This is a genomic window from Rhodovulum steppense (assembly GCF_004339675.1).
Taxonomy (GTDB): Bacteria; Pseudomonadota; Alphaproteobacteria; order Rhodobacterales; family Rhodobacteraceae; genus Rhodovulum; species Rhodovulum steppense.
Genome location: NZ_SLVM01000017.1, coordinates 1 through 55540, shown reverse-complemented (window position 1 = coordinate 55540; position 55540 = coordinate 1). Strand labels below are relative to the sequence as shown.

Sequence of the window (55540 nt, the reverse complement as noted above, 5' to 3'; positions counted from 1 at the left end):
GATCTCGCCGCCCGCCATGGACACCTGGCTGCCGCCGAGGCGTTCGAGGATCCTGCCCTGTTCGAGGCCCGAGAGCCGCAGCCGCTTGCCCTGAAGGTCTTCGAGCGTGCGGATCGGCGAATTGGTGCGGAAGCCCGATTCGTTGTTGGTGACGCCATAGGGCAGGTAGACCATGCCGTAATTGCCGTAGATCTCGTCATAAAGCGCCGCGCCGCCCCATTCGAGGATCCAGTTCACATAGTCCACCGCGTTGAACAGGCTGGCGGTGGTGGCCAGCGGCGAGAAGGCGGCATCGCGCCCGGCCCAGTAGCCCGGCCAGTCGCCGCCGGCCTGGATCGTGTTGCTTTCGACCGCGCCGAACACCTCGCCCGCGGGCACCAGCGACCCGCCCTCGTAGAAGTCGATGGTCAGCTCGCCCGCGGTCAGCTTGTTGGCAAGATCCGCGAAATGGCGGTCGATCTCGATCAGTTCCAGCGACGAGGGCCAGGTGGTGGTCATGGTCCAGGTCTCGGCGGCCATGGCAGGCACCGACAGGCTTGCCGCAAGGGCGGCGCCCGTGAACAGGGTGGTCTTGGTTTTCATGGTCTTTCTCCTCCGGTTTTGGTCGTCTCAGCGTCCGTAGAACTGCCCGGGCAGCCAGGTCACCAGTTGCGGGAACATCGCCACGGCCAGGCACATCAGCAGGATCAGCCCGATGAAGGGCAGCACCCCCACGATGATCTGCGCGGTCCTGACGCTGGGGGGCGCGATCGCCCTGAGATAGAACAGCGCGTAGCCGAAGGGCGGCGTCAGGAACGAGGTCTGGAGCACCACCGCCATCAGCACCACGAACCACAGAAGGTCGATGTTCAGCTCCTGCACGATGGGCAGGAAGATCGGGAAGGACAGAAGCACGATCCCGGTCCAGTCGAGGAAGGCGCCCAGCAGGAAGACGATGAACAGCAGCATCGTCATCAGCATCCAGGGTTCCATTTCCAGGGCGCGGATGATCTCCTGCGTGGCGCGCAGCCCGCCGGTGATGTTGAAGACCCCGGTAAAGGCGGTGGCGCCGATGACGATGAACAGGATCATCGCCGAGGTGCGGGCGGTCTCGATCAGCGCGCTGTAGAAGGTCTTGAGCGCGAATCTGCGCCGCGCCACGACGATCATCAGCGCCAGGAACACACCGATGGCCGAGGCTTCGGTCGCGGTGGCGATGCCCGCCAGCAGCGAGCCGAGGATGCCGAGGATCAGCAGCAGGGGCGGCACCGCTTCGAGCAGGAGCATGCGGAACAGCGCGCCGCGGGAGATCTTGTCGTCGGCGGGCACGGGCGGCGCCATGTCGGGGCGCAGGAAGGCCACCAGCATGACCCAGGCCGCATAGAGCAGGCCCAGCAGCACGCCGGGGATCATGGAGCCCGCGAACAGCTCGCCCACCGACAGCGGCGAATAGCTGGCCATCAGGATCAGCATGATCGAGGGCGGGATCAGGATTCCCAGGCAGCCCGAGGCCGCGATCAGGCCCGAGGCCATGGTCGGGCTGTAGCCGTATTGCAGCATCGGGCGCAGCGCCATGAAGCCCATCACCGTGATCGAGGCGCCGATGATGCCGGTGGTGGCCGCCAGCAGGATCGAGATGAACACCACCGCCAGCGCCATCCCGCCCGGCAGCCCCGCCAGCAACAGGCGCAATGTCTCGAACATCTTGTCGGTGACGCCTGAATCCGACAGGAACCGCGCCATCAGGATGAACAGCGGAATGGCGATCAGGGTGTAATTGTCCAGCACGTCGCCGAAGACGCGGTTGACCACGATCCCCAGCACCATCGGCTTGCCCGCCGCAAAGGCCCCGATCACCGCCGCGCCGCCCAGCACGAAGGCCAGCGGGTGGCCCATGAACAGGCCCAGCAGCAGCAGGCCGAACATCAGGAGGGCGATCAGCTCAGGTCCCATGGGGCGATTCCGTCCGGTTGAACAGCAGTTTCAGCACTTCGCAGATGCCTTGCAGCAGCAGCAGGCCCGCCGCCACGCACATCGCCGCCTTGAGCGGGTAGACCGGCAGTTGCACCGCGCCATAGGTGGTTTCGCCCTGCGCCCAGGACCGGGCGGCGAAATCCCAGCTGCGGCGGAAGAAGATCCAGGCGAAGGGGAAGAAGAAGATCAGGTAGCCCGCGATATCCACCCAGCGCCGTGTGCCGGGGCGCATGTGTTCGGTCAGCAGGTCCACGCGCACATGGCTCTGATGGCGCAGCGCATAGCCGCCCAGCAGGATGAAGTAGAAGCCGAACATCTGCTTGGAGACGTCGAAGGCCCAGCGCGTCGGGCTGTTCAGCGCGTAGCGCATGAAGACGTCGTAGATGATGACGGCGGCGAAGCCGAGCGCGAGCACCGCGACCGTGCGGCCCACGAGTTCGTTCAGCCCGTCGATGGCGCGGATCAGCATGTCCGCCCCCCTGCACGGCCCCGTTCGGCCGGGCCGGGCCTGTTGCTGTTCCTGCCGAGCATTCCCCCCTCCCCGGGTTCCGCCTTCTGGAAATGAACGTGTGTTCAGAAAGACCGTTTGGCGCGCCGCTGTCAACGGGGGTCCGGCCCCCGGGACGCGCCGTCTAGAGACCCAGAACGTCCAGCATGTCGTATTCGCCGGGCTTGCGGTCCTGCCCCCACAGCGCGGCGCGCAGCGCGCCGCGGGCGAAGATCGCGCGATCCGTCGCGACATGGCGCAGCACGATCCGTTCGCCCATCCCGGCGAAGATCACGTCATGCTCGCCCACGATGTCGCCCCCCCGGATCGCGGAAAAGCCGATGGCGCCGCGGCCGCGTTCGCCGGTGATGCCGTCGCGGCCGCGTTCGGAGACCTCGGACAGCGCGACGCCGCGCCCCTCGGCCGCGGCCTGTCCCAGCATGAGCGCGGTGCCCGAGGGGGCATCGACCTTGTGGCGGTGATGCGCCTCGACCACCTCGATGTCGAAATCGGCATCCAGCGCGGCGGCGACCTTGCGGGTCAGTTGCACCAGCAGGTTCACGCCAAGGCTCATGTTGCCGGCGCGCACGATCACGGCATGGCGGGCGGCGGCCTTGATCTTGTGCAGATGCTCGGGGCCGAATCCGGTGGTGCCGATCACATGCACGGCGCGGGCCTGGGCGGTCAGGGTCGCGGTGGCGACCGTCGCCTCGGGCGTGGTGAAGTCGATCACGGCCCGGGCCTGGGCGATCGTGCCGATGGCGTCGTCAGTGACGGCAAGGCCCAGATGCGGGCCGCCCATCGCCTCGCCGATGTCGCGGCCGATCCAGGGATGGCCGGAGCGCTCGACGCAGCCGACGAGTCGGGCCTTGTCGCTTTGCAGAACGGTGTGGATCAGCATCTGGCCCATCCGGCCCGATGCGCCCATGATCACGATGCCCGGCAGGTCCGCCATTTCGCCCTCCATGCGCCTTTGCGCCGGTTTAGCCGCTTCGCGCCCGCTTGGCAAAGCGCCCCGCATCGCCTAGATCGGGCGCATGGCACGTTCCTCCGCCCCTTCGCAACGGCAGCTTCGCGTCGGCGAACTGATCCGCCGCACGCTGTCCGAGGTTCTGGCGCGCGGCGACGTGCATGATCCAGAACTGAACGCCATGTCGATCACGGTGGGCGAGGTGCGCACCTCGCCCGATCTGAAGGTCGCCACCGCCTTCGTGCTGCCCCTGGGCGGGCGCGGGGCCGAGGCGGCGCTGGCGGCGCTGCGGCGCAACCGGGGCGAGTTGCGGCGCATGGTGTCGCGCAAGCTGGAACTGAAATTCGCCCCCGAGATCCGGTTCGCGCTGGACGAGACCTTTGATCGGATGGACGAGACGCGGCGGCTGCTGGCGCAGGAGGATGTGCGCCGCGATACCGCCACCCCCGATCCCGATGAGGCTTAGGGCGACCGCGATCCTTGTGGCGCTGATGCTGCCGGGCGTGGCGCAGGCCTTCTGCGAGCGCATCACCCATGAAGGCCGCGGCTATGTCGTCTGCGCCGTCGATCCGGCCGAGACCGAGTTGCGGCTGTTCCGGCTGGGGCCGGATGGCGCGGTGCTGGGCAGTTTCGTGCGGGTCGAGCGGATGCTGGCGGCCGAGGGCAGGACGCTGGGATTCGCGATGAACGGGGGGATGTATCACCCCGACCGGACGCCCGTGGGGCTTTACATCGAGGCGGGCGAGGAACTTGCGCCCGCGGTGGCCAGCGCGGGGCCGGGGAATTTCGGGCTGCTGCCGAACGGTGTCCTTTGCCTGGGCGATGGCGTTGCGCAGGTGATCGAGACGCGCGCCTATCTGGCCGATCCGCCCGATTGCCGCTTTGCCACGCAATCGGGGCCGATGCTGGTGATCGGGGGCAAGCTGCATCCGCGCTTCCTGGTCGACAGCGACTCGCGCTTCGTGCGCAACGGGGTCGGCGTCACGCGGGAGGGGGGTGCGGTCTTTGCGATTTCCGACCGGCCGGTGACGTTCCATGAATTCGGGCGGCTGTTTCGCGACGTGCTGGGCACGCCGGAGGCGCTGTATCTGGATGGCAAGATCTCGCGGCTTTACGCGCCGGATCTGGGGCGGGCGGATATCGGGCTGCCGATGGGGCCGATCATCGGCGCGGTGGTGGATGCGCCCCGCTGATGCCCCCCGCTGATGCACCGCGTTGACGCCGCGCGCGGGCTTCGCTAGCAGGCGGGTCTTGCAACATTTCGGGAGCGACGGGCGTGGGACGCAGCCGCAAGGGACGCGACATTTCGGGCTGGCTGGTGGTGGACAAGCCCGCCGGGATCACATCGAACGCGGTGGTGAACAAGGTGCGCTGGGCGTTCGGGGCCAGGAAGGCGGGCCATGCGGGCACGCTGGACCCTGCCGCGACCGGCGTTCTGGCGGTGGCGCTGGGCGAGGCGACCAAGACGGTGCCCTATATCACCGATGCGCTGAAGGCCTATCGCTTCACCGTGCGGTTCGGGATCGCGACCAATACCGACGATGCCGAGGGCGAGGTGATCGCGACCTCGGACGAGCGGCCCACGGATGACGAGATCCGCAAGGCGCTGACCGGATTCGTCGGCGATATCGCACAGGTGCCGCCGCAATTCTCGGCCGTGAAGATCGACGGCGAGCGGGCCTATGCGCTGGCCCGGGCTGGCGAGGAGGTCGAGATCGCGCCCCGGCCGCTTTATGTCGAAAGCCTGGACATGGTCGAGCGGCCCGATGCCGATCATGCCGTGCTGGAAATGATCTGCGGCAAGGGCGGCTATGTGCGCTCGGTCGCGCGCGATCTGGGGCAGATCCTGGGCTGCCAGGGCCATGTGACCGAGTTGCGGCGGGTCTGGTCGGGGCCGTTCGAGGCCGAGGACGGGATCAGCATGGAGCAGATCGAGGCGCTGGCGAAGACCCCCGCGCTGGACGAGCATCTGCGCCCGCTGGAGGATGGCCTGGCCGAGTTGCCCGAATTGCGCACCACCGCCGATGGGGCGGCGCGGCTGCGCAACGGCAATCCGGGGATCGTGCTGACATCCGAGGCGGAATATGGCGACGAGGCCTGGGCGTCCTATGACGGTCAGGCGGTCGCGGTCGGGATCTACAAGGCGGGCGAATTGCACCCGCACCGGGTCTTCTGCACCTGAGCGCAAGCGCGCGGTGAACAGGTCTGGCCCGGGTGTAAGCCCGGGCCGCGCCCGGGACCCGGAACAGTCCCCCTCGGGCAATGCCGGATTTCCCTTTCCCGAAGCCGCCTAGAGCGGGCGGCCGGTCATCAATCGCGGCAGGTCGCCGGTCAGCCCGGCGGCCTCGCGGATGAAGCGGCGGCGCAGGGCGGGCAGCGCGTTGACCGCGCCCATGCCAAGATCGCGGCCCAGCCGCAGGATCGGGTTGTCGTTGGAAAACAGCTTGTTCACCGCATCGGTTCCGACCGCCATCAGGGTCGTGTCGAAGCGCCGCCAGGTCTGATAGCGCTCCAGCACGTCGATGGCGCCGATCTCCTCGCCGCGCCGTTTCGCCTCGACCAGCACCTGCGCCAGCGCGCCCACATCGCGCAGGCCGAGGTTCAGCCCCTGCCCCGCGATCGGATGCACACCATGCGCGGCATCGCCCAAGAGCGCGATGCGCGGCGCGACGAAGGCATTGGCCAGCGTCAGGTTCAGCGGATAGGCGAAGCGGTCGCCCTCCAGCGCGATCTCGCCCAGGAAATCGCCGAAGCGCGGGCGCAGCGCCGCCAGATAGCCCGCATCGTCCAGCGCCTGGATCGCGGCGGCATTGGCATGGGTCTCGCTCCAGACGATGGAACAGCGATTGCCGGGCAAAGGCAGGATCGCCAGGGGGCCGGAGGGCATGAAGAACTGATGCGCGGCGCCGTTATGGGGGTGCTCATGCGCAATGGCGCAGACCAGCGCGGTCTGGCCGTAATCCCAGCCGGTGCGCCGGATCCCCGCCCGTTCCGCGGTGCCCGACCGCCGCCCGTCGCAGCCGACCAGGACAAGCCCGCGCAGCGTGCGGCCCGAGGCCAGCGTCACGGTGACGCCGGTCGCGTCGGGGGCCTGGGCGATCACGGTCTCGCCGGAGATCGTCGTGATCCGCGGATCGGCGGCCATCGCGTCGAGGAAGGCGCGGCGCAGGTAGCGGTCTTCGAGCATGTAGCCCATCGGGCCTTCCTCGATCTCGCCATGGTGGAAATCGAGGAAGAAGGGCGCCGGCCCCTCGCCCGCGCGCCCGTCGGAGGCGACGATTTCAAGGATCGGCTGGCTGCGGTTGTGCAGCTTGTCCCAGATCCCGATGGCGCGCAGCAGCCGGGTCGAGGCCAGCGCCAGCGCATAGGCACGCCCGTCGAAACGGTCCTCGGCGCGGGCGGCCTCGGGCAGGGCGTCGATCACGGTGACGGTCAGCCCGCCCTGGGCCAGTGCAAGGGCCAGCGCAGGGCCGTTCAGCCCGCCGCCCACGATCAGGATGTCGGAGTTGCGTTCCATGTCCCGCAATATGGCGGCGCGCGCGGGATTGTCCATAAGCACGGCGCCCGCTAGCCTTTCGCCATCGGGTCAGGGAGGCGGGCGATGACGGGCGACTGGCGGGGGATGAGCGCGGGGGATCTGGGGCGCGGGATCGGTGCGGGCCGGATCGACCCGGTGGACCTGACCGACGCCTGTCTGGAGGCCATCGCGGCGCATCCCGAGGCGGGGCGGATCTATGCTCGCCTGACCGAAGACCGCGCGCGGGCCGAGGCGCAGGCGGCGCGGGACCGGGCGCGGACCGGGCATCGGCTGGGGCCGCTGGACGGGGTGCCGATCTCGTGGAAGGACCTGTTCGATACGGCGGGCGTGGCGACCGAGGCGGGATCGGCCCTGCTGGCGGGCCGCGTGCCCGGCCGCGATGCCGGGGTGCTGGCCAATGCGAGCGCCGCGGGGCTGGTCTGTCTGGGCAAGACGCATATGACGGAACTGGCCTTTTCGGGGCTGGGGCTGAACCCGGTGACCGCGACGCCGCCCAATGTGCATGACGCCGAGGCCGCGCCGGGGGGGTCGTCCTCGGGGGCGGCGGCCTCGGTCGCGTTCGGGCTGGCGGCGGCGGGGATCGGGTCGGATACCGGCGGCTCGGTCCGGGTGCCGGCGGTCTGGAACGATCTGGTCGGGCTGAAGACCGGGGCGGGGCGGCTGTCGCTGGCGGGTGTCGTGCCGCTTTGCCCGCGATTCGACACGGTGGGGCCGCTGACGCGCAATGTCGAGGATGCAGCACTTTTGCTGGCGGCGCTGGAGGGGGGCAGGCCCGCGGATCTGCGCGGCGCGACGCTGGCGGGCGCGCGGCTGATGGTGCTGGAGACCGTGGCCTTCGACGATATCCGCGACGGCCCCCTTGCGGGGTTCGAGCAGGCGGTGGACCGGCTGGCGCAGGCAGGGGCCACGATCAGCCGGGGCGCGGTGCCCGGGATCGCCGAGGCGCTGGCGCTGTCCGGGGTGCTGTTCGCGACCGAAGCCTACGGCACCTGGGGGGCGAGCATCGAGGCGGCGCCCGAGCGGATGTATCCCGCGATCCTGAACCGGTTCCGCGGCGGGCGGGAGTATTCGGGCGCCGAATATGTCGCCGCCTGGCAAAAGCTGGACCGGCTGCGCGCGGCCTATGCCGCCGCGACCGCCGGATTCGACGCGGTGCTGGTGCCGACCTGCCCGATCCTGCCGCCGAAGGTGGCGGCGCTGATGGCCGATCCGGACTTCTTCGTGGCCGAAAACCTGATGACGCTGCGCAACACCCGGATCGGCAACCTGATGGGGCTGGCGGTTCTGACTCTGCCGACCGGCATCCCCTCGACCGGGATCTCGCTGATGGGGCCGCCGATGTCGGAGGAACGGCTGTTGCGGCTGGGGGCGGCGGCCGAGGCGGCGCTGGCCTAAATGCCACAACATCGCCCCGCAAGCCGCAGGGGCGGGGGGCTTTTCTGGACCGGGGGCAATCCAGCCGTTATCCTGATGCGAAACGGGGTGCGTCAGACGCCCCGATCCGAGGCAGCACAGGCAGACAGGGGTCCATGACCTTTCCCGAGCGGTTTTCGAACCTGCCAGAATACGCGTTTCCGAGGTTGCGGCGTCTGCTGGACGACCACGCCCCCGGCGGCGCGCCCCTGCACATGACCATCGGCGAGCCGCAGCATGCCTTTCCCGACTGGGTGACGGAGGTGATCGCCACCCATGCCGCGGAGTTCGGCAAATACCCCCCGAACGAGGGCACGCCGGAATTGCTGGGCGCGATCTCGGACTGGCTGGCGCGGCGCTATGGGGTGCGCGTCGATCCGGCGACGCAGATCAGCACGCTGAACGGCACGCGCGAGGGGCTGTTCAACGCGGCGCTGGCGCTCTGCCCCGAGCAGAAACGCGGCCAGCGGCCCGCGATCCTGACGCCGAACCCGTTCTACCAGGTCTATGCGGTGGCCGCGCTGGCCGTCGGGGCGGAGCCGGTCTATGTGCCCGCCACGGCCGAAACCGGGTTCCTGCCCGATTATGCCGCGCTGCCGGGCGAATTGCTGGACCGGGTGGCGATTGCCTATCTGTGCTCGCCCGCGAATCCGCAGGGCGCGGTGGCGGATCGGGACTATTGGGCGGATCTGATCCGGCTGGCCGAAAAGCACGATTTCCGCATCTTCGCCGATGAATGCTATTCCGAGATCTACCGCGACAGCCCGCCCCCCGGCGCGCTGGAGGTGGCGCGCGAGATCGGCGCCGATCCCGAACGGGTGCTGGTGTTTCATTCGCTGTCGAAACGCTCGAACCTGCCGGGGCTGCGGTCGGGATTCTGCGCGGGCGGGGCGGAGAGCCTGGGCCATGTCAAGCGGCTGCGGTCCTATGCCGGTGCACCCCTGCCCCTGCCCCTGCAACGGGTGGCGGAACGGGCCTGGGCGGACGAGGCGCATGTGGCCGAAAGCCTTGCGCAATACCGGCGCAAATATGCCATCGCCGACGAGATCCTCGGGACGGTGCCGGGCTATCGCCCGCCCCAAGGCGGGTTCTTCCTGTGGCTGCCGGTCGCCGATGGCGAGGCGGCGGCGCTGAAGCTGTGGCGCGGGACGGGGGTGCGGGTGCTGCCCGGCGCGTATCTGTCGCGCGCGGTGAACGGCGAAAATCCGGGTGCAGGCTATGTCCGGGTCGCGATGGTCGCCCCAGAACAAGAAATGCGGCACGGGCTGATGCGGCTGCGTGACTGCCTCTACGGGTAAGGACGGTTAGGGTATGGCTTCGTATCAGATGAAACGGCGCGAACCGCTTCTCGATTCCAACGTCCAGGCCGCCATCGAGCGGCGCGGCAAGGAATTGCTGGGCTTCACGCTGATCGGGGCGGCGCTGGTGATGGTGGCGATCCTGGGCTCTTACGTCCCTGACGATCCAAGCTGGCTGTCGGCGACCGATGCCCCGGCCGAAAACATGCTGGGCCGGTTCGGCGCCTCGATCGCGGCGCCGCTGCATATCATCGTCGGATGGGGTTCCTGGGGGCTGGTGGCGATCCCGGCGGTCTGGGGGCTGCGGCTGGCGGGCCATTGGGGCGAGGACCGCGCGCTGTCGCGGCTGATCTTTGCCCCGGTCGCGGTGGCGCTGGCGGCGGTCTATGCCTCGACCCATGTGCCGCCCGCAAGCTGGACCCACGCCTTCGGCATGGGCGGGCTGTTTGGCGATACGGTGCTGGGCGCGATCCTGGGCGTGGCGCCGGTGGATACTGTGGCGGGGCTGCGCGTGGTCGCAGCACTGGTCTGGATGGCGGCCATCGGCATGGGGCTTTTCGTGCTGGGCGTGGACCGGGACGAATTGCGCAATTTTGGCCGGTTCCTGCTGTTCGGCCTGATCCTGAGCTATGAAGGGCTGCGCCGGTTGGCCGGGAAATCGGCGCGCGGCGCGCTGAGTGCCGGGCTGCGGCTGGGCGAGAACGTGCAGACACGCCGCGCCGGGGCCGAACCCGTGCGCGCCCAGCGGGCCGAGCCGCTGGTGGCGAGCCGGGCGCCCGCGGGCGAACCGGCCCGGAGCGGTGTCATCGGCGGGCTGATGGCGCGGGTGCCGGTGCTGGGGCGGCGGATGGCGGAGCCCGAGATGGAACTGGTCGAGCGCGACCTGCCCGTCAGCGTGGACGGGATCGGACCGATTTCCGAGGACCGGATCAGGGAACGCATCGCCGACGTGATCCGCAACCGCGCCCGCCAGTCGGGCCGCCCGGCCTTTCGCGCGGAGCCGCCCGTGCGGCGCGATCGGGCGGGCACGCCGGACGCGCTGCCGGTCGAGCCGCCGCTGAGCGCGCGGGCCGCCGACTTGCCCCTGCCCGAGTTCGACGAGGAACCCCGCCGGGTCGTGCAGCATCCCGTCAGCAAGCCGGTGCCCCCCTCGCGCCGGGCGATGGAAGAGGCGCAACCGGCGCTGCCCTTCAGCGAGCCCGACAGCGGCTATGAACATCCGCCGCTGTCGCTGCTGGCCAGCCCCGATTCGATCCAGCGCCATGTCCTGTCGGACGAGGCGCTGGAGGAAAACGCGCGGATGCTGGAAAACGTGCTGGACGATTACGGCGTCAAGGGCGAGATCGTGTCGGTCCGGCCCGGCCCCGTGGTCACCATGTACGAGCTGGAGCCCGCGCCGGGGCTGAAGGCCAGCCGGGTGATCGGGCTGTCGGACGACATCGCGCGCAGCATGTCGGCGCTGTCGGCGCGGGTCTCGACCGTGCCGGGGCGCAGCGTGATCGGGATCGAACTGCCCAATGTCAATCGCGAGAAGGTGGTGCTGCGCGAGATCCTGTCCTCGCGCGCCTTCGGCGACAGCGCGATGCGGCTACCGCTGGCGCTGGGCAAGGATATCGGCGGCGAGGCGGTGGTGGCGAACCTGGCCAAGATGCCCCACCTGCTGATCGCGGGCACCACCGGGTCGGGCAAGTCGGTGGCGATCAACACGATGATCCTGTCGCTGCTCTACAAGCTGACGCCCGAGGAATGCCGGCTGATCATGATCGACCCCAAGATGCTGGAACTGTCGGTCTATGACGGCATCCCGCATCTGCTGTCCCCGGTCGTCACCGACCCCAAGAAGGCCGTCGTCGCGCTGAAATGGGTCGTGGGCGAGATGGAGGAACGCTATCGCAAGATGTCCAAGATGGGCGTGCGCAACATCGAGGGCTATAACGGGCGGGTGCGCGATGCGCTGGACCGGGGCGAGATGTTCAAGCGCACGGTCCAGACCGGGTTCGACGACGAGACCGGCGAGCCGGTGTTCGAGACCGACGAGTTCCAGCCCGAGACGCTGCCTTATATCGTGGTGATCGTCGACGAGATGGCCGACCTGATGATGGTGGCGGGCAAGGAGATCGAGGCCTGCATCCAGCGCCTGGCGCAGATGGCGCGGGCCTCGGGGATCCACCTCATCATGGCCACCCAGCGGCCCTCGGTCGATGTCATCACCGGCACGATCAAGGCGAACTTCCCGACCCGAATCTCGTTCCAGGTGACCGGCAAGATCGACAGCCGCACGATCCTGGGCGAACAGGGGGCGGAACAGCTTCTGGGCATGGGCGACATGCTTTACATGGCGGGCGGGGGTCGGATTTCCCGCGTGCACGGGCCGTTCGTATCGGATGAGGAAGTCGAGGAGATCGTCACCTATCTGAAGGGCTTCGGGCCGCCCGATTATGTCGGCAACGTGGTCGAGGGACCGGACGAGGACCGCGAGGGCGAGATCGACCTGGTGCTGGGCCTGGGCGGCAATGGCGATGGCGACGACGCGCTGTACGATCAGGCGGTGGCGATCGTGCTGAAGGATCGCAAATGCTCGACCTCCTACATCCAGCGCAAGCTGGCCATCGGCTACAACAAGGCCGCCCGCCTGGTCGAGCAGATGGAGGAAGAAGGCGTGGTCAGCCCGGCCAACCATGTCGGCAAGCGCGAGATCCTGGTGCCTGAACAGGGCTGACCGGCGGCGCGGGCGGGGGGCCTGCCCCTCGCCAATTCGTTACGCTTTGGCTGATGCAAAGGCGCGTGCGAGCGACTAGATTGCCGCCATGATAAGACGCCTTGCCCTTGGCCTTGCCCTCTGGGCGGCCACCGCCGCGCCCGGACTTGCCGACAAGCTGCCGCTGTCGGCGATCTCGGGCTATCTCAACAGTTTCTCGACCGCGCGGGCCGAGTTCACGCAGGTCAATGCCGACGGGTCGATCTCGACCGGGCGGATGCTGCTTCAGCGGCCCGGCCGGGCGCGGTTCGAATACGATCCGCCCAATGGCGGGCTGGTGATCGCGGGCGGCGGGCAGGTCGCGATCTTCGACACCAAGTCGAACCAGCCGCCCGAGCAATATCCGCTGCGCCGCACGCCGCTGAACATCATCCTGGAGCGCAACGTGGATCTGTCGCGGGCGCGGATGGTGGTGGGCCATGACGGCGATGCGACCATGACACGGGTGATCGCGCAGGATCCCGAGCATCCCGAATACGGCACCATCGCGCTGGTCTTTACCGGCAACCCGGTGGAACTGCGCCAATGGGTCATCACCGACGACACGGGCCAGGCGACCACGGTGATCCTGGGCGAGATGCGGACCGGCGTGCAATTGTCGGCACGGATGTTCAGCATCGTGCAGGAGACAAATGACCGGATGGGCAACCGGCGCTAGGGCTCAGCGTTGGCGGGCAAGCGCCAGCGCGGCGCGCAGCACGGCCGGATCGCCGACATGATTGGCGAGGATCAGCAGGAGCTGGGCGTTCAGCGCGTGGCTTTGCGCCTCGGTCAGGCCGCGATGGGCGGCCAGAAGCTCGGCCAGGAAATCGTCGGGATCGTCGATATTGGGGGTGTCGATCAGGCTCACGCGCGTCCCTCCCACAGCGCGGCGAGGGCCTTTGCGATCTGGCGCGCGTCGGCCTCGACCCAGCGGGCGGCGATGACCTGGTCGGGCCGCACCAGATAGAGCGCGCGCCCGGCCCGGCCCAGATAGCGCGCGACCACCGCCGGGTTCACCTCGACCGGCAGAACGGGCAGGTCCGCAACGGCGGGGGCGTCGCAATTGATCGCCAGCAGCATCGCGTCGCGGCCCAGCGCCGCCAGCAGCCAGCCCGCGCCCTGCGGCGCGTCGGGGGCGACCGCTCCGGGACGCGAGATCGCGGGCAGGCGCGGGTCGTCGGGGCCGGTGGTGGCATAGATGCAGGGCGTCGAGAGGCGGCCGGAATTGACCCAGTCGCGGGCAAAGGGCGCCTTGCGCGCGAGGGCCAGGATCTGGTCACGGAACAGCCGTTCGACGCCGTTGGCCGGACCCATGAAGCGGGTGGCGCGGCTGGATTGGCGAATGTTCTCGTCCGCGGCCTGCACCCGTTCGCGGTTGTAGCTGTCGATCAGGCTGGGGGGCGCGCGGCCGTCCAGCACGGCGGCCAGCTTCCAGCCCAGATTGTCGGCATCCTGCAACCCGCCATTGGCCCCGCGCGCGCCGAAGGGCGGGATCAGATGGGCGCTGTCGCCGGCGAAGATCACCCGGCCATGGACGAATTCGCCCAGGCGGCGGCACTGGAAGCTGTAGACGCTGACCCAGTCGAGCTCGAAATCGGGGCCGATCACCTGTTCGATGCGGGGGATCACCTTTTCGGGCCTGCTCTCTTCCTTCGGGTCGGCATGGGGGCCGAGTTGCAGGTCGATGCGGTAGATGTTGTCGGCCTGCCGGTGCAGCAGTGCGGACTGGCCGTCATGGAAGCCCGGCTCGAACCAGAACCAGCGTTCGGAGGGCAGGTCGCCCTCCATCTCGACATCGGCGATGAGGAAGCGTTCCTCGAACAGCTCGCCCTCGAAATCGAGATCGAGCATCGCCCGGACAGTCGAGCGCGCCCCGTCGCAGGCGATCGCATAATCCGCCGCGAGCATGTAGCCGCCATCCGGCGTGCGGATCGTGACCTGCACCCCGTCCGCGTCCGGGTCGATCCCGGTGACGCGGTTGCGGAATCGCAGGTCGATCAGCGGGTCGGCCAGCGCGCGGTCGCTCAGGAAATGCTCGACATGATATTGCTGGAGGTTGAGGAAGGGCGGCATCCGGTCGCCGGGGCCTTCGGCCAGATCGAAGCTGAAGATCTCGTCATCGCCGTGGCAGACGCGGCCGACGCTCCATGGCACGCCCTTTTCCAGCACCTTGTCGGCGATGCCCAGACGGTCGAAGATCTCGAGGCTGCGCCGGGACCAGCCCATGGCGCGCGAGCCGGTCGCGACCGCGTCGCCGGCCTCGAGCAGCACCGATGGCGTCCCGCGACGGGCCAGATCCAGCGCCAGCACCAGACCGACCGGCCCCGCGCCGATGATGACGACCTTGTGGCGCGGTTCGGGCGCGTTCAGCCCGGGCGGGACGACATAGGGAAAGGGCGCATAGGCATGGGCCATCACGCGGCCCCCGGCGGGACGGCGCGCGCGGCGGTGCCGCCCCGGCGCGCGGGCAGGTCACGGACGCCCGTGCCGCGGGCACCTGCGGGGACATGGGTCATGGCACTCTCCCTTGACGGTCTGCTTCGCTGGCCGCCACCCGGGCGTTAACCTCTGCCACCCGGCGGGCCACTGCAACCGGTTTTTTCGGCGGGGGATCGACGCGACGTCATGCTATGGACGGGGGCGGGCCGCGCTATCAAGGGGCGGGTCCGGCGGAGGAGGAGGAACACATGACCGGCATCGTCATCCTGAGCGGCGCGCGCACCGCCATCGGCACATTCGGCGGCAGTCTTGCGGGCCTGCCGCCCGCGACGCTGGGCGCCATCGCCGCGCGCGCGGCGCTGGAACGGGCGGGGGTCGAGGGCGCGCGCATCGGCCATGTCGCCTTTGGCCATATCCTGAACACCGAACCGCGCGACCTGTACCTGTCGCGCATCGCCGCGATGGAGGCGGGGATTCCCGAGACCGTGCCCGCGATGAACGTCAACCGGCTGTGCGGGTCGGGGGCGCAGGCCGTCGTCTCGGTCGCGCAGGCGCTGATGCTGGGGGATGCCGGGTTCGGGCTGGCGGGCGGGGCCGAAAGCATGAGCCGGGCGCCGCATGTCCTGCCCGCGGCGCGCTGGGGCCAGAAGATGGGCGATACCGGCGCGGCCGACATGATGCTGGGCGCGCTGACCTGTCCGTTCGGGACCGGCCATATGGGTGTGACCGCCGAGAACGTGGCCGCCGAGCATGGCATCAGCCGCGCCGATCAGGACGCCTTTGCGCTGGAGAGCCAGGGCCGCGCGGCGCGGGCGATTGCCGAGGGCCGCTTTGCCGCCGAGATCGTGCCGGTCGAGGTGGCGGTGCGGCGCGAGACGCGGGCCTTTGCGGTGGACGAGCATCCCAAGGCGACGACGCCGGAGGCGCTGGCGGCGCTGCGGCCCGCCTTCCAGAAGGATGGCACGGTGACGGCGGGCAATGCGAGCGGGATCAATGACGGCGCCGCGGCGCTGGTTCTGGCGCGCGAGGACGCGGCAGAGGCGGCGGGGCTGGAGCCGATGGCGCGGCTGATCGGCTATGCCCATGCGGGCGTGGCGCCGCGGGTGATGGGGATCGGGCCGGTGCCCGCGGTCGAGGAGTTGCTGGCCAGGACGGGGCTGGGTGTGGGCGATTTCGACGTGGTCGAAAGCAACGAGGCCTTTGCCGCGCAGGCGATTGCAGTCAACCGGGCGCTGGGGCTGGACCCCGAGCGGGTGAACCCCAATGGCGGCGCGATCGCGCTGGGTCATCCGGTGGGGGCGACGGGCGCGATCATCACGGTCAAGGCGATCCACGAACTTGCCCGCACCGGCGGGCGGCGGGCGCTGGTGACGATGTGCATCGGCGGCGGGCAGGGAATAGCGCTGGCGCTGGAGCGGGTCTGACGGGCGTCAGTCCACCACCCGCAGCGTGAGGTTGATCCGCCCGCCCCCGGCCAGCAGGCCGGAGGAGCCGGGGCGCAGCCGGTCGATGCCGTGATGGACCAGCCGCGCCGCGCCGCCCATCACCAGAACGTCGCCCGAATTGAGCCACAGGCTTTCGGTATCGCCGCCGCGGGTCAGGTGGCCGATGCGGAACCGCGCCGCGTCGCCCAGCGAGATCGACAGGACCGGCCAGCGGAAATCGGCCTCGTCGCGGTCCTGGTGCATGCCCATTTTCGTGCCCTCGCCGTAGAAGTTCACGAGGCAGCAATCGGGGCGGCGGTCGAGGCCGGTCACCGCGTCCCAGACCGCCAGCACCGAGGCCGGGATCGGCGGCCAGGGCAGCCCAGAGGGATGGCAGGGCGCATAGCGATAGCCGCGCCGGTCCGAGACCCAGCCGAAGCGCCCGGCCGAGGTCATGCGCACGCTCATCTTGCGGCCCCAGCGGGTTTCGGGCTGGAAGAGCGGCGCGGCGGCGACCACGGCGCGCAGCTCCGCGACCATCGCGCGCTGGGCCTCGGCGTCCAGCCAGCCGGGAAAGATCTGGACCCCGCGCACCACCAGACCGGGGGTCGGGCGGGCGCCCTCGGGCGTTTCGGACATCGTTCACCACACTCACATTTCTGTCATGGGCCGCGCTTGCAGGGGTCTGGACCCCTCCTTATATACGCCCGAGACAAGGATCGGGGACCACCCCCCCGACCGGAATTCTGGGATCGGAGGACAGGGGCCTTTTCAGGGCCTGATCTCCACAACATCGCCGAAGAAGAGGTAACAGACATGGCCAAAGTCATCGGGATCGACCTTGGGACCACCAATTCCTGCGTCGCCATCATGGACGGCTCGCAACCCCGGGTGATCGAGAATGCCGAGGGCGCGCGCACGACCCCCTCGATCGTCGCCTTCACCGAATCCGAACGTCTTGTGGGCCAGCCCGCCAAGCGGCAGGCCGTCACCAACCCCGAGAACACGATCTTTGCCGTCAAGCGCCTGATCGGGCGGCGGGCCGACGATGCGGAAGTCGAGAAGGACCGCAAGCACGTCCCCTATGCCATCGTCGATGGCGGCAATGGCGATGCCTGGGTGCAGGTGCGCGGCGAGAAATACAGCCCCAGCCAGGTCTCGGCCTTCATCCTGCAGAAGATGAAGGAAACCGCCGAAAGCTATCTGGGCGAGACCGTGACGCAGGCCGTCATCACCGTTCCGGCCTATTTCAACGACGCCCAGCGCCAGGCGACCAAGGATGCGGGCAAGATCGCCGGGCTTGAGGTTCTGCGCATCATCAACGAGCCCACCGCGGCCGCGCTGGCCTATGGGCTGGACAAGAAGGAAACCCGCACCATCGCGGTCTATGACCTGGGCGGCGGCACCTTCGACATCACGATCCTGGAAATCGACGACGGGCTGTTCGAGGTGAAATCGACCAACGGGGACACGTTCCTCGGCGGCGAAGACTTCGACATGCGGATCGTTGCCTACCTGGCCGAAGAGTTCAAGAAGGAACACGGCGTCGACCTGAGCAAGGACAAGATGGCGCTGCAACGGCTGAAGGAAGCCGCCGAGAAGGCCAAGATCGAGCTGTCCTCGGCCTCGCAGACCGAGATCAACCAGCCCTTCATCTCGATGGACAAGAACAGCGGCACGCCGCTGCACCTGGTGATGAAGCTGACCCGCGCCAAGCTGGAAAGCCTGGTGGCGGACCTCATCAAGAACTCTATCAAGCCCTGCCAGGCGGCGCTGAAGGATGCGGGCCTGTCGACCTCGGATATCGACGAGGTCGTGCTGGTCGGCGGCATGACGCGGATGCCGCGGGTGATCGAGGAAGTCACCAAGTTCTTCGGCAAGGAGCCGCACAAGGGCGTGAACCCCGACGAGGTGGTGGCGATGGGCGCCGCGATCCAGGCGGGCGTGCTGCAGGGCGATGTCAAGGACGTGGTGCTGCTGGACGTCACGCCGCTGTCGCTGGGCATCGAGACGCTGGGCGGCGTGTTCACCCGGCTGATCGACCGCAACACGACGATCCCGACCAAGAAATCGCAGATCTTCTCGACCGCCGAGGACAACCAGAACGCCGTGACGATCCGGGTGTTCCAGGGCGAGCGCGAGATGGCGGCCGACAACAAGATGCTGGGCCAGTTCAACCTGGAGGACATCCCGCCCGCACCGCGCGGCATGCCGCAGATCGAGGTGACCTTCGACATCGACGCCAACGGCATCGTGTCGGTCAGCGCCAAGGACAAGGGCACCGGCAAGGAGCAGAAGATCACGATCCAGGCCTCGGGCGGTCTGTCCGATGACGAGATCGAGCAGATGGTGCGCGATGCCGAATCCAATGCCGAGGCCGACAAGGCGCGGCGCGAACTGGTCGAGACCCGGAACCAGGCCGAAAGCCTGATCCACTCGACCGAGAAGTCGATCGAGGAGCATGGCGACAAGGTCGATCCATCGACCGTCGAGGCGATCGAACTGGCCGTCGCGGCGCTGCGCGACACGCTGGAAACCGACGATGTCGGCAAGATCCGGGGCGGCATCCAGAACGTGTCCGAGGCGGCGATGCGGCTGGGCGAAGCGATCTACAAGGCCCAGCAGCAGGAGACCGACGATGCGCCCCGCGGCGCGGATGAGGGCCCGGACGAAGGGATCGTCGATGCCGAGTTCGAGGATCTCGACGACGACAGGAAGCGCTCGTAGGAAACGACCGGAACCCAGGTGGCCGGTCCGGGAAACCGGGCCGGCCCCGCGCATTCCGGACAGGGGAATAGCCGATGGCAAAGCGCGATTTCTACGAGGTCCTGGGCATCGCCCGCGGCGCCTCGGCCGACGAGATCAAGAAGGCCTACCGCACGAAGGCCAAGGAACTGCATCCCGACCGCAACGCGGACAATCCCAAGGCCGAGGCCCAGTTCAAGGAAGTCAACGAGGCCTACGAGACGCTGAAGGATCCCGACAAGAAGGCCGCCTATGACCGTTTCGGCCATGCCGCCTTCGAGGGGGGCATGGGCGGGCCGCGCGGGGGCCCGGGATTCGGCGGGGGCGATTTCGCCTCGGCCTTCTCGAACGTGTTCGACGACCTGTTCGGCGATTTCATGGGCGGCGGCGGGCGCCAGCGCGCCACGCGCGGCTCGGATCTGCGCTACAACCTGCGGATCACGCTGGAAGACGCCTTTCGCGGCCTGCAGAAGAAGATCACCGTGCCCGGGTCTGTCGGCTGCGATGCCTGTAGCGGCACCGGGGCCGAAGGCGGCGCGGAGCCCGCGACCTGCCCGACCTGTGCGGGCATGGGCAAGGTGCGCGCCCAGCAGGGGTTCTTTACCGTCGAGCGCACCTGCCCGACCTGCGGCGGGATGGGCCAGATCATCAAGAACCCCTGCAAGTCCTGCGGCGGGGCGGGCCGGGTGGAACGCGAACGCGCGCTGTCGGTCAACATCCCCCCGGGCGTCGAGACCGGCACGCGGATCCGGCTGGCCGGAGAGGGCGAGGCGGGATTGCGCGGCGGGCCGCCGGGGGATCTGTATATCTTCATCGAGGTGGCCGATCACCCGCTGTTCGAGCGTGACGGCATGACGCTGTATTGCCGGGTGCCGGTCTCGATGGCGGGTGCGGCGCTGGGCGGCGAGATCGAGGTGCCCACGATCGACGGCGGACGCTCGCGCGTGAAGGTGCCCGAGGGCAGCCAGTCGGGCAAGCAGATGCGCCTGCGCGGCAAGGGCATGCCGGGGCTGCGCGGCGGCGGGCAGGGCGATCTGCTGATCGAGCTTGCGGTCGAGACGCCGGTCAACCTGACCACCCGGCAAAAGGAATTGCTGCGCGAGTTCGAGGAACTGAGCGAGGAGAACAATCCCGAGGGGTCGTCCTTCTTTCGCAAGGTCAAGAGTTTCTGGGACGGGATGAAAGGCTGAGGCCGCGGATTCTGCTGTGGCGTTAATCCTTCGTTCAGCATGATTTCCCTAGGCTCGGGGTATGACTCGCCCGCGTGACACCCAGAGCTTTTCCGAACCGCCGCTGCCGCTCTTTGCCGAGGCGCGGCCGGTGCCGCTGTCGCAGGCCGACCGGCCGCCCTCCTACCTGCGCGATCATCGGCAGCGGTTACGCACCCGCTTCATGGAGGGGGGTGCCGATGCGATGCCGGATTACGAATTGCTGGAGATGCTGCTGTTCCGCGCCATCCCGCGCCAGGACGTCAAGCCGCTGGCCCGCGCGTTGCTGGAACGGTTCGGCGATTTCAACGCGGTACTGTCGGCCCCCACCGCCCGGCTGCGCGAGGTGATCGGCGTGGGCGAGGCGGTGCTGGTCGAACTGAAGCTGGTCGAGGCGTCGGCGCATCGGCTGGCGCGCGCCCGAATCATGCATCGGCAGGTGATTTCAAGCTGGGACGCGCTGCTGGATTATTGCCGCACCTCGATGGCGCATCGCCAGACCGAACAGTTCCGGGTGCTGTTCCTTGACCGCAAGAACATCCTGATCGCCGACGAGGAACAGGCGCGCGGCACGGTCGATCATGTGCCGGTCTATCCCCGCGAGGTCGTCAAGCGGGCACTGGAGCTGAACGCCTCGGCACTGATCCTGGTGCATAACCACCCTTCGGGCGACCCGACGCCGTCGGAATCGGATATCGCGATGACCGGGCAGATCGCGGCGGGCTGCACGGCGCTGGGGATCGTGCTGCACGATCACATCATCGTCGGCAAGGCGCGCGAGATCAGCCTGCGCGCCGAGGGCTATATCTAGCCTCAGCGCAGCCAGACCTCGACCCGGCGGTTGATGAACCCGCCCCAGGCGCTGTTGTCGCAGGCGATGGGCAGGGCTTCGCCGAACGCCTCGACCCTGAGCGCCACGCGCGACAGGTCGGCGGCGGTCGCCACCGCCCGCACCGCGTCATGCACCGCCTCGGCCCGGAGCCGCGCGATTCCCAGATTGGCCTCGGCCGGTCCGTCGCCATCGGTGAATCCCGCAAAGATCAGGGTGCGCCCGTCGAAGACCCCGGCCTCAAGCGCGCGGGCCAGCGCGCCGATATTGCCGAAGGATTGCGCGTCGAGCTCCGCCGAGCCGCCCTCGCGGAAGCGGAATGTGGTGCTCAGCCGTTGCGCCCCCGCCAGCGCCGCGACAAGGCGCTGCAAGTCGGACAGCGTCACCTCGGGTCCGGCCTGGGCGATGGCGAGGCCCAGCCGGTCGCCCTGGCGGCCGAAGGGAATGGTGTCGCGCAACTGGTCGACGAAACCCGCGCGCCGGATCACCAGTTGCGCGGGGGCCGTATCCAGCCAGTCGAGGAACTCGCGCGCGAAAAGCTGCTGCCTGCGGGCGGTGGTATAGAGGAACAGCGGCGCGACGAAGGGGTAATCCTCGGTCTTGACCGATTGGCGGTTTGCAACCAGGCGCAGGCCACAGCCGCCGGTCAGCGGCACCTGCTGCGCGTCGCCCAGTGCCGAGACGCGGGTCAGCCCGACGCCCAGCGGATCGGCGGCGACCGCGGCCGACAGCGCGGCGGCGCCGGAATGGCGGCGGGCGGCGGGGGTGGGTGATGCGCCGTCGAGCAGCCGCAGGGCGATGGCCTGCTGCAACCCGTCCTGCCGGTCGAGCAGATGCACCGTCAGCGGCGCGTCGGGGCCGCCGAGTTCCGACCAGTCGGTGATCTGGCCGGTGAGGATGCCGATCATCGCGTCGATGGCGATTTCCTGCACCGGATGGCCGGGCGCGACGACCGGCACGATGGCATCCAGCGCCACGACGCGGCGGCGGGCGGGATCGGAAAGGTCGCCGAAGCCCGCCTCGCGCAGTCGCCGGATCTCGTCGGGGCGCGGTTCGCGGGCGGCCATGACGATATCGGCGGTCTCTGCCAGCAGGTCGGCGAAGCCCTCTTCGGTGCTGACGAGGCTCAGGTCGATCTCGGCCACGGGATGACCGGCGGCGCGGTCGCTGAGAACGAAGCGCAGGCCCGGCCCGTCACGGTCGCGGGTGACGGACAGGCCATGCTGGTCGGCATAGGTCTCGATCAGGGCGGGCATCAGCACCTCGCCCAGGACGGGCGTGCCGGACAGGCGGAAGCGCGCGACATGGGCCTCGATCCCGGGGCAGCCGGGGCCGGTGCAGATGACGCCCTGCCCGTCGAGCGTGAGCGGGCCATAGATCGTGTCGACGCGGTAGAATTCGCCGTCGAAGCCGATCAGCGTGCCGCTGATCTCGACCGATCCGTCACGCGAACTGAGCGTGACGTCCTGCGCCCGGGCGGGGGCGACGGGAAGGGAGAGCAGCGCGGCGGCCAGCGCCGCGCATCGGAACAAGCGCATGGCAAGAAGGCCCTGACCGCCTCAGTTGGCGGCGAGTTTCCGGTGTGGAGGACGATTTTTCAACACCGGATCCTCGCCTGTCGGGAACCGCTCAGACAAGCTGGCCATGGCAATGCTTGAACTTGCGCCCCGAGCCGCAGGGGCAGGCATCGTTGCGCCCCGGGCGGCCCCAGGTTTCGGGCCGGGTCTCGTCGAAGCCCTCGACCGCGCCTTCGGGCACTTGCGGGGCCGCCCCGGGGGCGGCGGCATGTTCGGCGCTTGCCCCCTCGGCGGCCTGGGCCAGTTGCTGCTGCTGCTCGGCAAGCTGGCGCAGCATGGCGCCGCGCTCTTCCTCGGTCAGCGGCCGGATCTGGCCCAGCTTGCGGCTGACATCCTCGCGCAGCGCGTTGAGCATCGACTCGAACAGGGTGAAGGACTCGGTCTTGTATTCGTTCAGCGGATCACGCTGGGCATAGCCGCGGAAGCCCACGACCGAACGCAGATGTTCCAGCGTCAGCAGGTGTTCGCGCCATTTGGTGTCGATGGTCTGGAGCAGGATCTGCTTTTCGATGTTGCGCATGACCTCGGGGCCGAACTGCGCCGCCTTGACCGCCATCGCCTCGTCGGCGGCGTCGCACAGCCGCTCGCGGATCTCGGCATCGTCCACGCCCTCTTCGTCGGCCCAGGCGGCCACCGGCGCGTCAAGGCTCAACTGCTCGGCCAGCGCCTCGTGCAGACCGTCGATATCCCACTGATCGGCATAGGATTTCGGCGGCATGTAGGTTTCCACCAGATCGTCGATCACCTGGTGGCGCATGTCCTGCACGATCTCGGACAGGTCGGCGGCCTCCATGATTTCCAGTCGCTGGCCGAAGATGACCTTGCGCTGCTCGTTCATCACGTCGTCGAACTTGAGCAATTGCTTGCGGATGTCGAAGTTGCGGCCCTCGACCTTGGCCTGGGCCTTTTCCAGCGACTTGTTCACCCAGGGGTGAACGATGGCCTCGCCTTCCTTCATGCCCAGCGAGGACAGCACCTTGTCCAGACGGTCCGAGCCGAAGATACGCATCAGGTCGTCTTCGAGCGAGAGGAAGAAGGCCGACCGCCCCGGATCGCCCTGACGGCCCGAACGACCGCGCAACTGGTTGTCGATGCGGCGCGATTCGTGGCGTTCGGTGCCGAGCACGAACAGCCCACCCGCCTCCAGCACCTTTTTCTTCTCGTCCGCATGTTCGGCCTCGATCCGGGCGCGGATCTCGTCGGGATGCGCCTCGGGGTCGGCGTTCAGCGCCTCCATCACCTTCATCTCGACATTGCCGCCCAGCTGGATGTCGGTGCCGCGCCCGGCCATGTTGGTGGCGATGGTCACCGCGCCGAAGCGGCCCGCATCGGCAACGATCTGGGCCTCCTGTTCGTGGTGGCGGGCGTTCAGGACGTTGTGGGGGACCTTGTCCTTTTTCAGGAGTTCCGACAGTTTCTCGGATTTCTCGATCGAGGTGGTGCCGACCAGAACCGGCTGGCCCTTTTCATGCGCCTCCTTGATCGAGGCGACGATGGCCTCGAACTTCTCTCGCGCGGTGCGGTAGACGGCGTCATGTTCGTCCTGGCGGGCGATGGGACGGTTGGTGGGGATCTCGACCACGCCAAGGCCGTAGATCTGCATGAACTCCTCGGCCTCGGTGGCCGCGGTGCCGGTCATGCCTGCCAGCTTGTCGTAGAGGCGGAAATAGTTCTGGAAGGTGACAGAGGCCAGCGTCACGTTCTCGGGCTGGATCTTGACGCCCTCCTTGGCCTCGATGGCCTGGTGCAGCCCCTCGGACAGGCGGCGGCCGCGCATCATGCGGCCGGTGAACTCGTCGATCAGCATCACCTCGCCGTCGCGGACAATGTAGTCCTTGTCCTTGAGGAACAGCTTGTGCGCCTTGAGCGCCTGGGTCGCGTGGTGGACGATGGTCGTGCTTTCGGGATCGTAGAGCGACTGGCCCTCGGGCAGGAGGCCGACCTGGTGCAGGCGCTCCTCCATGAACTCGTTGCCTTCTTCGGTGAAGGTGACGATCCGGGTCTTCTCGTCGATCTTGTAATGCTCTTCGGTCAGGTCGGGCACGACCTTGTCCATCGCGACGTAAAGTTCCGAGCGGTCCTGGCTGGGCCCCGAGATGATGAGCGGCGTGCGCGCCTCGTCGATCAGGATCGAGTCGACCTCGTCGACGATCGCGAAATGGTGGCCGCGCTGGGACATGTCCTTGAGCTCGGCCTTCATGTTGTCGCGCAGGTAGTCGAAGCCAAGCTCGTTGTTCGTGCCATAGGTGATGTCGGCGCGGTAGGCGGCGCGCTTCTCGTCATCGGGCTGCCAAGGATAGACCACGCCGGTCGTCATGCCGAGATGGGCGAAGACCTTGCTCATCCATTCGGCGTCGCGCTTGGCGAGGTAATCGTTGACCGTGACGATATGCACACCCTTGCCGGTCAGCGCGTTCAGATAGGCGGGGAAGGTCGCGACCAGCGTCTTGCCCTCGCCGGTCTTCATCTCGGCGATGTTGCCGCGATGCAGGAAGATGCCGCCGACTAGCTGCACGTCGAAGGCGCGCAGGCCCAGCGCGCGGCGCGCGGCCTCGCGGCAATTGGCGAAGGCCTCGGGCAGCAGGTCGTCCAGATCCTCGCCCTCGGCGCAGCGGCGCATGAATTCCTGCGTCTTGGCCTTGATCCCCTCGTCGGTCAGCGCCTGGAACTCGGGCTCCAGCTCGTTGATGCGGGCCACCAGCGGGCGCACCTTCTTGACCGTGCGGTCGTTCCTGGTGCCAAAGACCTTACGGGTGACTGTTCCGATGCCCAGCATGTTCTCTCCGCGGCGGCTGTCTCAAGGGATGTTGTTCGACGGACGCCTTGCCCGCCTGTCGATGCGGCAATAGAAGTGGCCTCAGACTGAGGAGCGGCCCCAAGGACCACCCGCGATGTAAGGGGCCGCCAGATTGGAGTCAACGTCGCCAAGCGCGCGGCACGAAAGGAGTTGCCCATGTCCAGACCTGCTAAACCGCTGCTTGCGCTTGCCCTCGTTGCCGGGCTGGCCCTGCCGGCGGCGGCCGAGGAGATCGGCCCCGGAACCGTCGTGGCCCGCGTGGGCGCGACCGAGATCACGCTTGGGCACATGATCGTCATGCGCGCGCAATTGCCGCCGGAATACCAGGCGCTGCCCGACGACACGCTGTACCAGGCGATCCTGGACCAGTTGATCCGGCAAACCGCGGTGGCCGAGCAGACCGGCGGCGAGCTGTCGCTGGGTGCGCGGCTGGCGCTGGACAATGAACGCCGCTCCTTCCTTGCGGGCGAGGCGCTGGGCCGCGCGGCCGAGGAGGCAGCGACCGAGGAGGCCATCCAGGCGGCCTATGAGGCCGCCTTTGCGGGCGCCGAGCCCACGCCGGAATACCGCGCCGCGCATATCCTGGTCGAGACCGAGGAAGAGGCGCAGGCGGCCATGGCCGAGGTGCAGGACGGCGCCGATTTCGCCGAGCTGGCCAAGTCGACCTCGATCGACAGTTCGGGGCCGATGGGCGGCGAACTGGGCTGGTTCACCAAGGGCATGATGGTGCAATCCTTCGAGGATGTGGTGGTCGCGATGGAGCCCGGCACGGTCGCCGGTCCGTTCGAGACGCAATTCGGCTGGCATCTGGTCAAGCTGCATGAAAGTCGGCTGAAGGATGCCCCGGCGCTGGACGAGGTGCGCGAAAGCATCGTGCAGCAGATCCAGCGCGACGCGATGGAGGCGGCCCTGGAACGCTATGCCGCCGAGGCCGAGATAAGCCGCGCCGAGATCGAGATCGACCCCGCGGTGTTGAAGAACCGCGAACTTCTGGACAACTGATCCGGCACGCAGCAGAGGGACGGCGATGGCCAAGTCGAAGAAGAAGATCGAGAAGAAGATCACCAAGGCGAAGGTCAAGCCGCTGAAGCGCGAATTGGAGCGTCTGCGGCAGGAACTGGCAGCGGGCGTGGCCGCGCCGGTTGCGCGCGCAGCCTCCGTTTCGCCGCTGGCCCCTGCGGGCGGCTTTCCCGTCCTGCCGGTGATCGCGGGCGCCGAGTTCGCCGCCGCCGAGGCGGGGGTGCGCTACAAGGGGCGGCTGGATGTGATGCTGGCCCGGCTTGCGCCGGGGACGACGGTGGCCGGGGTCTTCACCCGCTCGGCCACGCGGTCCGCGCCGGTTCTGGATTGCGAGGCCAAGATCGGCGCCACGCCCGGGCCGCGGCAGGGGGCGGCGATCCTGGTGAATTCGGGCAACTCGAACGCCTTTACCGGCGCGCGGGGGGTGGAGGCGGTGCAGGCGATCACGGCGGGTGTGGCGCAGGCCGCTGGCGTGCCCGAGGGGCGGGTCTTCACCAGTTCGACGGGCGTGATCGGCGAGCCGCTGCCGCATGAACGGATCACTGCCGTGCTGGAGGATCTGGCCGCGCGGTTGTCGCCCGATGCGCTGGGCCAGGCGGCGCGGGCGATCATGACGACCGACACCTTCCCCAAGGGGGCCACCGCGACGGTCGAGATCGAGGGGCACGAGGTCAGGATCGCGGGCATCGCCAAGGGATCGGGGATGATCGCGCCCGACATGGCGACGATGCTGGTCTATCTGTTCACCGATGCGAAGATCGCACAGGCACCCCTGCAGCGGATGCTGGCGCGGCTGACCGACGAGACCTTCAACTGCATCACGGTCGATGGCGATACCTCGACCTCCGACACGCTGCTGCTGGCGGCCACGGGCAAGTCCAGGGCGCCCGAGATCACCGATCTGCGCAGCGCGTCCGCCCGCGCCTTTCAGGAGGCGCTGCGCGGCGTGATGCTGGATCTGGCGCAACAGGTGGTGCGCGATGGCGAGGGGGCGACCAAGTTCGTCGAGATCGCGGTGACCGGCGCGGCGAACGCGGCGGATGCCAGGAAGGTGGCGATGGCGATTGCCAATTCGCCGCTGGTCAAGACGGCGATCGCGGGCGAGGATCCGAACTGGGGCCGGATCGTGATGGCGGTGGGCAAGTCGGGGGCGAAGGCCGACCGCGACCTGCTGGCGATCCGGTTCGGCGATATCCTGGTGGCCGAGAAGGGCCTGGTCGCCGAGGGCTATGCCGAGGAGGCGGGCGCGGCCTATATGCGGCGCGCGGAACTGGCGATCGGGGTGGATCTGGGCCTGGGCACCGGGGCGGCGACGGTCTGGACCTGTGACCTGACGCATCGCTATATCGACATCAACGCCGATTACCGGTCGTGAAGGTCGTTCTTGTCGCGGCCGTCGCGCTGGTCGATTCGGACGGCCGCGTGCTGCTGGCGCAACGGCCCGAGGGCAAGTCGATGGCGGGCCTGTGGGAGTTTCCCGGCGGCAAGGTCGAGCCGGGCGAAACGCCCGAGGCGGCGCTGATGCGCGAGCTGAAGGAGGAGCTGGGCATCGACACATGGGCCAGCTGCCTTGCGCCGCTGAGTTTCGCCAGCCACAGCTACGAGGATTTCCACCTGCTGATGCCGCTGTTCGCCTGCCGCAAATGGGAAGGCCAGCCCCATGGGCAGGAGGGGCAGGCGCTGGCCTGGGTGCGCGCGAAGGATCTGCGCAGCTATCCGATGCCGCCCGCCGATCTGCCGCTGATCCCCGTGCTTCGGGATTGGCTGTAGCGGGCCGCCGCGGGGGCCGGATCCCGGTATAGGCGAGATTTCGCGCATCAGGACAACCTGTGGCGAAAGAAAGTTTCGTTCTTGGCCATATCGGGGTTAGAAACGAATCGTTTTCATTCGAGGCAAGTTCGATGATCCAGACTATCGTACTCGGATCCTGCGTGTCGGTTCAGGGATCGTTCGTGGCGCGCCGCCCGGACGGTCGGATCGTGGTGCGGGTGGGCGACCGGCTTTACACGGGCAAGCCGGTCAACAAGGCCGCCTGAGGCAGCGGCATCCCGACCGAGGGTCGATGACGAAAAGGGGCGCCCGATGATGGACGCCCCCTTGGTGGTTCGCTCTGGCCGCGGGATCAGGCGAGCTTGCGCTCGACCTCCTGGCGTTCGAAGATCTCGATGATGTCGCCCTGGCGGATGTCGTCGTAATTCTCGAAGGCCATGCCGCATTCCTGGCCCGACTGGACCTCTGCCACCTCGTCCTTGAAGCGCTTGAGCGTCTTCAGCGTGCCTTCGTGGATCACCACGTTGTCGCGCAGCAGGCGCACCCCGGCGGAGCGCCGCGCCACGCCTTCGGTGACCAGACAGCCCGCAACCTTGCCGACATTCGAGACCTTGAAGACCTCGCGGATCTGGGCGTAGCCGATGAAGGTCTCGCGGATCTCGGCCGACAGCAGGCCCGAGGCCGCCGCCTTCACATCGTCCACGAGATCGTAGATCACGCTGTAATAGCGGATCTCGACGCCCTTCTGGTTGGCGGCGCTGCGGGCGGGGGCGTTGGCACGCACGTTGAAGCCCATGATCGGGGCGCCGGACGCCTCGGCAAGGCCCACATCGCTTTCGGTGATGGCGCCGACACCGGCATGCAGCACGCGCACGCGCACCTCGTCATTGCCGATCTTTTCCATCGCCTGGACGATCGCCTCGGCCGAGCCCTGCACGTCGGCCTTGACCAGGATCGGCAGCTCGGCGACGTTCTGGTCCTCCTTGGCCTTGGCCATGAGCTGTTCCAGCGTCGTGGCGGCCCCGGCGGCGGCGCGCTTCTCCTTGGACTTGGACTCGCGGTATTCGGCGATCTCGCGGGCCTGGGCCTCGGTCTCGACCACGTTCAGGACGTCGCCCGCCTCGGGCGTGCCGTTCAGGCCCAGCACCTCGACCGGAACCGAGGGACCGGCCTCCTCGACGCGCTCGCCCTTGTCGTTGATGAGCGCGCGGACCTTGCCCCATTGCTCGCCCACGACGAAGATGTCGCCCTTCCGCAGGGTGCCCTTCTGGACCAGCACGGTCGCGACCGGGCCGCGGCCCACGTCGAGCTGCGCCTCGATCACGGCGCCTTCGGCGGCGCGGCTCGGGTTTGCCTTGAGTTCGAGGATCTCGGCCTGAAGCGCGATGGCTTCCAGCAATTCGTCCAGCCCCTGGCCGGTGATCGCCGAGACCTCGACATCCTGGACCTCGCCCGACATCTGCTCGACCACCACCTCGTGCTGCAACAGGTCGGTGCGCACCTTGGTCGGGTTGGCCGAGGGCTTGTCGATCTTGTTGATCGCCACGATCATCGGCACCTTGGCGGCCTTGGCGTGGTTGATCGCCTCGACGGTCTGCGGCATCACCGCGTCGTCGGCGGCGACCACAAGCACGACGATATCCGTCACCTGCGCGCCGCGGGCGCGCATGGACGTGAACGCCGCGTGGCCGGGCGTGTCGAGGAAGGTCAGCGTGGCGCCGCCATCGGTCTGAACCTGATAGGCGCCGATATGCTGGGTGATGCCGCCGGCCTCGCCCGCAACGACCTTGGCGTCGCGGATCGCGTCCAGCAGCGAGGTCTTGCCGTGGTCGACATGGCCCATGATCGTGATGACCGGCGGGCGCGGCTCGAGATCCTCGGCCTTGTCGTCGACGGTGTCGATCACGTCCTCGACGTCGGAATCGGACACGCGCACGATCCGGTGGCCGAATTCCTCGACGATCAGCTCGGCGGTATCCACGTCGATCGTCTGGTTCTGGGTCACCATCATGCCCATCTTCATCAGGGCCTTGACCACGTCGGCGGCGCGTTCGGCCATCCGGTTGGCCAGTTCCTGGACCACGATGGTCTCGGGCACCTGCACGTCGCGCACGACCTTCTCGCGGGCATCGGCCCCGCCCATCGCCTTCTGGCGCAGCCGTTCCTGCTTGCGCTTCATCGCGGCGAGCGACCGCTGACGGCCGCCCTCGCCGCCCGCCAGCGCCTGGTTCACGGTCAGCTTGCCCGACCTGCGGGCGTCGTCCTTGGCCTTGGCGCGGGCCGGGCGCTCCTCGACCCGATCACGCTCGCGCTCGGGTTTGCGCAGCCCGGCCTTGGCACCGGCCTTGGCCGGATCGACCGCAGCCTCTGCGGCAGCAGGCGCCTCGACGGGCTTGGCGGCGGGTTTGGCAGCGGCAGCGGCGGCATCGCTTTCCTTGCGACGGCGCTCTTCTTCCTCTTCGGACTTGCGGCGCGCGGCCTCTTCGATCTCGCGCTGCTCGCGCTCCTTCGCCTCGGCCTCTTCGCGGCGACGCTGGCGCTCTTCCTCGCGACGCTTTTCGTCTTCCTCGCGCTGGATGGCCTCATCGGCCTCGCGCGCCTTGGCGGCCTGCAAAGCCCTCAGACGGCGCTCCATCTCGGAATCGGAGATGCCGGCAGGACGCTTGGCCGGGTCGCCGCCCGACGCGCCCCCTCCGGCGGCCCCGCCAGTCTTGGCTGCACCGGGCTTGGGCACGACCACGCGCTTGCGCTTGGTCTCGACGACCACGTTCTTGGTACGGCCATGGCTGAAGCTCTGCTTCACCTGGCCGGACCGCGAGCCGCCACGCAAACCCAGTGTCTTCTTGCCGTCAGTATCGCTCATTCGGTCTTCAACCCTTTCCGGGGGTCTCTCCCCCGATCCACTTGCGGACGCCCGAAAGCTTGGCGGCATCCTCTACTACACGTTCCGTGAGTCCGCCAGCCGCAAGCGCGCCATGTATCACATGTTCCCGGCCGAAAGCCAAACCGATTTCCCGGGCGGTCAGGCAGTCGATATAGGCGCCCTCGCGCTGCGGGGGCCTGAGCTTGGTCTTGCCCCGTTCCGACCCGTCGCTGGCCTGGACCAGAACGGCGGCCTGGCCGCTGTCGAGCCAGCCCTTGACCTTTTCATACCCGACCACCGCCTGCCCGGCCTTGCGCGCCAGCGACAGCCCCTCGACCACCCGGCGCAACAGCCCGGCCTCGACCAGATCGACAAGCCCCTCGGGCAGGCTGACCTGCCGTTTCGCCGCCCGCGCGAACAGCCGCTTGCGGACCGCCAGCTCCAGCGCGTCGCGATCCGCCGCGACCCAGATGCCCCGGCCGGGCAGCTTGGCCGCAAGGTCAGGCACGATCTGGTCGTCGGGGCCGACGACGAAGCGGATCAGCCCCGCCTTCGGCTGCACCTCGCCGGTGGCGATGCAGCGCCGCTCCGGCTCGCCGTCAGGTTTTCGCGCGCCTGCTCGGCCCATGTCGGCCCCCCGGAGCCCTGGATCAGGCTCCGGCCTCCTCTTCGCCCTCTTCCTCTTCGGCGTCGGCCTCGTCCTCGGCGTCGTCCTCGATCTCGGTGGGATCGACCCAGCCCAGCAGAACCCGCGCGGTCATCACCAGGGTCTGTGCCTCTTCCAGCGACATGTCGAACTTTTCGAGGATACCGTCATCCTTGACCCGCTGGCCATCGACCGTGGTCCAGCCGCCGGCCAGTTCCCAGTCGGCGCAGGTGGCGAAGTCCTCAAGCGTCTTGATGCCGTCCTCGGCCAGTGCTTCGAGCATCTGGGGCGTCAGGCCCTCGAATTCAACCAGGCTGTCCTCGACGCCCAGTTCACGGGCATGTTCCAACGCCTTGCGATTCTGCTCTTCGAGATGGTCGCGGGCGCGGGCCTGAAGCTCTCCGGCGGTGTCCTCGTCCACGCCCTCGATCACCAGAAGCTCGTCGAGATCGACATAGGCCACCTCTTCGAGATTGGTGAAGCCTTCCGAGACCAGGAGCTGGGCGAAGAACTCGTCAAGGTCCAGCGTGTCCATGAAGAGCCGCGTGCGTTCCTCGAACTCGGCCTGGCGGCGCTGGCTTTCCTCGGCCTCGGTCATGATGTCGATGTCGAGCCCGGTCAGCTGGCTGGCCAGTCGCACGTTCTGGCCGCGCCGACCGATGGCCAGCGATAGCTGCTCGTCGGGGACCACGACCTCGATCTTGCCGGCCTCCTCGTCGATGACGACCTTGCTGACCTCGGCGGGTTGCAGCGCGTTCACCAGGAAGGTGGCCTGATCCTCGTTCCAGGGGATGATGTCGATCTTCTCGCCCTGAAGCTCGTTCACGACGGCCTGCACGCGGCTGCCGCGCATCCCGACGCAGGCGCCCACGGGGTCGATCGAGTTGTCATAGGAAATCACGGCGATCTTGGCGCGGCTGCCCGGGTCGCGGGCCACGGCCTTGATCTCGATGATGCCGTCGTAGATTTCCGGCACTTCCATCTTGAAGAGTTCGGCCATGAACTCGGGCGCGGTGCGGCTCAGGAACACCTGCGGGCCGCGGGTTTCGCGGCGGACATCCTTGATGAAGCAGCGGATGCGATCGTTCGGGCGATAGCTTTCGCGGCCGATCTTTTCGTTGCGGCGCAGGATGCCCTCGCCCCGGCCGATATCGACGATGACGTTGCCGTATTCCTCGCGCTTGACCTGGCCGTTGATGATCGTGCCGACGCGGTCCTTGAATTCCTCGAACTGGCGGTCGCGCTCGGCCTCGCGGACCTTCTGCAGGATCACCTGCTTGGCGCTTTGCGCGGCGATCCGGCCCATTTCGACGGGCGGCACCTCGTCCACGATGGTATCGCCAACCTTGGGATCGTCGAGAAACTGTTTGGCCTGCGCGACGGTCAGTTCGGCCTGGTAATTCTCCAGCGCGTCATCCTCGACCACGGTGCGCACCCGGGTGAAGGTCGCCCGGCCGGTCTTGCGGTCGATGGACACGCGGATGTCCATTTCCGAGCCGTAGCGCGACTTGGCGGCCCGGGCGAGGGATTCTTCCATCGCCTGCACCACCAGATCGGGGTCGATCATCTTTTCCCGCGCCACCGCCTCGGCGGTCTGGAGCAGTTCAAGCTGGTTGGCAGAGGTAATCGCCATGTCTCAGTCCTCCTGCGCGACGGAACCCTCGTCCGTCTCGATCTCGTCAAAATCGTCCTCGTCGATGATGCCGGCGGCCTTGCGGGCGCGCAGCATCTCGCGGATCAGTTCGTCGGTCAGCACAAGCTTGGCGTCCGACAGCCAGTCATACTCCAGCCCGATGGTCACCGGCTGCCCGTCCGGCCCGTCGATCTCGATCAGCACCTCGTCATTCTCGACACCGGCCAGCACGCCCTTGAAGCGGCGGCGGCCGTCGATCATCTCGGTCGTCTCGATCTTTGCCTCATGGCCCTCCCAGACCGCGAAATCCTTGAGCCGGGTCAAGGGGCGGTCGATGCCGGGGCTGGACACCTCCAGCGTATAGGCGTCCTCGAGCGGGTCCTCGACATCCAGAACGGCCGAGACCGCGGTCGAGATCCGGGCGCATTCGTCCACCTCGATGCCGCCTTCGGGGCGTTCGGCCATGATCTGCAGCGTCTTGGTATTGCCGCCCATCAACCGGATGCGCACCAGCTCGAACCCCAGCCCCTCGATCACGGGGGTCAGGATTCCGGCAAGGCGCCGGTCCATGGCAGTCTTGGCGATGAGGTCGGACATGGCTGTTCCAGACACAAAAAAACGGGCCAACGGCCCGTGCGAAACTCACCGGTGGAGGATCGGGTGTGGAGGCCGAACCGCCGTTGTTGAGGGCGATATAGGCGGAACGGGGCGTTTGTGCAAGGAGATTGTTCGGCGGGATCAATGACGCAAGCCGCTAGCGATCACGATATGGATCGCCAATTGGCTCTTCGTTCCGCATCTGCTCCATTCTCTCCTGATCAATGATGTCCGCTGCCCACTCAAACATCCGGTCACAAGCCTCGTATCGGTCGCTAGGATACCAAGGCCTTTTTTCTGATTCTTCCTCCACCCAGCGCTGGAACGACTCTGCACTTTCGCGCTCGGCTGCTGCCACTTCTGGCGCGGCCTCAATGCCTTGATTGACACCAACAAAAAAGGAGACCGTAGCAACAACCAACGAAATTAGGCCAACCCACACAGGGCCAAGACTCCAGCCTTCGCCTTTCATGGCTCTCCCTCTCTACGATGGACCTCTCGGTAGCTCGTTTTTCTTCCGCGCGATCAGGAACAGCGCCGACCGGCCGCCAGGCGGCAGCCATTCCTCGGCGATCTCGAACCCGGCGGCCTCGATCTCGGCCTTCAGCCCGTCCTCGGTCAGGAAGTTGAACAGCGGCAGCAGGCGCAGCGCGTGGCCGGTCCGGACGATGGCGCGGAATGCCCAGGGCGCGCGCGCGGCGCAGGCGGTGGAGGAGACGAACGCGCCGCCGGGTTTCAGCATGCGGTGGATGCGCAGCAGCGCGCCGGGGCGGTCGGGCAAGAGGTGCAGCACGTTATGCGCCATCACCATGTCCCAGGCGCCGGGCGTGTCGGGCATGTCCTCAAGGCTGGCGACTTCGAAGGTGACATTGGCGATGCCTTCGGCCGCGGCCTTGTCGCGCGCGATCCCGATCATGTTGGCGGAACAGTCGATGGCGGTGACATGGCCCGCATGGGGGGCGTGTTTGAGCGCGGTCGTGCCGGTGCCGCAGCCGATCTCGAACACGCGCGCGCCGGGGGCAAGATGGGCGCGGGTCATCGCCAGCTTGCGCTCATAGGTTTCGGGATCGCGCAGCGGCATGCGCGCGTAGCGGCGTGCAAGCCTGTCCCAGAAGCGGATGTTGATGCTCACAGCCCCAAGGCCGCCGCTTGCCGCTGGACGCCGTGCATGGTGCGTACCAACTCGGCGCTGATCCCGGGTTCGGACAGGGCATGCCCGGCCAGCGGCACCATCCGCAGATCCGCCCGGCCCCAGCGTTCAGCCAGCCGCCAGGCGGCGGCGGGCGGGCAGACCATGTCGTAACGGCCCTGCACGATGGTTGCGGGGATATGCGCGATCAGGGGGATGTCCTGCAGAAGCTGCCCGTCCCGGTCCAGAAAGCCGCGATTGCGGAAATAGTGATTCTCGAGCCGGGCAAAGGCGCGGGCGTAATCGGCCGGCGCCTCGCCCAGCGGGCCTTCGTGGTCGATCGAGGCCAGCGCGTTTTCCCAGGATGCCCAGGCGCGGGCAAAGCGCGTCTCCATCATCAGGTCGCCCGAGAACAGTCGCCGATGATAGGCCCCGATCATGTCGCCGCGTTCGTCCTGGGGGATCATCTCGGCGAAACGCGCCCAGAGATCGGGCCAGAACTGCCCCGCGCCGCCGCCATAGAACCAGTCAAGCTCTGCCTGGGTCATCAGGAACACCCCGCGCAGCGCCAGATAGGCCACGCGGTCGGGATGGGTCTGGGCATAGATCAGCGCGAGCGTGGCGCCCCAGCTTCCGCCGAACAGCACCCAGCGCTCGATGCCCAGCGCGGTGCGGATCGCCTCGATGTCCCGAACCAGGTGCCAGGTGGTGTTGGCCGACACGCTGGCATGCGGCCGCGAGCGGCCGCAGCCGCGCTGATCGAACAGGACGATGCGGAATTCCTCGGGATCGAAATAGCGCCGCATCGCCGGGCTGCACCCGCCGCCGGGTCCGCCATGCAGGACGACGACGGGGATGCCGTCGGGATGGCCACATTGCTCGACATAAAGACGGTGGCCGTCGCCTACGTCCAGCATGCGCTGGTCGAACGGATCGACCGGCGGGTAAAGAAGTTGCGATGCGCGCTTTTGGCCTGCCGATTTGTCCATGCGCCGCCTATATAACGCGAAAGCCACACGCCCCAAGGGCATTGATACAGAAGACAGGAACGGAGCCCGCGATGCAAGGAGCCGAAACGACCGTCGACCCCACGGAAGTCGCGAAATTCGAGGCGATGGCCGCCGAATGGTGGGATCCGAATGGCAAGTTCAAGCCGCTGCACATGCTCAACCCCTGTCGGCTGGACTATATCAGCCGCCAGATCGCGGCGGAATTCGACCGTGACCTTTCGGCCGAGATGCCGTTCAGGGGGCTGCGCCTGCTGGATATCGGCTGCGGCGGCGGGCTGTTGTCCGAGCCGATGGCGCGCCTGGGGGCAACCGTGGTGGGTGCGGATGCGGCGGCGCGCAACATTCCCGTCGCGCGCATCCATGCCGAACAATCGGGGCTGATGATCGACTATCGCCACACCACCGCCGAGGCGCTGGCCGAGGCGGGCGAACAGTTCGACGTGGTGCTGAACATGGAAGTGGTCGAGCATGTGTCCGACCCGCTGGCCTATCTGACCGCCTGCCGGAAGCTGTTGAAACCGGGCGGGCTGCATCTGTGTTCGACGATCAACCGCAACCCGAAAAGCTTTGCGATGGCGATTGTCGGGGCGGAATATGTCATGCGCTGGCTGCCCAAGGGCACGCATGAATGGTCCAAGTTCATCACGCCGGACGAGTTGTGCCGCTTGCTGGAACAGGCCGGGCTGAAACCTGTGGACCGCACCGGCTTCGTGTTCAACCCGATCACCTGGGGCTGGTCGCTGTCGAGCCGGGATCTGTCGGTGAACTACGTCACGGCGTCGGTGAAGCCCGCCTAGCGCGGGCCTTCCAGCTTCTGGCGCAGCATGCGCAGGACGGGCAGCGCGGCGCGCAGCCGGTCCTCGCCGATATCGGCCACGGCCTCGGCCAGGACCGGGGTCATGGCCTGGATCGCGACATCGCGCGCGGCCCGGCCCGAGGGGCTGATCGAGACCATCTTGCGCCGCGCGTCGTCCCAGTCGGGGCGGATATGGACATGGCCCGCCCAGTCCAGCCGGTTCAGCGTGTTGGTCATCGCGCCCCGCGTGACATGGAAGGTCGCGGCAAGCTGGGCGGGGCTGCGTTCCTCGTTGATCCGGGCCAGGTGGTTCAGGACCGAGAAATGGCTGAGTTCCATCCCCTTGGGCAGCGCCCGCGCGATCCGGTTGCGCGCCAGCTGGTCGGCCATGAAGATCTCGCTGAAGATCGTCACGGCCAGGCTGTCGCCGATCTCGGTCACGAGGGCGGCGCGAAGGGCCGGTCATGGGTGATCGAGGGCACGCGGGCCCGGGCGCGCGCCACCTCCTGCCGGTCGATCTGGACATAGGTGATGCCGGGCGCCGTGCCGCCATCGGCCAGCACCTCGCCCCAGGGGGCCACGGCCAGCGAATGGCCATGGGTCCGGCGCGGGCGGCCCTCGGTCGCGGGGTGCAGCCCGCATTGCGCGGGCGCAAGCACATAACATCCGGTCTCGATCGCGCGGGCGCGCAGCAGCGTTTCCCAATGCGCCGCACCCGTCACCGGCGAGAAGGCGGCAGGAATGGTCAGGATCTCGGCCCCGCCCTGGGCCAGCGCGCGGTAGAGATGGGGAAAGCGCAGATCGTAGCAGATCGACAGACCGATCCTGCCGAAGGGAGTCGGCGCCACCACCGCGCGGTCGCCGGGCCGGTAGCCTTCCGATTCGCGGTAGCTTTCGGTTTCGGTGATCTGCACGTCGAACATGTGGATCTTGTCGTATTTCGCGGCGATGGACCCGTCCGGGGCGATCAGGAAGGAGCGGTTGGCGAAGCGTCCGTCGGGGTCATGCGTCTTCAGACCCAGCGAGCCGATCAGCAGCCAGATGCGGGCATTGACCGCCTCTTGCCGCAGGGCCGACAGCATCGGGTCGTCCTCTTCATGGCTCAGGACGCTTTCCTGCTGTGCCCGGCTGGACGACAGGCAGTTGGTCACCTCGGGCGTCATCACGAATTGCGCACCGCCCGCCGCCGCCTGGCGCACCATCTCGCAGGCCGGGGCGATGTTGGCCTCGGGCACATCGCCCGATGTCATCTGGATCAGGGCCACCCGCATCGCCGTCACCCCGCCAGCAAGGGATCGAGCTTGCCCGCCCGGTCCAGCGCGTAAAGCTCGTCGCAGCCGCCCACATGGGTCTCGCCGATGAAGATCTGCGGAACCGTGTGGCGACCATGGGCGCGGGCCATCATCTGCTGACGCAGCGCGGGCTGCGCGCCCACGTCGATTTCCGAATAGCTGATGCCCTTTTGTTGCAACAACCGCTTGGCGGCGTGGCAATAGCCGCAAAGCGGCGCTGTATAGATTTCAACCGATCTCATGGTCCGTTTTCCATTGCCTGGCGGGTACTATAGGCGTTCAGGACGCTTTCGCAACGCGGGCCAGAACCAGGATCCGCACCTCTCGGGCCCCGGCGGCAAGACAGGCCTCGGCCGCCACCGACAGCGTGGCGCCCGAGGTCATGACGTCATCGACCAGCAGCACGGTGCGATCGCGCAGCCGCTCGCGATGGCGGGGATGCACGGCGATGGCGCCCGCGAGGTTGGCGAAGCGTTGCTCGGCCCCCATGCCGTCCTGCACCCGGGTCTTGCGACGGCGGATCAGCAGGTCGGGAATATGCGCGAGACCCGCGCCCTCGGCCAATGCTTGCGACAACAGCGCGGCCTGGTTGTAGCGCCGCCGCAAAAGCCGCCAGCGATGCAGCGGCACCGGGGCGACGACCATCCCGGGCGTCAGGATCGCCCGGCCCGCACGCAGCATCCATTCGGCGGCGGGACGCGCCAGTTCGGTCCGGTCGGCATGCTTGAAGGACAGAACCATCTTGCGCGCCTTGTCGCGATACAGCAGCGCCGCGCGCCCGTGCGACCAGGGCCGCGGTCGGGCCAGGCAGTCGTCGCAATATTCGGGCGTGCCGCCATCTTCGCCCGGCAGCGGCGTGCCGCAGCAATCGCAGACCAGCCCGGCGATGAAATCCATCTGGCCCCAGCAGGTCATGCAGAGGGCGAAATCGCGTTCCACCATCTCGCCGCAGGACACGCAGCGCGGGGGATAGATCAGTCGCAATGCGCTTTGAAACATCCGGCCCCGCCCCTACATAGGCCCTTCGATTGGCGGAGACCCGATGCAGAGCCCACCCGACCTGACCGACCGTGCGGCGCTGAGGCGCCACCGTGCCCGCGCCCGCCGCGCGCCCGAGCTGTTCCTGCACGCACTTGCAGCCGACGAGATTCAGGAAAGGCTCATCGAGGTTAACAGAACCTTTACGTCGCCTGCCATCGTCACCGGTTTTCCCGAGCCGTGGCAACGCGGCTTTCCCGGCGCGGCGCTTGTCGAGGATGACGAGACGCTGACGCTGGAGCACGGCGCACACGATCTTGTGATCCATGCGCTCTGCCTGCACTGGGCGAACGATCCCGTCGGGCAACTGGTGCAATGCCGCCGCGCGCTGCGGCCCGACGGGCTGTTTCTTGGCGTTCTGTTCGGCGGGCGCAGCCTGCACGAGTTGCGCGCGGCGCTGGCCGAGGCAGAGGTGGCGCTGACCGGCGGGCTGTCGCCCCGGGTGCTGCCGATGGGCGAGATTCGCGATCTGGGCGGGTTGCTGCAACGCGCGGGATTCGCGCTGCCCGTGGCCGATTCTGCTCTGCATATGGTGAGTTACCAGACCCCTTTCCACCTGATGCGCGAGTTGCGCGCGATGGGCGAGACCAACGCGCTGGCCGCGCGGCACCGCCGGACAGCCCCCCGCGCGCTGTTCGCCGAGGCCGCCCGGCGCTATGCCGGGGCGCATGCCGGGCCGGATGGCCGCATCCCCGCAACCGCGGAATTGATCTACCTTGCGGGGTGGGCGCCTGCGGACACGCAACCCAGGCCGTTGCGCCCAGGTTCGGCTCGCGCCCGGCTGGCCGAGGCGCTGGGCACGACCGAGCGGATGCTTGGCGACGGAAACGGCCAGGGGGCGGATTGACCCCGGTCAGAATGCGTTTATGTGCTTGAGGTATTCCAGTTTGAAGCCCGACAGAGATCCCGGAAAAGACGTGATGTTCGACTCCAAGCAAGGTGGGAGCAAGGATGGTCTGTCCTCTGCGACAACCCAGCGTCCAGCCCACGCCCCCGCCGACCACCCGAGGATTCCGCCCGAGAAGGTGGGGATTCTGCTGGCCAATCTCGGCACGCCGGACAATTACGACTACTGGTCGATGCGGCGCTATCTGAACGAGTTCCTGTCGGACAAGCGGGTGATCGACTATTCGCCCTGGATCTGGCAGCCGATCCTGCAACTCGTGGTGCTGACCAAGCGGCCGTTCTCGTCGGGCGAAGCCTACAAGTCGATCTGGAATCACGAGGCGGGCGAAAGCCCCCTGATGACCATCACCAAATCGCAGACCACCAAGGTGCGCGAGGCGCTGGAGGCCAGTTTCGGCAGCGAGGTCGTGGTGGATTTCTGCATGCGTTATGGCAGCCCCTCGACCAGATCCAAGGTGCGCGAGATGGTCGACAAGGGCTGCCGCAAGATCCTGTTCTTCCCGCTTTACCCGCAATATTCGGGCGCCACGTCGGCCACCGCGAACGATCATTTCTTCCGCGCGCTGATGGACGAGAAATGGCAGCCGCAGGTGCGCACCGTGCCCGCCTATTTCGACAGCCCGGCCTATATCGACGCGCTGGCCGCCTCGGTCGAGCGGGGCTACGCGGCTCTGGAACACAAGCCGGACGTGCTGGTCTGTTCCTATCACGGGGTGCCGACGCGCTATCTGACCGAGGGCGACCCGTATCATTGCCAGTGCCTCAAGACCACGCGCCTGCTGAAGGAACGGCTGGGCTGGGCGGATGACCGGATCACGACCACCTTCCAGTCGCGATTCGGCCCCGAGGAATGGCTGCAACCCTATACCGTGGAAGAGGTCGCCCGGCTGGCCGAGCGCGGCAAGAAAAGGATCGCCGTTATTGCACCGGCCTTCTCGGCCGACTGCATCGAGACGCTGGAAGAGATCAACGAGGAGATCCGGGAAAGCTTCGAAGAGGCGGGCGGCGAGGAGTTTACCTATATCCCCTGCCTCAACGACGACGATCAGCATATCGAGGCGCTGTGCGAGGTGATCCGCGCTCATCTGTGCGGCTGGCTGGGCTGACACTGCGCCCATGGAACGTCAGGCACGAAAGAAAGAAGGCGGTGGTTTCCCACCGCCTTCTTTTTCGTTTCGGTGTCGCGCCGATCAGTCGGCGATGACGGCCGCAAACAGGATCAGCGCCAGGATCGGAACGATGACGCCACCGGCCGAGGACGAGGTGTCCTGGACGATGATTTCGGGTTCCATGACCGGCTCCGAGTAGCCGCCGGCGAAACCGGCAGTCGCGGCAACCGAAAGGGCCGTGGCAAGGGCGATCTTCTTCATCTTTCTACTCCCAAATAACAGCGCGAGACGGATGGATCCGCCTGTCGCATGCATCGAAGGCATGTGACTCCTGTCTAATCCGCGGCGGGCACCGTTTTCAACAATGCAGAGCGCCCTGCCCGGCGGCCCCGGGAATTGTCGTCAAATAAGCAACACCTGCGTGCCCACCTTGGCCAGGTCGAACAGTTCGGCGATATGCTCGTTATAAAGGCCGACGCACCCGTTCGACGACCGCCGCCCGATCTTGCGGGTGTCGTGGGTGCCATGTATCCGGTAATAGGTCCAGCTCAGGTGCAGCGCGTGGGTGCCCAACGGATTGTCCGGCCCCGGCGGAACGTAGTCCGGCCATTCGGGATTGCGTTGCTTCATCGCGGGCGTGGGGCGCCAGTCCGGGCCTTCGACCTTGCGGATGATCGAGGTGCGTCCGCGCCGGGTCAGATCTTCGGACATCGGCACCGAGGTCGGGTAGACCTTGTAGACCGCGCGGTCCTCGGACCAGTAATGCAGCGCGCGCGACGAGATATCGACCAGAACCGCCCCGTTGCGCAGGTCGGAGAAATAGGGCTGCCAGTCCAGCGCCCGGAACATCGCGGTGTTGCGCCGCGCCCCCTGGGCGATCGACTGCTCCATCTCGACGGTCTGCCCAAGGACGGCGGGCGCGGCCAGTCCGCCAAGGAGCGCAGCCGAACCGCCGACGAATCGCCTGCGCGTCACGCGACACGGGAAAGACGGGACCTTGCTGTTCAACTTTCACTCCAAGCTTGGAAGGGTTCCACTTTGCGCTGATATATACGCTTGACCGTGCATCCCCGCAATTCAAAGACCTGTCAGCGCTCAGGGGATTTGAACCGGCGGCGCAGAGCCGCTAGACATCGCCCGAAGCGTGTTAGGATGTCCCGATGAAAGTTCTGGTCCCGGCTCTTGCGATCATTCTTGCCGTTACGGCGTGCACCCCCACCGACCCCGTCCGGCTTGGCCCGGACGGCAAGCCCCTGCCGCAGGTCTACCGCATCTCGCAGGCGGATCGGGCGCGCATCCAGTACCGGATGCTGGACGCGGTGAACGCCCTGCGCGAGGCCCGCGGCGTGCGTTCGCTGGAACTCGATTCGCGGCTGAACGCTGCCGCCGCCACCCATGCCCGCGACATGGCGGTGCAGAACCGGCCCTGGACCTTCGGCTCTGACGGTTCCTCGACGCTGGACCGGGTGAACCGTGCGGGCTACCAGGGCGGGGTCGGCGCCGAACTGATCGCCGAGACCTACGAGACCGAGCTGGAAATCCTGGCCGCCTGGCTGGAGGATCCCGAGAAGCGCGAAACGCTGCTGATGCCGCGGCTGACCGATATGGGCTTTGCCTATTACCAGGAGCCGAACGGCAAGATCTGGTGGTCGCTTATCACCGGATCGCGGGCGGATCAGGTCGCTTCGGCCTTCTAGGCGCGGCCCGATTCGCGCCGCCTCAGGGCAGGATGTCAATCACGGTGCCATCGCGCACCATGGCATAGATCTGTTCGATCTCGCGATCCGAGACCGCGATGCACCCTTCGGTCCAGTCGCGGCGCTTGCCCTTGTGCTTGCCCGCCCGGCCATGGATGAAGATATCCCCGCCCGGGCTGAGGCCCAGCGCGCGCGCCACCTCGACATCGCGCTCGTTCGGGTAGGATATGCCCACCGACAGATGGAAATTGCTGTTCGGATTGCGCCGGTCTATCAGGTAGCGCCCTTCGGGCGTGCGCCCGTCGCCCTCGTGCAGCTTGTGCCCGTTGGGCTGGAACCCCAGCCCGACATCGAACCCCTTGAGCACCTTGTCATGGTGCAGCAGATACATCCGCCGCTTGTCCTTGAACACCACGACCCGCGTGACCTCGGGCCCGTTATAGGTTCTGAATTTCGATCCGCAGGCGGACAGCGCAAGACACGCTCCCGCCGCCATGAAAGCACGTCGTCCGATCATTCCCGCCTTGTCCGCTCGTTCCGGTTTCTTGCCTAGGGGCGATCATACGCGATTTTTCGTGCGGATTCATCCTGCAAACGCGCCTCTGGCGCGGCGTCGGACCCCGAAAGCCGGGCCTCGATCGCGGCCAGCCGCGACAGCACCTCGTCGCGATAGGCATCGGTGCGCTGCACGTCCTCTTCGTGGTGGGCGTCCTGCATCGAGTTGACGATCAGGCCCACCAGCAGGTTCACCACCGCGAAGGTCGTGACCATGATGAACGGCACGAAGAACGCCCAGGCATAGGGGAAAACCTCCATCACTGGGCGAACGATGCCCATCGACCAGCTTTCCAGCGTCATCACCTGGAATAGCGAATAGGCCGACAGACCCAGCGTGCCGAACCAGTCGGGGAAGGCATCCCCGAACAGCTTGGTCGCCATGACCGCGCCGATATAGAAGATCATCCCCATCAGCAGGAAGACCGAGCCCATGCCCGGCAGCGCGGTGATGAACCCCTCGACCACCCGGCGCAGGCGCGGCGCGACCGAGATCACGCGCAGCAGACGCAGGATGCGCAGCGCGCGCAGCACGCTGAGCGTCTGCGCGCCGGGCACCAGAGAGATGCCGACAATGGCGAAATCGAAGATGTTCCAGCCCGAGCGGAAGAAGGACAGCCGATAGGCCACAAGCTTGGCCGCGATCTCGGCCACGAAGATCGCAAGGCACAGCTTGTCCAGCATCAGGATCAGGGGGCCTGCCTCGGCCATGATGCTGCCGGACGTCTCCATCCCCAGCAGCACGGCGTTGAACAGGATCACGCCCATGATGGCGTTGCGCGTGACGGGGCGCTCAAGCGCCTTGGCCAGTCTGTCCCTCATTGCTCCACTCGAATCGGAAAGCCGCGTTGACTGGCGATATGGCCCCGCGTGAATGTGGCGACAAGTTCCACATGGGAGGACCAGCGGAACTGATCGACCACCTGCACGCCGCCAAGGCGGAATCCCGCAGAGTCCAGCCTTTTCGCGTCGCGGGCAAAGGTCACGGGATTGCACGAGACATAGGCAAGCCGCGCAAGACCTGAGGCGGCGATCTGGTCCACCTGCGCCTCGGAGCCCGCGCGCGGCGGGTCGATCACGGCCCCGTCGAAGCGGGCCAGTTCGTCCGGGCGCAGCGGACGGCGGAACAGGTCGCGCGCCTCATGCGTGACCCGTTTCAGCCCCGGCGCCCCGCGCCAGCCCCGGTCGAGCGCGGCCAGCATCGCGGCGTCGCCCTCGACCGCGTGAACCTCGGCCGCCTCGGCCAGCGGCAGGGCAAAGGTGCCGCAACCCGCGAACAGGTCGGCGACCCGCTGCGCGCCCGCAAGGGCCGCGCGCACGGCCTGGGTCAGCGCCGCCTGTCCGTCCTCGGTCGCCTGAAGAAAGGCCCCGGGCGGCGGCACGACATGGGCGCGGCCCATCCGCTGCCGCGGCGGGCGGCGGGTGGCGATCACCTCGCCATTCCAGGTCAGCCGGGCCAGGTCGTGGCGTTCGGCAAGCGCGGCCAGCCCGGCGGCGGCAGCCGGTTTGCTGCCCGTGACGGCCAGATCCACCCCATCCTCGGAGCGGGTCAGCGTCAGCGTGACCTCGCCGCTGCGCGAGGCACCCAGCGCCACCAGCGCCTCGCATCCGGGCAGGGCGGCCATCAGGTCGGGATGCAGGAGCCGACAATCGGGGATCGCGACGATCTGATCGCTGGCCCGCCCGTGAAAGCCGACCAGAACGCCCTTTTTCGTGCGCCGCCCGGCCAGAACGGCGCGGCGGCGGCTGGCGGGGGGCGAAGTGTGGATCGGGTCCAGCGGCGCGGCCAGCCCCTGCCCTGCCAGCGCGGTTTCGACCACGCCGGTCTTCCACGCGGCCACGAAACCGTCGCTGGCATGTTGCAGCGCGCAGCCGCCGCAACTGGCGAAATGCGGACAGGGCGGGCGCACGCGGTCTGCCACGGGCGTCAGGATGCGCGGCCGGGCGATGCGGCCCTCGGCGATCTCGCCCTCGACAAGCTCGCCGGGCAACGCCAGCGCGACGGTCACACCTTCGGCCGTGACCCCTTCGCCGCGCAGGGACAGCCGGTCGATCGTCAGGCTCATTCCGCCGCCTCGGTGCCGATGAAACCGCCCGACTGGCGCGCCCAGAACCGCGCGTAAAGGCCGTTCTGCGCCAGCAATTCGGCATGGCTGCCCTGTTCGACGATGCGGCCCGCATCCAGCACCACGATCCGGTCCATATGCGCGATGGTCGAGAGCCTGTGCGCGATGGCGATCACGGTCTTGCCCTCCATCACGTTGTAAAGCGTGTCCTGGATCGCCGCCTCGACCTCGGAATCAAGGGCCGATGTCGCCTCGTCCAGCACGAGGATCGGCGCGTCCTTGAGGATCACGCGGGCGAGCGCCACGCGCTGGCGTTGCCCGCCAGACAGTTTCACGCCCCGCTCGCCCACCTGCGCGTCATAGCCCGCGCGCCCCTCGGGATCGCGCAGATCAAGGATGAACTCATGCGCTTCGGCCCGGCCTGCCGCCTCGATCATCTCCGCCTCGCTGGCCTCGGGGCGGCCGTAAAGGATGTTGTCGCGGACCGAGCGGTGCATCAGGCTGGCGTCCTGACTGACCATGCCGATCTGGCGGCGCAGGGATTCCTGAGTGACCTGCGCGATGTCCTGCCCGTCGATCAGGATGCGCCCGCCCTCGGCCTCGTAGAACCGCAGCAGAAGCTTCACCAGCGTCGACTTGCCCGCCCCCGACCGGCCGATCAGGCCGACCTTTTCGCCCGGGCGGATCGTCAGGTCAACCCGGTCCAGCCCCCCGAAGCCTCGCCCGTAATGGTGGGTCAGGGACTGGAACTCGATCCGCCCCTCGCGCAGGGCCAGCGGCGTCGCGTCCTTCGCATCGGTCAGGGTGATCGGCTGAGCGATGGTCTCCATCCCCTCGGCCACGACGCCGAGCGAGCGGAAGAAGCTCGACACCGCCCACATGATCCAGCCGGTCATCGCGTTCAGCCGCAAGGTCAGCGCGGTGGCCGCCGCGACCACGCCCACGCTGGCCGTGCCCTGCATCCACAGAAGGATCGCCCAGCCCACCACGCCCACGATGAGAAAGCCGTTCAGCGCGGTCAGCGCGATGTCCATCCTGGTGAAGATGCGCATCTCGGCGGCAAAGGTCTCGCGCGAGCGGTCGATCGCCTCTTTGGCATAGGCAAGCTCGCGGTCGTGATGGGCGAACAGCTTGACCGCATGGATGTTTGTATAGGCATCGACCACGCGGCCCGTCACCGCGCTGCGCGCGTCCGACGCGGCCTTGGACGCGGGGCCGACCCGCTTCATCGTCCAGCGCACCAGGGCGGCATAGAACACAAGCCAGATCACCAGCGGCACCGCCAGCCGCGGATCGGCCTGGCCCAGCAGGATCAGCGCGCCGATGGTATAGGCCGCGGCAAAGGCGATGGCGTCGAAGATCTGGAACACCGCCTCGCCCGCCGCGGGGGGTGTCTGCATGATGCGGTTGGCGATGCGGCCGGCGAAATCGTTCTCGAACCAGCCGACCGACTGGCGCAGCACCTGCGCATGCGCCCGCCAGCGGATCAGCGCGCCGAAATTCGGCATGATCGCGTTGTTGAGGATCGCCACATCCAGCCCTTGCAGCACCGGGCGCAGGATCAGGATGAAGACCGCCAGCACGATCAGGGTCAGACCGTAATCGTCCCAGACCTGTTCGGGCGTGCCCGAGGACAGGATATCGACCACCTGCCCCATCGCGTGGATCAGCCAGACCTCGACCGCGGCCACGACGATGGCCAGCACGATGGCGGCGACAAAGACCTTGCGGAAGGGGCGGGCATAGTCCCACAGGAACGGAGCCAGCCGCTGCGGCGGGGTGTCGGTCTGGCGGTAGGCCGTGTAGGGATCGACCAGGTTTTCGAAGAAGCGGAACACGGGCGGGATGGCCTTAGCGCGGGTTGGACCTGAACTATAGACCGGCGCGATGCCAAGGGCCACCATGGCGCGGTCTGGGTGGCCTATGCGTCTCTGTTCCGGCCTGAAACGGCCTTCGGCTGGCCGAGCAGCTCCGCCCGGGTCAGGCTGAACCCCGACTCGATCCAGCGTGTTTCCAGCGCGTCGAGCTGCGCGCCCAGCGCGGGGCCGGTGAAGGCGGGCATCAGATCGCGTGCGGTGACGGGGAAAATGGCGGCGGCGCCCTCGGCGATCCGGTCGGACAGGTCGGCCGGGGGGGGCGTGCCGGTCGCGGCGGCGCGCAGCAGCATGGCATCCCGCGCCTCGGCCGCGCCCAGACGGTAGGCCAGCGCGCCGGGCGTGTCGGTTCCGGTCATCGCCTCGCGCAGCCGGGCCAGCCTGCGCGCGTCGGCCTTGCTCAGGCGCAGCCGTTCCGCATGATCCGCGCCGCCCAATGCCACGAGGCGCCGGATCGGGTCGGGCGGCAGGCCCAGCGCCGCCTCGTGATGCACCAGCACAGGCAGCACGGCCGGATCGGATCCCGGCAGAACCTGCGCCAGCACGCCCGCCTGCGCCATGGCGGCCACGCTCTGGCAAGGGTCGCGCGCAGAGAGCAGCTTGGCGATCTCGGCCCCCACCCGTTCGCGCGACAGGCGGGACAGCCCCTCGACATGCGCGGCACAGGCCGCGAGCCCGTCGGCGTCCAGCCCGCCATCGGCATCGCCATAAAAGGCATGGAACCGGAAGAAGCGCAGGATGCGCAGGTAATCCTCGCGGATGCGGGCATTGGCATCGTCGATGAAGCGCACCCGCCGCGCGATCAGGTCGGGCAGGCCGCCCAGCGGGTCGATCACCTCGCCCTCGGGCGTGGCGTAAAGCGCGTTCATCGTGAAATCGCGGCGATGCGCATCCTCGGCGGCGGTATCGGCAAAGGCCACCACGGCACGCCGCCCGAAGGTTTCCACATCGCGGCGGAAGGTCGTGACCTCATGCGGCAGATGCCCCGCGACCACGGTGATCGTGCCGTGATCCAGCCCGGTCGGCACCGGCTTCAGCCCCGCCGCCTCGGCCAGGGCGATCACCCGGTCGGGGCGGGCGTCGGTGGCGATGTCTATATCGCTGACCGGCACGCCCAGCAGCGCGTTGCGCACGCAGCCCCCGACGAAAAGCGCCTGATGGCCCGCGGCGGTCAGCATGCGACAGACCGCTTGGGTATGGTCGGCAAAGAACCACTCGCCGCGCACCCGGATCATCGCGCCACCCGGTCGGCCAGCGCCCGCAGGATGCGCGCGGTCGCGCCCCAGATGTAATAGGGGCCGTGGGGCACGGTGTAGTAATACCGCCGCTGCCCGCGCCAGAACCGCGACTGGACGACATAGCGCGCGGGATCCATGAGTTCGGCGAAGGGCACGTCGAACACCTCGTCCACCTCTCCGGCCTCGGGGATCGGGTCGAAACAGTCTCTGACATGGCCCAGAACGGGGGTCACGGTGAAGCCCGTGACGGTTTCATGCGCCGGCAGGATGCCCAGAACCTCGACCAGATCGGGGGGCAGACCGATTTCCTCATGCGATTCCCGCAGCGCGGCGGCGACGGGGCCATCGTCGCCCGCATCGAGCTTGCCGCCCGGAAAGGCGATCTGGCCGGGGTGATGCACCAGCCGCGAGGAGCGCTTGGTCAGGATCACCCGCAGCCCCGCCGGGCTGGACAGGATCGGCACCAGAACGGCGGCGGGGCGCAACACGCGGCCTTCGGGCATGATGAAATCGGGGTTCAGGTCGTGATCCGAGGTTTCACCGCCCGGCCGGGACAGCGCCCCCCGCAGCAGCGCAAGCGGATCACTCCCCGGCATCGCGCCCCTGTTCCGCCTCGAACCCCAGGGTCGCGGGGTCCAGTTCGTAATGGGCGCCGCAGAACTGGCAATCGGCAGTCACGATCCCCTCGTCGGTGGTCATGTGGCCGATATCCTTGGCCGAATAGATCGACAGGCTTTGCCGCACCTTGTCTTCGGAACAGGTGCAGCCGAACTGCACCGGCTGGGCGTCGAAGACGCGGGGGCTTTCCTCGTGGAACAGCCGCACCAGCATCTCGGTCGGCTGCACCGCGGGGCCGATCAGTTCCATGTCCTCGACCGTGTCGAGCAGCAGGTTGGCCCGGGTCCAGGCCTCGGCCTCGTCCCCGTCGAGGATGTCATCCGCCTGCAACAGCCCCGCCTCGCCGCTGCCACCCTCGGCCGCGGCGGGGATCGAGGCCGCGGGCATCAGTTGCAGCATCACACCGCCCGCGCGCCAGCGTTCCGGCTGGCCGGGCAGCCGGGTCCGGCCGAAGCCCAGCGCGAAGCGGGTGGGCAATTGTTCGGACTGGGCAAAATAGGTCTCGGCACAGGAGGCAAGCGAGCCGCCGGCGATCGGCGTGATCCCCTGATAGGGCTGCATGTCGCGGCCCTGGTCGATCAGCATCGCGAAATAGCCCTGCCCGATCAGGCCGAAGGGGTCGGCGCCGGGGGTCAGTCGCGCGGCGTCGAAACTGGCATAGGCGCGGATCAGGGCCGGGGCGCCGGGCTCGGTGGGGGCGTAGTAATCGGTCGCGATCAGCCGCGCCGGGCCGTCGCCGCGCACCTGCAAGGACAGCTTCCAGCGCAGCTTGATCGTCTGGCCGATCATCGCGGTCAGCAAGACGGCCTCGGTCACCAGCGCCTCGATCCCGGGTGGGTAGTTATGTTGCGCCAGAACCTGATCAAGAACGCCATCCAGCCGGGCGACCCGCCCGCGAATATCGCTGCGGTCAAGCTGGAAGGGCAGGACGGTATCGTCCCAGGCGATCTGCGATCCGATGGACATGAGCGTTTCCCTGGTTCTGGGCCTTGGCCCGGGGGCGTTATATAGAGCCTGCGGCCCAAGCACAAAGGGGGAGAACATGATCCGGCGATTCGGCGAGGCGATACAGGCGGACCAACGCTACCGGCTGCGCCCGGGGGCCTATGCCCTGCTGGTGCGCGACGGCTCGCTTCTGGTCACGCATCAGCAGGAGCCGGTCCCGGAATACCAGTTGCCCGGCGGCGGCATCGACCCGGGCGAATCGCCCCTGTCGGCGCTGCATCGCGAGGTGTTCGAGGAAACCGGCTGGCGGATCGACGTGATGCGGCGGCTGGGGGCGTTCCGACGCTTCACCTACATGCCGGAATATGACCTCTGGGCGGAAAAGCTGTGCGCCATCTATCTGGCGCGTCCGGTCCGCGCCCATGGCGCCCCGCGCGAGCCGGGCCATAGCGCGCTGTGGATGTCGCCCGAAGCGGCGTTGCGGGAACTGGGCAATGCGGGCGACCGGCATTTCGTGGCGCGCTTTCTGGGGGTCGCGCGCTAGGGGGCCTCGGCCTAGCCGAACTCGAACAGGACGGCCGAGATGTCGTCGGGCAGGTCCGGCCTGCCGGCAAAGTCGATCAGTTCAGCCATCACGACTTCGAGAAAGGACTCGCCCCGCATGGCGGCATTGCGCTCCATCAGGGCGCAAAGCCCCTCGTCACCGAGTTGATCGCCTGTTGACGATGGGCATTCGGTGATGCCGTCCGAAGCCAGCAACACACGGTCGCCCGGGCCAAGGCGCACCTCGTCCTGCTCGAATGTCGCCTCGGGCAGCAGGCCGACGGGCAGGCCGCCGGAACCGATGAACTCGACCCGGCCATCGGCCCGCTGGATCGCCGGATAGGGATGGCCTGCCTGAACGAAACGCATGATCCCGCTGTCGAGCGAGACCACCGCAAGCAGGATGGTGAAATAATGCTCGGTCTCAAGCTCTTCATGGAAGAGCCGGTTCAGATGTTCCACGATCTCTTCGGGCGGGCGGACACGGATGGCGCCACCGGCATCGGATTCGAGCGCGATGTTCTGTTCGGCCGAGACCGAGGACAGCAGCCCGGCAAGCCGCGCCGTGATCATTGCCGAACTGATCCCGTGGCCCGAAACATCGACCGAGAAGAGGCCGACCTGCCCCTCGCCCGCGGGAAAGAAGCCGACCAGATCGCCGCCGACATGGCCGCAAGGGCGCAAGAGCAGCGAAACCTCGGAACCGCCGAAGCGGCGCGAGCGGTCGCGCACCAGCGATTGTTGCAGCTTGCGCGCCTCGACCAGGTCGCGGTCGATCGCGTCATAGAGGTTGCGCAATTCGGCCAGCGTCGTACTCAGCAGCCGGTTCCGTTCGCGCAGCTGGTGTTCCATGCGCAGGATACGTTCGCCCGATGCGATTCGCGCCCGAAGCTCGTTGGCATTCACGGGTTTGGTCAGGAATTCGTCGGCGCCGACATCGAGGCCATGGACCATTTCCCCGGTCTCGGATTTCGAGGTCAGCAGGATGAAATACCCGTAGCTGTCGCGCGGAAGGGCGCGAAAGGCGCTGCAGAATTCCGGACCGTTCATGCCCGGCATCATCCAGTCGCTGATGATCAGGTCCACGGGGCGGTCGCGACAGATTTCCAACGCCTCTTCGGCCGAGCCGCATTCCTCGACCGCATAGCCCCAGCGTTCCAGCGAGGCGCGCAGGATTCGCCGCTGAAGGCGGCTGTCATCGACCAGCAGGACCAGTCGCACCAGAGAGGGCGGATCCTGGGAAAACAGGGGCTGTTCGATCACGGCGGTCACGGGCATCCTTGTGCGTTGGTCGGACCGGAATAGGATGAGGTGACTTAACGAGCCGTGAAAGATCGTTTTCGACCTTTTTTTCGCCTTGTGCCTCATTCACCGTTAAGGACCGGCCCCTAGTCTTCTGGATCAGCGGGGGCGTATCGGAGGTGTGGTGGACGATGATCGACTGGAAGAGGGTGGAGGAATTGCGCAGCGAAGTCGGAGAGGAGGCCTTCGACGAGGTGCTGGATCTGTTCCTTGAGGAAGTTGACGAAGTCATGACCCGGCTGCGCGCCACGCCGGACCAGACCTGCCTGCCCGCCGATCTGCATTTCGTGCGCGGCTCGGCGCTGAATCTGGGGCTCAAGGAATTCTGCGCGATCTGCCAGGGGCTGGAACACCGGCTGGCGCAGGGCGAGTCGGTCGAGCTTTCGGCGCTGCTCGACAGCTATGCCGAATCCCGTGGGCTGCTGATGGCGGCTGGCAAGGCCCGCTCGCGGGTCGCCTAGATCAGGAATTCCGACAGCACCACATCGTCGGTGATGTCGCGATGCACGAGGCCCCGCTCGCCCATCCGGGCGAACAGCGCGGGGAAATTTTCGGCGTGCGATGTCTCGATCCCGATCAGCACCGTGCCGAAGTTCCGCGCCGATTTCTTGAGATATTCGAACCGCGCGATGTCATCCTCCGGCCCCAGAAGGTCGAGAAAATCGCGCAGCGCGCCGGGCCGCTGCGGCAGGCGCAGGATGAAATACTTCTTCACGCCCGAATAGCGCTGGGCGCGTTCCTTGACCTCGGGCAGCCGCTCGAAATCGAAATTCCCGCCCGAAGTGACGCAGACCACGCGCTTGCCCGCGATCTGATCGGCCAGCACCGGCAGCACATCGACCGCCAGCGCGCCCGCGGGTTCCAGAACGATGCCCTCGACATTCAGCATCTCAAGCATGGTGGTGCAGATCCGGTCCTCGGGCGCGGCCAGGATGTCGGAGGGGTCGATCCGGCCCAGCACCCCGAAGGTCGTGGTCCCGATCCGCGCAACCGCGGCGCCATCGACGAAGGTATCGACCCGGGGCAGCGTCACGGGCGCCCCCGCCGCCATGGCCGCGGCCAGCGACATGCCGCCTGCCGGTTCCACGAATTTCACGCGCGTTTCAGGCGCCACCTCGCGCAGGACCGAGACGACACCGGCAGCCAGCCCGCCACCGCCCACCGGCAGGATCACCAGATCGGGCGCGCCGTCCAGCGCGTCGAGGATCTCGACCGCGACGGATGCCTGCCCCTCGATCACGTCCTCGTCGTCGAAGGGCGAAAGGAAATGCCCGCCCGCCTCGGCGCACCAGGCCTGAGCCGCGGCCAGCGTGTCGTCGAAATAATCGCCGGTCAGCCGGATCTCGATATTCTCGCCGCCAAAGGTGCGGGTCTTGTCGATCTTCTGCCGCGGCGTGGTGACCGGCATGAAGACGACCCCCTGCACCCCGAAATGGCGGCAGGCAAAGGCGACGCCCTGGGCATGGTTGCCCGCACTGGCACAGACGAAGACGCGCTGATCGGGCCTAGCGGCCAGAACCTTGCGCATCGCGTTGAACGCCCCGCGTATCTTGTAGGAGCGTACGGGCGTCAGATCCTCGCGTTTGAGCAGGATCTCGGCGCCATAGCGTTCCGACAGGTGGACATTGCCCTGCAAGGGCGTCGGCGGGAACAATTCACGAAGCGCCGATTCGGCGGCGCGGGCCTTTGTGAAGAAATCGCTCATGCACTTCTCTGGCGCGACAGGGCCGCCGGATGCAAGCCCCGGGCCGCCCTTGCCCCTTTGGCTGAAACCCAATAAACGCCGCCGGGACTTCCCTCAACGGAGTTCTCCGCATGTCCGCGCCCAAGAAAGTCGTCCTGGCCTATTCCGGCGGCCTCGACACCTCGATCATCCTGAAATGGCTCCAGACCGAATATGGCTGCGAGGTGGTGACCTTTACCGCCGACCTGGGCCAGGGCGAGGAACTGGAACCGGCCCGCGCCAAGGCCGAGATGATGGGCGCCAGCGCCATCTATATCGAGGATCTGCGCGAGGAATTCGTGCGCGACTTCGTCTTCCCGATGTTCCGGGCGAACGCGCTTTACGAAGGGCTTTACCTGTTGGGCACCTCCATCGCGCGGCCGCTGATCTCCAAGCGGCTGATCGAGATCGCGGCGGAAACCGGGGCGGATGCGGTTGCCCATGGCGCGACCGGCAAGGGAAACGACCAGGTGCGGTTCGAACTTTCGGCCTATGCGCTGAACCCTGAGATCAAGGTGATCGCGCCCTGGCGGGAATGGGATCTGACCAGCCGGACGAAACTGATCGACTTCGCGGAAAAGAACCAGATTCCGATCGCCAAGGACAAGCGCGGCGAGGCGCCGTTCTCGGTCGATGCGAACCTGTTGCACACCTCGTCCGAGGGCAAGGTGCTGGAGGATCCGGCCATCGAGGCGCCCGATTATGTCTATCAGCGCACCGTCGATCCCGAAAAGGCGCCCGATGCGCCGGAATATGTCGAGGTAAGCTTCGAGCGCGGCGATGCGGTCGCGATCAACGGCGAGGCGCTGTCGCCCGCCGCCCTGCTGACCCGGCTGAACGAGATCGGCGGACGGCATGGCGTCGGCCGGCTCGACTTGGTCGAGGGCCGCTTTGTCGGGATGAAGTCGCGCGGCATCTATGAAACCCCCGGCGGGACCATCCTGCTGGAGGCGCACCGGGGCATCGAGCAGATCACGCTGGACCGCGGCGCGGCGCATCTGAAGGACGAGTTGATGCCGCGCTATGCCGAACTGATCTATAATGGGTTCTGGTTCAGCCCCGAACGCGAGATGCTGCAGGCGCTGATCGACAAGAGCCAGGAGCACGTCACCGGCACCGTGCGGCTGAAGCTCTACAAGGGCTCGGTGCGGACTGTGGGCCGCTGGTCGGAGCATTCGCTGTATTCGGAAAGCCATGTCACCTTCGAGGAAGACGCGGGCGCCTATGACCAGAAGGACGCGCAGGGCTTCATCAAGCTGAACGCGCTGCGGCTGCGGCTGATCGCGATGCGCAACCGGCGGCTGGGCGGCTAGGACGACGCGGCGGGCGTCACCCGCCGGTCACGCGCGCGAAGGGTTTCGGCTTGCTGAGCGGCGACAGGAGGTTTTGACACCCGAGGATTCTCGCACCCTATGAAATTAGCGGATGGCGAGTTGCAGGGGCTTTGACCGTTTCGGAGCTTTTCCGCGCCCGAACGGCGCGTGCCTAGGGCTGGCGGTCAGGAAAAACCCCATGAAATCAGCGGCGGCGCACCCCACTCGGAAACCAGTCAGTTTCCGGTTTCCGATCCGTTGCTCTCTGCAAAATAGCGTCGAAGGCGCGGAAGTTGTCATACGCCTCGGACGGGAAGAGATCATTGACCGCGGCGAAGCGGAGCTGAACTGGCCCCCTTTTTGACCGGACACTTGGGCATGACCATGGAGGCTTAGGCATATGCCTGAGCACGTGCTTATGTCTGAGATAGAGATCATC

The 55540-nt window shown here is 67.6% G+C and carries 55 protein-coding genes (1 of these 55 cut by a window edge); 22 read left to right on the top strand and 33 right to left on the bottom strand.

Annotated features, from left to right (window positions below):
• The 4 genes from dctP to dapB all read right to left on the bottom strand — a co-directional run.
• On the bottom strand, positions 1-582 hold the 5' portion of the coding sequence (gene dctP, locus EV216_RS12250; RefSeq protein WP_132695817.1) for a TRAP transporter substrate-binding protein DctP. The gene continues 507 nt to the left of window position 1, outside the view; 582 of the gene's 1089 nt are visible here — the first part of the coding sequence; its start codon is at positions 580-582; its stop codon lies beyond the left edge, outside the window.
• A 27-nt stretch (positions 583-609) separates the two neighbouring features.
• Positions 610-1932, bottom strand: a complete 1323-nt coding sequence (locus EV216_RS12245; RefSeq protein ID WP_207894006.1) for a TRAP transporter large permease — start codon at positions 1930-1932, stop codon at positions 610-612.
• Positions 1922-2422, bottom strand: coding sequence for a TRAP transporter small permease subunit (locus EV216_RS12240; RefSeq protein ID WP_132695816.1), 501 nt, complete (start codon positions 2420-2422; stop codon positions 1922-1924). The genes EV216_RS12245 and EV216_RS12240 overlap by 11 nt, the downstream gene beginning before the upstream one ends.
• A gap of 163 nt (positions 2423-2585) precedes the next feature.
• Positions 2586-3395 carry a 4-hydroxy-tetrahydrodipicolinate reductase gene (gene dapB / locus EV216_RS12235; RefSeq protein WP_132695815.1) on the bottom strand — a complete coding sequence of 270 codons (810 nt, stop codon included), beginning with the start codon at positions 3393-3395 and terminating at the stop codon, positions 2586-2588.
• An 82-nt stretch (positions 3396-3477) separates the two neighbouring features.
• Here dapB and rbfA point away from each other — a divergent pair, with 82 nt between their 5' ends.
• The 3 genes from rbfA to truB all read left to right on the top strand — a co-directional run bounded on the left by rbfA (position 3478) and on the right by truB (position 5592).
• Positions 3478-3876, top strand: a complete 399-nt coding sequence (gene rbfA, locus EV216_RS12230; protein ID WP_132695814.1) for a 30S ribosome-binding factor RbfA — start codon at positions 3478-3480, stop codon at positions 3874-3876.
• On the top strand, positions 3866-4603 hold the full coding sequence (locus tag EV216_RS12225; RefSeq protein ID WP_132695813.1) for a phosphodiester glycosidase family protein: 738 nt from the start codon (positions 3866-3868) through the stop codon (positions 4601-4603). Before rbfA ends, EV216_RS12225 begins: the two co-directional genes overlap by 11 nt.
• Positions 4604-4686: 83 nt before the next feature.
• The gene (gene truB, locus EV216_RS12220; RefSeq protein ID WP_132695812.1) at positions 4687-5592 is read left to right on the top strand and encodes a tRNA pseudouridine(55) synthase TruB; all 906 of its coding nucleotides are present in this window, start codon (positions 4687-4689) and stop codon (positions 5590-5592) included.
• Between the two features lie 108 nt (positions 5593-5700).
• Here truB and EV216_RS12215 read toward each other — a convergent pair whose 3' ends face one another.
• Complete coding sequence (locus tag EV216_RS12215) at positions 5701-6927, bottom strand: FAD-dependent monooxygenase (RefSeq protein ID WP_132695811.1); 1227 nt, start codon at positions 6925-6927, stop codon at positions 5701-5703.
• Positions 6928-7011: 84 nt separating this feature from the next.
• Between EV216_RS12215 and EV216_RS12210 the strand changes: the two genes are divergently transcribed.
• From EV216_RS12210 to EV216_RS12195, 4 genes are all read left to right on the top strand, one after another.
• Positions 7012-8343 (top strand): amidase, encoded by a 1332-nt coding sequence (locus EV216_RS12210; protein WP_132695810.1) that lies wholly within the window; start codon positions 7012-7014, stop codon positions 8341-8343.
• Positions 8344-8477: 134 nt separating this feature from the next.
• A complete protein-coding gene (locus EV216_RS12205) occupies positions 8478-9659 on the top strand; it encodes an aminotransferase class I/II-fold pyridoxal phosphate-dependent enzyme (protein ID WP_132695809.1) in 1182 nt (393 codons plus the stop codon).
• Positions 9660-9672: 13 nt separating this feature from the next.
• The gene (locus EV216_RS12200) at positions 9673-12378 is read left to right on the top strand and encodes a DNA translocase FtsK (RefSeq protein WP_132695808.1); all 2706 of its coding nucleotides are present in this window, start codon (positions 9673-9675) and stop codon (positions 12376-12378) included.
• 88 nt (positions 12379-12466) lie between these two features.
• The gene (locus EV216_RS12195; RefSeq protein ID WP_132695807.1) at positions 12467-13075 is read left to right on the top strand and encodes a LolA family protein; all 609 of its coding nucleotides are present in this window, start codon (positions 12467-12469) and stop codon (positions 13073-13075) included.
• Positions 13076-13078: 3 nt separating this feature from the next.
• Here EV216_RS12195 and EV216_RS12190 read toward each other — a convergent pair whose 3' ends face one another.
• Both EV216_RS12190 and EV216_RS12185 read right to left on the bottom strand, forming a co-directional pair.
• Positions 13079-13267, bottom strand: a complete 189-nt coding sequence (locus EV216_RS12190) for a DUF2783 domain-containing protein (protein ID WP_132695806.1) — start codon at positions 13265-13267, stop codon at positions 13079-13081.
• Positions 13264-14814 (bottom strand): FAD-dependent oxidoreductase, encoded by a 1551-nt coding sequence (locus EV216_RS12185; protein ID WP_132695805.1) that lies wholly within the window; start codon positions 14812-14814, stop codon positions 13264-13266. The genes EV216_RS12190 and EV216_RS12185 overlap by 4 nt, the downstream gene beginning before the upstream one ends.
• Before the next feature lie 272 nt (positions 14815-15086).
• On the opposite strand from EV216_RS12185, the gene bktB reads away from it, so the two are divergent.
• Positions 15087-16262: a beta-ketothiolase BktB gene (gene bktB / locus EV216_RS12180; RefSeq protein WP_132695804.1), complete on the top strand. Its 1176-nt coding sequence runs from the start codon at positions 15087-15089 to the stop codon at positions 16260-16262.
• Positions 16263-16268: 6 nt separating this feature from the next.
• On the opposite strand, the gene EV216_RS12175 is transcribed toward bktB, so the two are convergent.
• Complete coding sequence (locus EV216_RS12175) at positions 16269-16901, bottom strand: alpha-ketoglutarate-dependent dioxygenase AlkB family protein (RefSeq protein WP_132695803.1); 633 nt, start codon at positions 16899-16901, stop codon at positions 16269-16271.
• Between the two features lie 177 nt (positions 16902-17078).
• On the opposite strand from EV216_RS12175, the gene dnaK reads away from it, so the two are divergent.
• The 3 genes from dnaK to radC all read left to right on the top strand — a co-directional run bounded on the left by dnaK (position 17079) and on the right by radC (position 21026).
• Positions 17079-18989, top strand: a complete 1911-nt coding sequence (dnaK, locus tag EV216_RS12170) for a molecular chaperone DnaK (RefSeq protein ID WP_132695802.1) — start codon at positions 17079-17081, stop codon at positions 18987-18989.
• Positions 18990-19063: 74 nt separating this feature from the next.
• Complete coding sequence (gene dnaJ, locus EV216_RS12165) at positions 19064-20197, top strand: molecular chaperone DnaJ (protein WP_132695801.1); 1134 nt, start codon at positions 19064-19066, stop codon at positions 20195-20197.
• A 61-nt stretch (positions 20198-20258) separates the two neighbouring features.
• Entirely contained in the window at positions 20259-21026 is a 768-nt protein-coding gene (gene radC, locus EV216_RS12160) for a RadC family protein (protein ID WP_132695800.1), read from the top strand.
• Positions 21027-21028: 2 nt separating this feature from the next.
• Here the strand turns inward: radC and EV216_RS12155 are convergent, their stop codons facing one another.
• Both EV216_RS12155 and secA read right to left on the bottom strand, forming a co-directional pair.
• Entirely contained in the window at positions 21029-22582 is a 1554-nt protein-coding gene (locus EV216_RS12155; protein WP_132695799.1) for a phosphate ABC transporter substrate-binding/OmpA family protein, read from the bottom strand.
• Positions 22583-22673: 91 nt separating this feature from the next.
• Positions 22674-25397, bottom strand: a complete 2724-nt coding sequence (secA, locus tag EV216_RS12150; RefSeq protein WP_132695798.1) for a preprotein translocase subunit SecA — start codon at positions 25395-25397, stop codon at positions 22674-22676.
• A 177-nt stretch (positions 25398-25574) separates the two neighbouring features.
• On the opposite strand from secA, the gene EV216_RS12145 reads away from it, so the two are divergent.
• From EV216_RS12145 to EV216_RS18790, 4 genes are all read left to right on the top strand, one after another.
• On the top strand, positions 25575-26420 hold the full coding sequence (locus EV216_RS12145) for a peptidylprolyl isomerase (RefSeq protein WP_132695797.1): 846 nt from the start codon (positions 25575-25577) through the stop codon (positions 26418-26420).
• Between the two features lie 25 nt (positions 26421-26445).
• Positions 26446-27813 (top strand): bifunctional glutamate N-acetyltransferase/amino-acid acetyltransferase ArgJ, encoded by a 1368-nt coding sequence (gene argJ / locus EV216_RS12140; protein WP_132695796.1) that lies wholly within the window; start codon positions 26446-26448, stop codon positions 27811-27813.
• On the top strand, positions 27810-28208 hold the full coding sequence (gene mutT, locus EV216_RS12135; protein WP_132695795.1) for an 8-oxo-dGTP diphosphatase MutT: 399 nt from the start codon (positions 27810-27812) through the stop codon (positions 28206-28208). Before argJ ends, mutT begins: the two co-directional genes overlap by 4 nt.
• A gap of 131 nt (positions 28209-28339) precedes the next feature.
• Positions 28340-28474, top strand: coding sequence for a hypothetical protein (locus tag EV216_RS18790; protein ID WP_279388215.1), 135 nt, complete (start codon positions 28340-28342; stop codon positions 28472-28474).
• A gap of 86 nt (positions 28475-28560) precedes the next feature.
• Here EV216_RS18790 and infB read toward each other — a convergent pair whose 3' ends face one another.
• The 7 genes from infB to pip form a co-directional block, all read right to left on the bottom strand.
• A complete protein-coding gene (gene infB, locus EV216_RS12130; protein ID WP_132695794.1) occupies positions 28561-31071 on the bottom strand; it encodes a translation initiation factor IF-2 in 2511 nt (836 codons plus the stop codon).
• Between the two features lie 7 nt (positions 31072-31078).
• Positions 31079-31699 (bottom strand): RNA-binding protein, encoded by a 621-nt coding sequence (locus EV216_RS12125; RefSeq protein WP_132695793.1) that lies wholly within the window; start codon positions 31697-31699, stop codon positions 31079-31081.
• Between the two features lie 22 nt (positions 31700-31721).
• Positions 31722-33350, bottom strand: coding sequence for a transcription termination factor NusA (nusA, locus tag EV216_RS12120; RefSeq protein ID WP_132695792.1), 1629 nt, complete (start codon positions 33348-33350; stop codon positions 31722-31724).
• A gap of 3 nt (positions 33351-33353) precedes the next feature.
• Positions 33354-33947, bottom strand: coding sequence for a ribosome maturation factor RimP (gene rimP, locus EV216_RS12115; RefSeq protein ID WP_132695791.1), 594 nt, complete (start codon positions 33945-33947; stop codon positions 33354-33356).
• Positions 33948-34104: 157 nt separating this feature from the next.
• On the bottom strand, positions 34105-34419 hold the full coding sequence (locus EV216_RS12110; RefSeq protein ID WP_132695790.1) for a hypothetical protein: 315 nt from the start codon (positions 34417-34419) through the stop codon (positions 34105-34107).
• 12 nt (positions 34420-34431) lie between these two features.
• Positions 34432-35079 (bottom strand): class I SAM-dependent methyltransferase, encoded by a 648-nt coding sequence (locus EV216_RS12105; protein WP_132695789.1) that lies wholly within the window; start codon positions 35077-35079, stop codon positions 34432-34434.
• Positions 35076-36065 (bottom strand): prolyl aminopeptidase, encoded by a 990-nt coding sequence (gene pip / locus EV216_RS12100; protein WP_132695788.1) that lies wholly within the window; start codon positions 36063-36065, stop codon positions 35076-35078. The genes EV216_RS12105 and pip overlap by 4 nt, the downstream gene beginning before the upstream one ends.
• 71 nt (positions 36066-36136) lie before the next feature.
• On the opposite strand from pip, the gene ubiG reads away from it, so the two are divergent.
• Positions 36137-36883, top strand: coding sequence for a bifunctional 2-polyprenyl-6-hydroxyphenol methylase/3-demethylubiquinol 3-O-methyltransferase UbiG (gene ubiG / locus EV216_RS12095; RefSeq protein ID WP_132695787.1), 747 nt, complete (start codon positions 36137-36139; stop codon positions 36881-36883).
• Here the strand turns inward: ubiG and EV216_RS12090 are convergent.
• From EV216_RS12090 to EV216_RS12075, 4 genes are read right to left on the bottom strand one after another with little or no spacing between them, the layout of a single operon-like run.
• Positions 36880-37323 carry a MarR family winged helix-turn-helix transcriptional regulator gene (locus tag EV216_RS12090; protein ID WP_165899235.1) on the bottom strand — a complete coding sequence of 148 codons (444 nt, stop codon included), beginning with the start codon at positions 37321-37323 and terminating at the stop codon, positions 36880-36882. The genes ubiG and EV216_RS12090 overlap by 4 nt on opposite strands.
• On the bottom strand, positions 37320-38153 hold the full coding sequence (locus EV216_RS12085; RefSeq protein ID WP_132695786.1) for a carbon-nitrogen hydrolase family protein: 834 nt from the start codon (positions 38151-38153) through the stop codon (positions 37320-37322). Before EV216_RS12085 ends, EV216_RS12090 begins: the two co-directional genes overlap by 4 nt.
• Positions 38154-38158: 5 nt before the next feature.
• Positions 38159-38416: a glutaredoxin 3 gene (gene grxC / locus EV216_RS12080; RefSeq protein WP_132695785.1), complete on the bottom strand. Its 258-nt coding sequence runs from the start codon at positions 38414-38416 to the stop codon at positions 38159-38161.
• A 37-nt stretch (positions 38417-38453) separates the two neighbouring features.
• A complete protein-coding gene (locus EV216_RS12075) occupies positions 38454-39173 on the bottom strand; it encodes a ComF family protein (RefSeq protein ID WP_132695784.1) in 720 nt (239 codons plus the stop codon).
• 43 nt (positions 39174-39216) lie between these two features.
• On the opposite strand from EV216_RS12075, the gene EV216_RS12070 reads away from it, so the two are divergent.
• On the top strand, positions 39217-40059 hold the full coding sequence (locus tag EV216_RS12070) for a methyltransferase domain-containing protein (protein ID WP_132695783.1): 843 nt from the start codon (positions 39217-39219) through the stop codon (positions 40057-40059).
• A 73-nt stretch (positions 40060-40132) separates the two neighbouring features.
• Entirely contained in the window at positions 40133-41224 is a 1092-nt protein-coding gene (gene hemH, locus EV216_RS12065; protein WP_132695782.1) for a ferrochelatase, read from the top strand.
• Positions 41225-41308: 84 nt separating this feature from the next.
• Here hemH and EV216_RS12060 read toward each other — a convergent pair whose 3' ends face one another.
• Complete coding sequence (locus tag EV216_RS12060; RefSeq protein ID WP_132695781.1) at positions 41309-41488, bottom strand: hypothetical protein; 180 nt, start codon at positions 41486-41488, stop codon at positions 41309-41311.
• Between the two features lie 141 nt (positions 41489-41629).
• Positions 41630-42118, bottom strand: a complete 489-nt coding sequence (locus tag EV216_RS12055) for a L,D-transpeptidase (protein WP_132695832.1) — start codon at positions 42116-42118, stop codon at positions 41630-41632.
• A 269-nt stretch (positions 42119-42387) separates the two neighbouring features.
• On the opposite strand from EV216_RS12055, the gene dalA reads away from it, so the two are divergent.
• Positions 42388-42924: a divisome-associated lipoprotein DalA gene (dalA, locus tag EV216_RS12050; protein WP_132695780.1), complete on the top strand. Its 537-nt coding sequence runs from the start codon at positions 42388-42390 to the stop codon at positions 42922-42924.
• Between the two features lie 22 nt (positions 42925-42946).
• Here dalA and EV216_RS12045 read toward each other — a convergent pair whose 3' ends face one another.
• The 7 genes from EV216_RS12045 to hslO form a co-directional block, all read right to left on the bottom strand.
• Positions 42947-43441, bottom strand: a complete 495-nt coding sequence (locus EV216_RS12045) for a L,D-transpeptidase family protein (RefSeq protein WP_132695779.1) — start codon at positions 43439-43441, stop codon at positions 42947-42949.
• Positions 43442-43473: 32 nt separating this feature from the next.
• Positions 43474-44301: an ion transporter gene (locus EV216_RS12040; protein ID WP_132695778.1), complete on the bottom strand. Its 828-nt coding sequence runs from the start codon at positions 44299-44301 to the stop codon at positions 43474-43476.
• The gene (locus EV216_RS12035) at positions 44298-45545 is read right to left on the bottom strand and encodes a class I SAM-dependent RNA methyltransferase (protein ID WP_132695777.1); all 1248 of its coding nucleotides are present in this window, start codon (positions 45543-45545) and stop codon (positions 44298-44300) included. The genes EV216_RS12040 and EV216_RS12035 overlap by 4 nt, the downstream gene beginning before the upstream one ends.
• Complete coding sequence (locus EV216_RS12030) at positions 45542-47383, bottom strand: ABC transporter ATP-binding protein (protein ID WP_132695775.1); 1842 nt, start codon at positions 47381-47383, stop codon at positions 45542-45544. Before EV216_RS12030 ends, EV216_RS12035 begins: the two co-directional genes overlap by 4 nt.
• Before the next feature lie 83 nt (positions 47384-47466).
• On the bottom strand, positions 47467-48651 hold the full coding sequence (locus EV216_RS12025) for a CCA tRNA nucleotidyltransferase (protein WP_132695831.1): 1185 nt from the start codon (positions 48649-48651) through the stop codon (positions 47467-47469).
• Positions 48651-49253 carry a CoA pyrophosphatase gene (locus EV216_RS12020; RefSeq protein ID WP_132695773.1) on the bottom strand — a complete coding sequence of 201 codons (603 nt, stop codon included), beginning with the start codon at positions 49251-49253 and terminating at the stop codon, positions 48651-48653. The genes EV216_RS12025 and EV216_RS12020 overlap by 1 nt, the downstream gene beginning before the upstream one ends.
• Positions 49240-50241 (bottom strand): Hsp33 family molecular chaperone HslO, encoded by a 1002-nt coding sequence (hslO, locus tag EV216_RS12015; RefSeq protein WP_132695771.1) that lies wholly within the window; start codon positions 50239-50241, stop codon positions 49240-49242. Before hslO ends, EV216_RS12020 begins: the two co-directional genes overlap by 14 nt.
• Before the next feature lie 76 nt (positions 50242-50317).
• On the opposite strand from hslO, the gene EV216_RS12010 reads away from it, so the two are divergent.
• Positions 50318-50764 (top strand): NUDIX hydrolase, encoded by a 447-nt coding sequence (locus EV216_RS12010; protein ID WP_132695770.1) that lies wholly within the window; start codon positions 50318-50320, stop codon positions 50762-50764.
• A gap of 11 nt (positions 50765-50775) precedes the next feature.
• Here EV216_RS12010 and EV216_RS12005 read toward each other — a convergent pair whose 3' ends face one another.
• Complete coding sequence (locus EV216_RS12005) at positions 50776-52041, bottom strand: PP2C family protein-serine/threonine phosphatase (RefSeq protein ID WP_132695768.1); 1266 nt, start codon at positions 52039-52041, stop codon at positions 50776-50778.
• 155 nt (positions 52042-52196) lie between these two features.
• On the opposite strand from EV216_RS12005, the gene EV216_RS12000 reads away from it, so the two are divergent.
• Complete coding sequence (locus tag EV216_RS12000; protein WP_132695766.1) at positions 52197-52526, top strand: Hpt domain-containing protein; 330 nt, start codon at positions 52197-52199, stop codon at positions 52524-52526.
• On the opposite strand, the gene ilvA is transcribed toward EV216_RS12000, so the two are convergent.
• Entirely contained in the window at positions 52523-53770 is a 1248-nt protein-coding gene (gene ilvA / locus EV216_RS11995) for a threonine ammonia-lyase IlvA (RefSeq protein ID WP_132695764.1), read from the bottom strand. The two genes, EV216_RS12000 and ilvA, sit on opposite strands and share 4 nt — an antisense overlap.
• A gap of 110 nt (positions 53771-53880) precedes the next feature.
• Here ilvA and EV216_RS11990 point away from each other — a divergent pair, with 110 nt between their 5' ends.
• The gene (locus EV216_RS11990; RefSeq protein ID WP_132695762.1) at positions 53881-55101 is read left to right on the top strand and encodes an argininosuccinate synthase; all 1221 of its coding nucleotides are present in this window, start codon (positions 53881-53883) and stop codon (positions 55099-55101) included.
• A 205-nt stretch (positions 55102-55306) separates the two neighbouring features.
• On the opposite strand, the gene EV216_RS18495 is transcribed toward EV216_RS11990, so the two are convergent.
• Positions 55307-55540, bottom strand: a 234-nt coding sequence (locus EV216_RS18495; RefSeq protein ID WP_207894004.1) for a hypothetical protein, incomplete at its 5' end; no start/stop codon positions are given.

Excerpts from the sequence above, each read along its gene's own strand:
- EV216_RS12245 (WP_207894006.1), bottom strand. The coding sequence starts at position 1,932 with ATGGGACCTGAGCTGATCGCCCTCCTGATGTTCGGCCTGCTGCTGCTG.
- EV216_RS12240 (WP_132695816.1), bottom strand. The coding sequence starts at position 2,422 with ATGCTGATCCGCGCCATCGACGGGCTGAACGAACTCGTGGGCCGCACG.
- dapB (WP_132695815.1), bottom strand. The coding sequence starts at position 3,395 with ATGGCGGACCTGCCGGGCATCGTGATCATGGGCGCATCGGGCCGGATG.
- rbfA (WP_132695814.1), top strand. The coding sequence starts at position 3,478 with ATGGCACGTTCCTCCGCCCCTTCGCAACGGCAGCTTCGCGTCGGCGAA.
- EV216_RS12225 (WP_132695813.1), top strand. The coding sequence starts at position 3,866 with ATGAGGCTTAGGGCGACCGCGATCCTTGTGGCGCTGATGCTGCCGGGC.
- EV216_RS12215 (WP_132695811.1), bottom strand. The coding sequence starts at position 6,927 with ATGGAACGCAACTCCGACATCCTGATCGTGGGCGGCGGGCTGAACGGC.
- EV216_RS12210 (WP_132695810.1), top strand. The coding sequence starts at position 7,012 with ATGACGGGCGACTGGCGGGGGATGAGCGCGGGGGATCTGGGGCGCGGG.
- EV216_RS12205 (WP_132695809.1), top strand. The coding sequence starts at position 8,478 with ATGACCTTTCCCGAGCGGTTTTCGAACCTGCCAGAATACGCGTTTCCG.
- EV216_RS12200 (WP_132695808.1), top strand. The coding sequence starts at position 9,673 with ATGGCTTCGTATCAGATGAAACGGCGCGAACCGCTTCTCGATTCCAAC.
- EV216_RS12195 (WP_132695807.1), top strand. The coding sequence starts at position 12,467 with ATGATAAGACGCCTTGCCCTTGGCCTTGCCCTCTGGGCGGCCACCGCC.
- EV216_RS12185 (WP_132695805.1), bottom strand. The coding sequence starts at position 14,814 with ATGGCCCATGCCTATGCGCCCTTTCCCTATGTCGTCCCGCCCGGGCTG.
- bktB (WP_132695804.1), top strand. The coding sequence starts at position 15,087 with ATGACCGGCATCGTCATCCTGAGCGGCGCGCGCACCGCCATCGGCACA.
- EV216_RS12175 (WP_132695803.1), bottom strand. The coding sequence starts at position 16,901 with ATGTCCGAAACGCCCGAGGGCGCCCGCCCGACCCCCGGTCTGGTGGTG.
- dnaK (WP_132695802.1), top strand. The coding sequence starts at position 17,079 with ATGGCCAAAGTCATCGGGATCGACCTTGGGACCACCAATTCCTGCGTC.
- dnaJ (WP_132695801.1), top strand. The coding sequence starts at position 19,064 with ATGGCAAAGCGCGATTTCTACGAGGTCCTGGGCATCGCCCGCGGCGCC.
- radC (WP_132695800.1), top strand. The coding sequence starts at position 20,259 with ATGACTCGCCCGCGTGACACCCAGAGCTTTTCCGAACCGCCGCTGCCG.
- EV216_RS12155 (WP_132695799.1), bottom strand. The coding sequence starts at position 22,582 with ATGCGCTTGTTCCGATGCGCGGCGCTGGCCGCCGCGCTGCTCTCCCTT.
- secA (WP_132695798.1), bottom strand. The coding sequence starts at position 25,397 with ATGCTGGGCATCGGAACAGTCACCCGTAAGGTCTTTGGCACCAGGAAC.
- EV216_RS12145 (WP_132695797.1), top strand. The coding sequence starts at position 25,575 with ATGTCCAGACCTGCTAAACCGCTGCTTGCGCTTGCCCTCGTTGCCGGG.
- argJ (WP_132695796.1), top strand. The coding sequence starts at position 26,446 with ATGGCCAAGTCGAAGAAGAAGATCGAGAAGAAGATCACCAAGGCGAAG.
- EV216_RS18790 (WP_279388215.1), top strand. The coding sequence starts at position 28,340 with ATGATCCAGACTATCGTACTCGGATCCTGCGTGTCGGTTCAGGGATCG.
- infB (WP_132695794.1), bottom strand. The coding sequence starts at position 31,071 with ATGAGCGATACTGACGGCAAGAAGACACTGGGTTTGCGTGGCGGCTCG.
- EV216_RS12125 (WP_132695793.1), bottom strand. The coding sequence starts at position 31,699 with ATGGGCCGAGCAGGCGCGCGAAAACCTGACGGCGAGCCGGAGCGGCGC.
- nusA (WP_132695792.1), bottom strand. The coding sequence starts at position 33,350 with ATGGCGATTACCTCTGCCAACCAGCTTGAACTGCTCCAGACCGCCGAG.
- rimP (WP_132695791.1), bottom strand. The coding sequence starts at position 33,947 with ATGTCCGACCTCATCGCCAAGACTGCCATGGACCGGCGCCTTGCCGGA.
- EV216_RS12110 (WP_132695790.1), bottom strand. The coding sequence starts at position 34,419 with ATGAAAGGCGAAGGCTGGAGTCTTGGCCCTGTGTGGGTTGGCCTAATT.
- pip (WP_132695788.1), bottom strand. The coding sequence starts at position 36,065 with ATGGACAAATCGGCAGGCCAAAAGCGCGCATCGCAACTTCTTTACCCG.
- ubiG (WP_132695787.1), top strand. The coding sequence starts at position 36,137 with ATGCAAGGAGCCGAAACGACCGTCGACCCCACGGAAGTCGCGAAATTC.
- EV216_RS12085 (WP_132695786.1), bottom strand. The coding sequence starts at position 38,153 with ATGCGGGTGGCCCTGATCCAGATGACATCGGGCGATGTGCCCGAGGCC.
- grxC (WP_132695785.1), bottom strand. The coding sequence starts at position 38,416 with ATGAGATCGGTTGAAATCTATACAGCGCCGCTTTGCGGCTATTGCCAC.
- EV216_RS12075 (WP_132695784.1), bottom strand. The coding sequence starts at position 39,173 with ATGTTTCAAAGCGCATTGCGACTGATCTATCCCCCGCGCTGCGTGTCC.
- EV216_RS12070 (WP_132695783.1), top strand. The coding sequence starts at position 39,217 with ATGCAGAGCCCACCCGACCTGACCGACCGTGCGGCGCTGAGGCGCCAC.
- hemH (WP_132695782.1), top strand. The coding sequence starts at position 40,133 with ATGTTCGACTCCAAGCAAGGTGGGAGCAAGGATGGTCTGTCCTCTGCG.
- EV216_RS12060 (WP_132695781.1), bottom strand. The coding sequence starts at position 41,488 with ATGAAGAAGATCGCCCTTGCCACGGCCCTTTCGGTTGCCGCGACTGCC.
- EV216_RS12055 (WP_132695832.1), bottom strand. The coding sequence starts at position 42,118 with ATGGAGCAGTCGATCGCCCAGGGGGCGCGGCGCAACACCGCGATGTTC.
- dalA (WP_132695780.1), top strand. The coding sequence starts at position 42,388 with ATGAAAGTTCTGGTCCCGGCTCTTGCGATCATTCTTGCCGTTACGGCG.
- EV216_RS12045 (WP_132695779.1), bottom strand. The coding sequence starts at position 43,441 with ATGATCGGACGACGTGCTTTCATGGCGGCGGGAGCGTGTCTTGCGCTG.
- EV216_RS12040 (WP_132695778.1), bottom strand. The coding sequence starts at position 44,301 with ATGAGGGACAGACTGGCCAAGGCGCTTGAGCGCCCCGTCACGCGCAAC.
- EV216_RS12035 (WP_132695777.1), bottom strand. The coding sequence starts at position 45,545 with ATGAGCCTGACGATCGACCGGCTGTCCCTGCGCGGCGAAGGGGTCACG.
- EV216_RS12020 (WP_132695773.1), bottom strand. The coding sequence starts at position 49,253 with ATGCCGGGGAGTGATCCGCTTGCGCTGCTGCGGGGGGCGCTGTCCCGG.
- hslO (WP_132695771.1), bottom strand. The coding sequence starts at position 50,241 with ATGTCCATCGGATCGCAGATCGCCTGGGACGATACCGTCCTGCCCTTC.
- EV216_RS12010 (WP_132695770.1), top strand. The coding sequence starts at position 50,318 with ATGATCCGGCGATTCGGCGAGGCGATACAGGCGGACCAACGCTACCGG.
- EV216_RS12005 (WP_132695768.1), bottom strand. The coding sequence starts at position 52,041 with ATGCCCGTGACCGCCGTGATCGAACAGCCCCTGTTTTCCCAGGATCCG.
- EV216_RS12000 (WP_132695766.1), top strand. The coding sequence starts at position 52,197 with ATGATCGACTGGAAGAGGGTGGAGGAATTGCGCAGCGAAGTCGGAGAG.
- ilvA (WP_132695764.1), bottom strand. The coding sequence starts at position 53,770 with ATGAGCGATTTCTTCACAAAGGCCCGCGCCGCCGAATCGGCGCTTCGT.
- EV216_RS11990 (WP_132695762.1), top strand. The coding sequence starts at position 53,881 with ATGTCCGCGCCCAAGAAAGTCGTCCTGGCCTATTCCGGCGGCCTCGAC.